The organism is Nitrospira sp. CMX1 (assembly GCF_054902215.1).
On record NZ_JBUBKD010000040.1, the window covers coordinates 57,672 to 115,079 of the forward strand.

Sequence of the window (57,408 nt, forward strand, 5' to 3'; positions counted from 1 at the left end):
TCATAGGCAAGCGCGATGGCTTCAATTACCTGCCTGCCCGAAGCATGGATGGTCTCACCGACTGCGACAATGGCCGGAATATTGTCGGAGGGATGAGCCGGTTCCTTGGAAAGATAGGTGTCGTTGAAATCAAGATATCGAACGAGTCCGCCGTTGGCGAAGGTTGCGAGATCGGGAAGGGTCTTATGGTTCGTGCCCCACGCGGTGGCACCATGCGGCACCTTGACAGTCTCGGCAACTCGACGGGCGACCAGGCAGGGCGGTGCGTTCCATGCGCCGAGCGCGCAGCCGAGACTATCGAGCACGCGCCGTTTGACTTCGTACACAACAACATCCGGCAAATCGCCGTAGCGCAACGTTCGGCAATATCGAGCGAGGCGATCTGAAAGCATCGGCTGCCTCTTTTCGATCTACGCCATCTCTTCTTCCCTCACGTTTGACGCCTCACGAATTCATGCTCCTGTTTCGGCCAATTTCTGTTGTCGCTTTTCCAAAAATGCCTGCACCGCTTCTTGCTTGTCAGGAGAGACGCACAACCGGCCGAATAACTCTGCTTCCCTGGCCAGGCCTTCCGACAGGGGGATGTCGATTCCTCCCCTGATCGCATGGAGTGCGGCCTCAACCGCGGTTTTCCCCTGCGTGGTCATTGAAGCTGCGATGGTTTCAACCTGTGTGATCAGCTCGTGCGCCGGTACGACTCGACTCAGCAGACCGATTCGCAACGCCTCCTCCGCCGAGACAGTCTTCCCCGTCAAAATCATTTCCGCCGCCTTGGAAGGCCCAACGATTCGCGGCAACCGCTGAGTTCCTCCGAAGCCGGGAATGAGACCGAGTTTGATTTCCGGCAACCCCAACAGTGCACCTGCGGCCGCTACACGAATATGGCAGGCCAGAGCGAGTTCGAGACCACCACCGACACAGGTTCCGTTGATCGCGGCAAGAACCGGTTTATCCGACCGCTCAATGCGGTTGAAAAGCGCCTGTCCGCGAGACGCGAACTCCGACCCGCCGCGCTCCGTATGAAGATGAGCCAGTTCATTGATGTCGGCGCCCGCGCAGAAAAATCGTCCCGTACCGGTCACCATCACCACTCGGACATACTCGTCTTCCTCCAACTTATTCAAGACCAGGTTGAGCTCCTTGATCACGGAAAGATTCAGTACGTTGGCCGGTGGATTATGGAGCGTGATCCGCGCGACATGGTGAGAGATCGTCAATAATTGATGCGGCATACATCCTCCCAAACCAAGCTAAGCTTGAGTCGAGTGTGAGCGATTCCAAGCTTTCTCGACGTGACGAACATCGCCGGCTTGTTGATGCTCCGTGATCGCGGCAGCAAGCTCCGCAATCCCCTCGCCTGTCGTCGCGACCGCGCGCAACACATTCGGACACCATTCCAGCAAATCCTGTAAGGTGTGATCCGAGCCAGGAAGGTCTCCTTTGTTGACGACGACGATATGCGCAACTTCCAAGAGTCCGGCCTTCATAGCTTGAACTTCGTCCCCAAGGCCCGGTGCCACCACCGCCACAACGGTATGCGCGACATCGACGATGTCGATTTCATCCTGGCCGACCCCGATGGTCTCAATCAGGATCACCTCATATCCGGCTGCTTCCAGTACCAGCATCGCGTCGCCGGTCGCTGGAGCAAGCCCTCCATGATGCCCACGAGTGGCCATGCTTCTGATATAGACCCCGTCATCCACTGCATGTTCCTGCATCCTGATACGGTCACCCAGTAGGGCACCGCCCGTGACAGGGCTGCTGATATCGACCGCCAGAACCCCCACTTTCAAACCTTGCCGCCGATAGAAGCTTACCAAGCGATCGACAAGCGTACTTTTCCCGGCTCCTGGATAGCCCGTAATCCCGATCACCACCGGCTTATGCGAGATGCTGAGCAGGCGCAACGCTTCCCTCGCGCCCGGGTGGTTTTCCAACAAAGAGATCAGGCGTGATACGGCGCGGACGTTTCCGGCCCTCACCTGCTCAGCTAAGATCGCTAAACCGTGGATATCGCACATGAACGGGTGTGGACCGAAAGGACTCATGCCGCCCCCTCATACGCGGTTTGTTCTATCTGTACCTGCGATAAACGCGAGGACAGTCGGCGGTTCAGAGCCTCACCGATCTTGCTTGCCGCCGCAACGACCTTCCGCTCATCCACAGTCAGCAAGGCGCCGGATGCTCTCAAGGCATAGACCACGTCTTCCGTCGCAACGTTCCCCGACGCCCCCGGCGCATAAGGACACCCGCCTAGTCCTCCGGCGGACGTGTCAAACGTCTCGATGCCGTACTCCGTCCACGCGGTCAGGACATTGGCCACCGCCATGCCGCAGGTGTCATGAACGTGAAGCGAGAGGCAGCTTCGGTCAATGCGCGGCACTATTTCATCCAAGAGTTTCCGGATGTCACGGGGGGACGCCTTTCCGACAGTGTCCCCAAGCGAAATCTCATCGACTCCCAGATCGAGCACCATCCGTATCACGTCCAGAACCTGAGACGGCTGAACAGTTCCCTCGAAGGGGCAATGGGTCACCGTGGAAATGTATCCGCGCACCATCATGCCATCCCGTTTTGCGCTGAACACCACCGGCCTGAACCGTTCGATCGACTCGCTCACCGTACAGTTGATGTTCCGTCGGGTGAACATGTCGGAGGCCGCCGTAAAGACCGCGATCTTATTCACCGCCGCGGCTCTCGCTCGCTCCAATCCTCGTTCGTTTGGCACCAATGCCGAATAGACGACACCGAGTTTGCGGTTGATTTTCCGAAACACCTCGTCGGAATCCGCCAATTGCGGGATCGCTCGAGGTGATACGAAGGATCCGGCTTCGATCTCTGTGACACCGGTTTCTGACAGACCATCCACAAATGACACCTTGGCCTCTGTTGAGACGATATCCGATTCATTCTGCAGTCCGTCCCGCGGACCGACTTCAATGATGCGGATGGGCCGTAAAACTGTGCTATGCCTTTCGCTCAGCGACATCGTACGGCCCTTTTATTGAGGATTTCTTGCCCTGACTCCCTGATCCAGTTGTCCAGACCGGAGAGCGCCTTTCAAGAAAAGCCCGAAATCCTTCTTGTGCCTCCACCGAAAGACGGGCATAGGCATTGGCTTCAATACCGGCATTCCATCGCCCATCGTCGGGAACTGCGCGAATCAGGGCTTTAGTGTCCCGCACTGCTTGCGGCGCGAGATTTGAAACTGCATGAACTAACTCAACGACGCGGGAACCGAGCTGATCCTTCTCAACGACGTCATGAACAAGGTTGTATTGTTTCGCAGCAGCGGCGGAAAATACCTCGCCGGTCAGGCAGAACCTTCGCAGAAAAGAATCGCCGGTCTTCCGAAGCAGAAGAGGAGCAATCACTCCCGCCACCATTCCTAACCGCACCTCACTGAGAGCGAAGGTCGCGTCCTTGGCCGCGACAGCGATGTCGCAGGCTGCAACCAAGCCAACCCCGCCTCCGAAGGCCGGACCCTGAATTTGCCCGATCACCGGACAAGGACATTCATCAATGGTACGGAACATCCTCGCGAGCTGTTCAGCATCCTCACGCGCTTGAGCGGCAGACACCGCACTCTCCGATGCCAACCAATTGATGTCTGCACCTGCGCAAAACACAGCGCCGTTGCCGGCTAACGTAATTGCGCGAAGCGAGGAGTCCTGGCTCAACAAGGTGAAGACGTCGCACAGTTCTTTCACCATGCGGGCGTCGAATGCGTTCCGCCGATCAGGTCGATTCAAGATCACGCGTGCGCTGTTTTTGTTGGACTCAACGAGGATCAACGTAGAATCCTTCATAGGCACCTCACATGCGAAAGACAGGCGGATGCGACGAGCGAACCGGTGTCGTCATGGCCACATCAAGACACAGACCGAGAATGTTCCTTGTCTCCATCGGATCGATAATCCCGTCATCCCAGAGCCGAGCCGTGCTGAAATAGGGACTTCCCTCCCGCTCGTACTGTGCCCGCGTGGAGTCCGTGATCTTTCGCTGCTCATCTTCCGAGAGAGCAGCTTTGTCGCGCTCTCGCTGTTGCTGTTTTACGGTCAAGAGCACCTGCGCCGCCTGTTGAGCCCCCATGACCGAGGTTCGCGCATTGGGCCAGAGAAAGAGAAACCGCGGACCATAGGCTCGCCCGCACATGGCATAATTGCCGGCACCATGAGAGGCGCCGATAATAATGGTGATCTTCGGCACATCGGCGGTCGCCACCGCTTGCACCATCTTCGCGCCGTCCTTGATGATCCCCCGCGCCTCATAGTCCTTCCCGACCATGAAACCGGTGATGTTTTGGAAAAACACGAGCGGCAGACGCCGTTGGGCGCAGAGCTGGACGAAGTGCGCGCCTTTCAAGGCGGCTTCGGAGAAGAGCACGCCGTTGTTCGCGATGATGCCGACCTGATGCCCCATCCAACGGACGAAACCGCATGTGAGCGTCCGACCGTATCGAGCCTTGAACTCGTGAAAGCGGCTGCCGTCCACTAAGCGAGCAATGACTTCACGGGCTTCGAAGGTCTGACGCGGATTGCTCGGAATGAGTCCATACAATTCGCCGGCCGGGTAGCACGGCTCCTCAACTGTAGCCGGCTTGCGAAGGGTCGGTCGTCGAGGCAGTGTGTCGACGATCGATCGACAGATCTCAAGGGCTTCATCGTCGCTTTCCGCTAGATGATCGCTCACGCCGGAGAGCCTGGTATGGAGATCGGCGCCACCGAGCTCTTCGGCTATGACCTCCTCGCCGGTTGCCGCTTTGACCAGCGGCGGCCCAGCCAGATAAATGGTGCCGGTCCCTTTCACGATCACGTTCTCATCGCACATGGCCGGCATGTACGCACCGCCCGCGGTACACATCCCCATGACGACGGCAATTTGAGGAATACCGAGAGCGGACATGCGCGCCTGGTTATAAAAGATCCGCCCGAAGTGCTCCTTGTCGGCAAAGACATCGGCTTGCATCGGCAGGAATACTCCCCCGGAATCCACAAGGTAGATCGCGGGCAGCCGATTTTCCAGGGCGATCTCCTGGGCTCGCAGATGTTTCTTAATCGTCATGGGGAAATAGGTTCCGCCTTTGACTGTCGCGTCATTGGCGGCGAGCACGCAGGGCCGTCCCGACACGTAGCCGACGACGGTGATCAAACCGGCAGTCGAAATCTGGTCGTCATACATGCCGGCCGCAGCCAGGGGACTCAGTTCGAGCCAAGGCCTGTCCGGATCGAGCAGTTTCGCGATCCGCTCACGAGCGGTCAGTTTGCCTCGTTGTCGATGAAGCACAGTTGCTTCTGGTGGCCCTCCGGCTCGAACAAGAGCGAGATGTTTCTGCAGGTCGGCCACTAGCCCCTCATAGTGCACACGATTCGACGCGAATTCGCTGGACGTCGTTATCATCGAAGTCGTCAACGTACGCATGGTGTTCAGCCCTGTGGTTTGAGCCCTTTCACGAACGTCACGATCTCATCCATGGGCGCTCCTGGCCTAAACAGCGCCTTCACACCGTCCGCGGTGAGCGTCGCAACATCTTCATCGGGAATGATTCCGCCGCCGAACAAGGCGATGTCTTCTGAATCCTGTTCTTTAAGGAGTTCGAGGACGCGTCGGAACAGCGTCTTGTGCGCTCCTGAAAGGATGCTCAAACCGATCGCGTCCACATCCTCTTGGATCGCCGTACTGACGACCTGTTCCGGCGTCTGGTGGAGACCGGTGTAGATCACTTCCATCCCGGCGTCACGCAATGCGCGCGCGATGAGCTTCACACCCCGGTCATGACCGTCGAGGCCGACTTTACCGATCAGGATACGAAAAGGGGTACTCGCTACTGGCATGTCGACACCTCCCGAAGAAAATATTTACCTTCTTGATCCCTCCGTACATATCCTGCCTGAACCACCGGATCGTGCTCAAAGAGCAACAGCCATCGCTCTTCGAACGCCCGGTCCAACACCCATCGCTTCGTCTCCAGGGTCTGGATGGGAAACAGGTCGTAGCCCATGATGTAGGGAAGCGGCAGATGCGACACCGTCGGAATCAGGTCGCCAAGGAAGAAAGCCACCTGCCCTTCCGACTCGATCTTGACCGCCTGATGACAGCGCGTGTGGCCGGCGGTCACCACGACGGTGATGCCTGGCAGCAATTCAGTATCTCCCTTCAAGAATTCCCACTGATTGCTCTGATCGATCGGTGTAAAGTTATCCTGTCGGTAGCTGGCTTTCGTCCGTTCATTGGCGCGAGCCGCATCTTCAAACTCGCCATGCTGAATGAAATATTTGGCGTTGGGAAAGGTGGGTACGACGGACCCGTTCTCTTGCATCGTGTTCCCGCCGGCGTGGTCAAAATGCAGGTGTGTGTTGATGACCATGTGAATATCGTCTCGACCGAGGCCTAGACGTTTCAAAGACTCCAGCAACGTCGGCATCCGCTCAACGGCGAACATGCGTTGAAACTTGCCGTCTTCCTTGAAGCCCAATCCCGTATCCACCAGAATGTTTTTGCCGTTCGCGCGGATCAACAGAGCAGTGAGGCTGAGCGAGATCCGGTTGAACTCATCGGCGGGACAGCACTTCTCCCACAGGACCTTTGGCACCACTCCAAACATCGCTCCGCCATCGAGCCGAAACCGGCCGTCACTCACCGGATAAATTTCAAACGCTCCGAGCTTCATGATCCTCCCTCTCTACCTCTGGGCCTCGGGTGGAAGGGGATACAGGCACCGAGCGGGGCGCCATTGCGTCGAACCTGATTCAGTAGCAAACGGTGGCGCCTCTCCTTTCCATCCCCCCTCCCGCAGTGACGATCAGGATGCCTCCCACTGCGCGCATGCGACGAGCGCCGCCCGCTGTGATCACAATCTGATCAGCCTTGTGCGCGCGTCGCACGAGCACAAGAGGCATCCTGGTCATCGCTGCCGTCACAACACCACCTGCTCCCGATACGTTCCGAACACTTCTTTCAAGGCTGCGCAGATTTCGCCTAGCGTCGCCCTGGCTTTCACCGCATCGATGAGATAGGGCATGACGTTTTCGCCACACGAAGCCGCTTCTTGTAGTTCCTCGACGGCACCGGCCATCTTGAATGAATCGCGACATTTACGCAGGTCCGAAAGACGTCCCACCTGTTCGTATTCGACTTCCTGTCCTATCTTGAGAATAGAGATCGGACGTTCCTCCGATTCCACGTACTCGTTGACGCCGACGACGATCCGCTCGTTCCGTTCCAACTCACGTTGGTACCGTTGCGAGGCGTCGAGAATTTCACGCTGCGGGAATCCCCGCTCGATCGCCCTGACCATCCCGCCCATCTCATCCAACCGACGAAAGTAATCCACCGCCTCCTCTTCGAGGCGATTCGTGAGGGCTTCGACATAATAGGAGCCGCCGAGAGGATCGACGCTGTTGGTGACTCCACTCTCTTGGGCGATGATCTGTTGCGTACGCAGCGCCAGTTTCACCGCTCCCTCGGTCGGCAGCGCCAACGTTTCGTCCATCGAGTTGGTATGGAGGGACTGCGTGCCGCCCAAGACAGCCGCGAGTGCCTGAATCGTTGTCCGAACCACGTTGTTCATCGGCTGTTGTGCCGTCAGAGAACAGCCGGCGGTTTGCGCATGGCAGCGGAGCTGCACCGAACGCGGATCGGTCGGCCGATACCGTCTGGTCATTTCGCGGGCCCACAGTCGACGGGCTGCGCGGAACTTCGCAATCTCTTCGAAGAAGTCGCTGTAGGCATTGAAAAAGAACGAAAGCTGCGGGGCGAACCGGTCCACGGGGAGACCGGCTTTCACCACCGCCTCCACGTAGGTCAGGCCGTCATAGATGGTAAAGGCCAGTTCCTGCACGGCGGTGGATCCGGCTTCCCTGATGTGATACCCGCTGATACTGACCGGGTGCCATTTGGGCACATGTTCGGAACAATAGGCGATGGTGTCGGTGATCAGGCGGAGCGACGGTTCCGGCGGGAAGAGCCACTCTTTCTGCGCGATGTATTCTTTGAGAATATCGTTCTGCAACGTGCCGTCCAGCAGCTCAAGACGGATGCCTCGCTTCTCTGCGACCGCGAGATACATCGCGAAGATCACGGCGGCCGGGCCGTTGATCGTCATCGACGTAGTGACCTGATCGAGCGGAATACCATCGAAGAGTCGCTCCATATCATCAAGCGACGAGATGGCGACGCCGCAGTGACCGATCTCTCCATGCGCGCGAGGATCATCCGCGTCGATACCCATGAGGGTCGGCATATCGAACGCGACACTCAGTCCGTTCTGTCCATGTTGGAGGAGATATTTAAAGCGGCGGTTGGTGTCATCCGCCGATCCGAACCCGGCGAATTGCCGCATCGTCCAGAGCCGCCCACGATACATGGTCGGGTAAACGCCACGGGTATAGGGGAATTCACCTGGTGCGCCGAGCTCGTCTTCCGATGACCAGTCCTTCAGATCGTCGTGCGTGTACACGCGATTCATGTCGAGTCCCGAGAGAGATGCGAATCGGGGTTTGCGCTCTTGCATCGATCTCCTCCACATCATGGTGAAGAACCAGGAACCAAGATCAGGACTGACTGCTCATCGCTTCCTGCCGTTCGTTCCTCCCTTCGTAGACGTAGAATCCACGGCCGCTCTTTCGCCCCAGCCACCCCGCTTCGACATATCGGCGGAGTAAGGGGCACGCGCGAAACTTTGGATCCCCCAAGTCTTGATGCAAAACATCGCAGATGGCCAGCACCGTATCCAAACCGATGCGGTCGGCAAGCGCCAATGGTCCCACGGGATGATTGGCACCCGTCGCCATTGCCAAATCAATATCCTCAGCGGAGGCGACGCCTTCCTCCAATGCGAACACAGCTTCGTTGATCATGGGAATTAGGACTCGGTTCACGATGAATCCAGGCACATCTTTGGCCACGGCCGGTGTTTTTCCCAAACGCTTCGCCAAGTCGAGCGCGAGCTGCATCGTTCGTTCCGATGTTTCCAAACCCCGCACGACTTCCACCAGCTTCATCACGGGCGCAGGATTCATGAAATGAAAGCCGATGACGCGGTCCGGCCGGCCTGAGGAAGCTCCCAACTTCGTGATTGAAATGGATGAGGTGTTGCTCGCGAGCACTGCTTGCGGCGGACAGATTCGGTTCAATTGTGCAAAGAGTTTCTGCTTCAACGCAAGACTTTCAGAAACCGCTTCGATGACCACCTCCACGTCGCGCAAGCGGTCGAGCTCCCCCAATGGGTGGATGAGCGCCAAGACCTCTCCCGCTTGATCATCAGTAAGACTGCCTCGTGCAACTGCACGCTCCAATCCAACACGGATCTTGGAAACGGCCTGCGTTAACGGCGGCTCGGCGACGTCCACGAGGAGGACTTCGTAGCCGGCGGTCGCGCACACCTGGCTGATGCCGCTGCCCATCTGGCCTGCACCCAAAATCCCGATCTTCTTGATATCCTCGAGCTTCATAGCCGTCTTCATGGCCTTTCTACGATCATCGCCAATGCTTCCCCTCCTCCGATGCAAAGGCTTGCTAAGCCTCGCCTCACTCCACATGCCGCCATGGCATGGATCAGGGTTGTAAGGATGCGCGCGCCGGTTGCCCCGATCGGATGGCCGAGCGCAACAGCTCCACCGTTCACGTTGACCTTCTTCACATCGAGTCCCAATTCTCGGTTGATCGCGAGAGACACGGCCGAAAACGCTTCGTTGATTTCAAATAAATCAATGTCTCCGATCGTGAGACCTGTTTTCTTGAGCACCCGTTTGATCGCCTCGATCGGCGCGATCGTAAACCATTCCGGGGCCAGCGCGGCTCCGGCGTAGCCGACGATACGCGCCATCGGTGCACATCCACGGCGTGCCGCTTCTTCTTCCGCCATAACAACCAACGCCGCCGCGCCGTCATTACAGGAAGGAGAATTGCCCACCGTCAGAACACCGTCGTCCTGGAATACTGGTTTCAGCTCACGCATCCTGCTGAGATCGACTCGAGTCGGTTCCTCGTCCTCCGCAACCGCCACTGCCGGACCTTTGCGTTGCGACACCTCGACAGGCACTATTTCCTGTTTAAAGATTCCACTCGCTATCGCCTCACGCGCGCGTCGATAGCTCTCAAGGGCGAAGTCATCCAGTTCGTTTCTTGTCAACCGGAACTTGGCGGCGCACCGCTCACCCGCATTGCCCATATGGAAATTATTGTAGACGTCCCACAGCCCGTCTTTGACGAGACTGTCGACTAATTCTGCATGTCCCAAGCGATAGCCCTGTCGCGCTTTCTCAAGCAAATACGGCGAGCGGGTCATGTTTTCCATCCCGCCTGCCACGACGATGTTCGCTTCTCCCAGCGCAACGGCTTGTGATGCCATGATGACCGTCTGGATGCTGGAGCCGCAGACTTTGTTCACCGTCGTGGCACCGATCGAATGGGGGATTCCGGCTCCGATCGATGCCTGTCGTGCCGGCGCTTGTCCCAGGCCGGCGCTGAGGACGCAACCCATGTAGACATGGTCTACATGGTCCGGCGGCAGGTGAACCCGCTTCAACGCGTCGGCGATGGCAAGACTGCCCAATTTTGTCGCCGGCACCTGGCTGAACATGCCGTTGAAACTGCCCATCGGCGTCCGCACGGCGCTGACGATCACAGCTCGCTTCATCTCGTTCATCACTTTTCCCCTTGGCTCCTCATGCCTTACCCCTCACACGTTCTTACTCACAAAATCTGCTCCCAATGGCTTTGTTCGAGATACTGTTTCACTTTCGCCATAAATTGATCCGCCGTCGCCCCATCGATCACTCGGTGGTCGAACGACAGGCTGAGGTAGCCCATCGGTCGAATGGCAATCGCATCGTCTATGATGACGGCTCGTTTCTGAATTGCACCGATACCCAGAATCGCAATCTGCGGCTGATGGATGATGGGTGTGCTGAACAAGCTGCCGAACCCGCCATGATTCGTGATCGTGAACGTTCCGCTCTGCACCTCCTCGGGACTCAATTTTTTGGACCTGGCCCGCTCGGCCATGTCCACGACTTCTTTCGCCAGCTGTGTCAGTCCCTTGCGATCGGCATCTCGAACCACTGGTACCAACAGTCCGTCTTCGAGTGCCGTGGCGATCCCGACATGGATATCTTTCTTGACCAGAATCCCTTGCTCTCCCCATGACGAGTTCACAATCGGCATATCGCGAAGGGCTCTCGTTGCGGCTCGAATGACAAATGGAAGATAGGTGAGGTTATGGCCCTGCCCTGAACCCTGTCGAAGGGCCTCTCGGAATTTTTCGATGTATGAGAAGTCAGCCTCGAAGAAGGTGGCGACATGGGCTGACGTCTGTTTGCTCTTGACCATTCGATCGGCGATGGTCTTGCGCATCTGCGTAAGGGGGCGAACTTCCTCACCAATAGAAGGCTCGCCGCCTGTCGTGGCAACCTTGGTCTGGACTCCGCTCTGCGCGATAAAGTCGAGCACATCCTTTTTGGTCACCCGGCCACCGACCCCGGTTCCTTTCACGCGCAAAAGATCGATTCCGTGCTCCTTCGCCAGCTGCCGCACAGCCGGAGAGTGATGTTGATCTTCCGCAGAATCTTGTTCCATAGGACGGACAACCACCCCCCCCACCCGGTTGACCACATCCGAAGGTGGAACACTGTCGATGCGCGCCAGCAGGGTTCCGACTGGAACGGTCTCGCCCTCATGCACGATGATCTCATTCAATCGCCCTGTGCTTGGGGAAGGAATTTCCAACGTCACCTTTTCAGTCTCGACTTCCAGGAGCGACTCGTCTTTTTGAATCATCCCTCCGGCTGGGACAAGCCATTTGACGACTGTTCCCTCGGCGATGCTTTCTCCCAACTGCGGCATGATGATGTCAGTAGCCACGTGAACCTCGTGAGGAGTTAGGCGTGAAACGCCAACATTCTCCTTACCCCTAACGCCGAACTAATACGTTGCCAGTTTCCGTGCCGCGGCAATAATGTCGCTGGTCTTCGGGAGAAAAAACTCTTCCAACGGCGTGCTGAACGGGACCGGCGTGTCAGGCGGCGCAATACGAATAACCGGTCCGTCCAAGCAGTCGAAGCATTCTTCCGCCAACAATGCCGCGATCTCAGCCCCGACACCGCCGGTCTTGTTATCCTCATGCAGAAGAATGGCCTTGCTGGTCTTGCGCACGGAGGCGTAAATCGTTTCCTTGTCCAGCGGCATCAATGTGCGTAAGTCGACAACTTCAAGGTCGATCCCTTCGTGCGCCAGTGACTGAGCGGCTTCGAGTGCGAGGTGCACCATCGCGCCGTACGTGATGACTGAGATATCATGGCCGATCCGCTTTACATCGGCCTTACCAAGCGGAACGACGAAATCCTCTTGCGGGAGAGTAGATTTGATACGCCGATAGAGAAACTTATGCTCAAAGTAGATCACCGGGTTCGGGTCGCGAATCGCCGCTTTGAGGAGCCCTTTGGCGTCGTACGGCGTGGACGGGGCGACCAACTTGAGTCCCGGGGAATGGAAGAACCAGCCTTCCGGACATTCAGAATGGAACGGCCCGCCATGCACACCGCCGCCGAACGGTGCGCGGATAACCATAGGCACCGCGGCTCCCCATCGGTAATGATTCTTGGCCGCCACCTCGGTGATCTGATCGAATGCGCAAGAAATAAAATCCGCGAACTGCATCTCCACGACCGGACGCAAACCCATCATGGCTGCGCCGATCGCCGCTCCGACGAACCCAGACTCGGCGAGCGGCGTATCGAGCACCCGCCATTCGCCGTACTTTTGGAGAAATCCTTCCGTAATCTTAAAGGCGCCTCCGTACATGCCGATATCTTCGCCCATCAGGAACACCCGTTCATCACGGGCCATCTCTTCGTCCAAGGCTTGTGAAATCGCCTCGAGGTAACTGACTTCCTCGGTACTCTGAGCCATGGTCGTCATAATGGCGGCTCCTTCCAAACCGAAAACGAACAACTAATGACTATCGGCGCTCATCGCGAATACGCCTTCCAACACTTCCGGGCCTTCCGGCAACGGGCTCTGTTCGGCAAATTCCACACCAGCCTCGACTTCTTTCTTCACCCGATCGGCGACTTCATGGAAATACGCCTCTTCGCCATACCCGAGCTGTTTGAGCAACTGTTCAGCTTTGAGGATCGGATCTTTTTTCTTCCACTCCTCCAGTAGCTCACGCGGAACGTATTTCGCCGGGTCATGCTCGGAATGGCCGTGCATCCGCATCGTCTTGAACTCGAGAAAGCTTGGCCCTTCTCCTGCGCGGGCCTTCGCAATCGCGTGTTTTGCCGCCAGATAGACTTCGGCCACATCGTTGCCGTCCACAATTTCACCGGGCATGCCATAGGCCTTCGCTCGATCCACGACATTCGGAATCGCCATTTGTAAACGAAGCGGTGTCGAGTATGCGTATTGGTTGTTGTTACAGAAAAACACGACGGGGAGCCTTCGCACCGCCGCAAAGTTCATCGCTTCATGAAAATCGCCCCTGCTGGATCCTCCATCCCCGGTTCCCGTGAACACGACGCGAGATTCCCCTCTCATCTTAAACGCCAGCGCCGCACCGGCAGCCACCGGAAGATTGTCCGCCAGATGACTGACAAATCCGAAGACTCCTCGCCTGAGGTCTCCCATATGAACGTTACCGTCCTTTCCTTTGCTCGGACCGGCCCTCTTTCCAAGGTACTGGGCGAGCACCTCACCCGGAGTGAAGCCTCGAATGAGGAAGGCGCCCATGTCCCGGTGAAAAGGCGCGATGACATCGTCGCGCTCCAACGCGGAGGCATACCCGACGGCGATCGCCTCCATTCCGTAGCTGGTATAGACTCCACCGACGATACGGCCTTGTCGGTAGAGCGCCGTAATGCGGTCCTCCACTGCTCTGGTAAGGCGGAGGTAGTCGTACATCCGGAGCAAGTCCTCTCGCTTGATCTCTTTGGCGATGACTGCAACATCCATGACAACCTCCACGTCACCGGCTCACAACGCAGGCATGTCCTTCCAAGACAGCAAGGGCTTGTGTGATTTGCACAGAGGACAGTACGCCGGCTCCCACTGCGGCATGTCGAGATCCGTCGTGTAGTAGAAGGGATACTGTGCCGTCAACTCATTCATCATTGGAAACTGGCCGCTATCCCGGCGTGCAAAGACCATCATCCCCGCTACAACACCACCATTGTCCGTGATGACTTTACCGAGTTTGCCGACACAATTGCCGCGCGTGGTGACATCGTTGAGCGCCACAAAGCGGTCACCGGCTTTGATGACGTCGGCAGTAATGTCCGTCCCGATCCGCCCTGTTTCGCAGCTGAAGGGTGTCAACGCCATAGTCAATCGCATCGTATCTCGAAGCTCAGCCACGATTGCTCCCGCAAGTTGCCCCGCAGCCGAACTGGTCGCCACGAGACCCGCTATTGGACGGTCTTGAAACGTCTGCCCGATCCAGACAGCCATATCTCCGGCCAACTGCCGGATTACGTCTGGACAATTCGCGATGGATTCGAAGCGCAAATACGTCGCCGTGTGGTGACCTGACACAACCTCCACATGGGTATCGAAGAAGACGGATCGGGAAGTACGGAGAATATTCAGGATATCGTTCTCGGTCAGATTGGTGTTTAAACCAGCACGGATAACGCTTTTCAGCTTCACATCGATCGCCGGCCCCTCATAAAGCGCACGATGTCGATCCACCACTTCCGCAAGAGTCTGGTCAACCGTGCCGACAAACATCTTCACTCCCTTGGCGTCGAACCTATCACCTTGGTTCTAAGAACGCCGATCGGTTGGATTTCCAGTTCCACCACATCGCCCGGTTTCAAGTAACGGTCCGATTCCAGCCCACATCCACCGCCCACCGTTCCCGAACCCAAGATATCTCCCGGATAGATTGTTTCGCCTCGCGACACGTGGGCGATCATCTGGGCAAACGACCAGTGGATCGTCCCAAATCGTCCTCGCGACCACTCTTCTCCATTCACCCTCGCAATCATTGTCAGTGTGCCCAGATCAGCAATTTCATCGGGAGTGACGAGACAGGGACCCAGCGCTGTCGCGAAGTCCTTGCCCTTCGCCGGCCCCAGCCGGCAGGCCATTTCTTGAAATTGAATATCGCGTGCGCTGAAGTCGTTCATGATCGTGTAACCGGCGATGTAGTCTTCCGCCCGTCGTTCACTGATGTCTCGCCCCTGGCGTCCGATCACGCAGGCAAGTTCCAGCTCATAGTCCAACTTCGTCGTATCCAACGGCCATGAGAGAACTTCGTCCGGCCCGATGATCGTGCGATGGTTCCCTTTGTAGTACACGGGAGCCTTGTACCACTCCGGTGGTATCGGCTGTCCCCGCTTCTTCGACGTTGCGGCAATGTGATCTTCAAAAGCGATAAAATCTCGCAGCGAAGACGGATTCGACAGCGGAGCCAAGAGCTGAACATCGGCCGACGAATACACGATTGCCTCACCGGATGGCCCTTTGACTGATAAGGACCGTGTGGTCACATAATCTTTCGCGCGGCGTGCTGCCGCGAGCGTGGAAGCTCCTCCTTCGAGGAACTCCAACATCGTCGGTGGAACCTGTGCATTGGCCAAGCGTTGTGGTTGTGTTTCCTGTTGATCTGCCAACCAACGCACATAGGCCATATTCACGTCCACGATCTGCTGACCGTGGATCGCTCCGACCCTCGTGAACGTCCCGACAGGAGTGCCGACTTGAAAACTCACAAGTTTCATGGACGACTCCAACTCAGTGCGTAGTCCTTGATCTCCACTGTGTCCATCTCCGGTTGGACTGTGAAGGGAGTCTTGGACTCGACCATCACCGCCACTTCGCTCGTGTACGTCTTCGTTTTGCCCACTTGGACCGCCTGGGGTTGTGGCCCATGGTGAATACCCTGCGGATGGAACGTGAGCATCCCCGGTCGAATACCTGAGCGGCTGAAAAACTCTCCGTCGTGATAGAAGAGCACTTCATCGTAGTCGGTATTTCGGTGGTAAAAGGGCACGCGCAAGGCCTGAGGGTCACTTTCCAGCGGTCTCGGGGCAAAGGTGGAAATGAGGCATCCACCGGCTTGAAACGTCTGATGGACACTCGGTGGCAGGTGATACCGGGGACTGACGACCGGCCGAAAATCCCGCACATTCAACTTCGCCACCCACAGGTCGCCTTTCCATCCGACCACATCCATGGGATAAAACGGATAGACGACTCGCGTCCACTCGCCTCGATGCTTAATGTGAACGTCCCATGTTCGCCCTGCCGTTTCCGCCGGTTCCACCGGCTCTAGGTCAGGGGCGCGCAGCACGCCTTTATCGAAGAGGGCATGTTGCCCTAGTGCTCCTCGATCCGGCACCACCACGGCAACCGGCGTCTCGACAATGAGGAAAAAGGAAGGCCCCAAATCGACATGGGTTCGGTAGGTGGTGCCTTTGGGAACTACGAGGTAGTCGCCTGGCTCGTAGGACAGAACACCGTAATCGGTCTCGAATCTGCCTCTCCCCCGATGGACAAAATAGACGTCGTCTCCATCCGCATTGCGCACAAAATAGGGCATCGTCTCTCGTTGCCAGCTAAGGTAGAGGCTGACATCCCGGCTTTGCATCAGGAGGACCGATTGCGTCGTGATGGACAGTATGGTTTCGGAGATCTGAGTGCAGGCGAATGCCCGTGGTCTTAGCTTCCCGGCAATATCGATCCACGCGGTCGGGGGATGCGTTCGATAGAGATGGGACACCGACCCAACAAAGCCATTCCGTCCATGTTCCTCCTCATATAGCCCTTCCGGAATCCCCACATGGGCTTGGTTGGGAACGGTGCCTCTTGTCTTGAGATACATGGCCGGCCCCCCAACAGGGTTGGATGGACAGCTTACGATGCCTTTTTCAGTGACTTCTTTTGCTTGTGCCTCGGTATCGAGGGCGACTCGTAATCGACGATCGTTCGGTCAACCCCGGCGATTTGGTCTCGTTCAATATCCTTGTACAGTGACTCCACCGTGCTTGTGACAAACGTCCTCGCCGCTTCGCCTCCATGTTGACGTTGGATCAACTCGATGAACAGCCCACTGCCCGGAAAGAGGGGATAGGTGAAACGTTGCTTGAGCGGTCCGAATCCATCTCTGCCCTCTTTCACTGGCCCGCTAAACTTGACGCCATGCGCTTCCCACTCTCGACAGGCCTCCTCGATATTGTCGACTTCGAAGGCCACGTGCTGCACACCCTGTCCGTACTTTTCTATAAATTCGTTGATTTGGGATTTGCCAGTCTTGTCACGACCCTGCATGAGGGCGACCTTGGCGGTTCCACGCTGCACGACGACGGTATCCATGGACGAAATATCGCTCCCCACGTTCTTAGCAGACCAGATCACTTCGAAGCCAAGAATCTTGGCAAACAAAAATTCCGCGGCCTCGAGATCGCCGACACAGAGAGTGACATGATCAAAACCCGTTACCTGATCCATGGCGCTCCTACATTCCGACTCACCGCAACAATTCCCCATATAATTCATTTTTATTATTGAATAACTATACTCTACTATCATTGCATGAACATTTCAATACGCTACACCAATAAGCATAAAATAATTGTTGTCTAAAAATAACATGGAAATGTTACAGCCCACCATCTCCATCTATTGCTATAATGATACAAAAATATTATCATTGGCCATGCCATCAGGAGGTGCCCATGACGTTCTCTCAAGAAATGAGACAGATCGTTCTAAGGCATGGGGCTATTAACAATCCTTACCTGAGCCGGTTCCGCTCCGGAGATCTCCGCGATGCCGAGCTGGCGGAATTCGCGGGTGAGTTTTATAACTTCGCTCGTTTTTTCCCCAAGATTCTGGTGTCCCAACTCGTGAATACGGAGGACGAACAGATCGCCGACGAGCTGACCAAAGTGCTGTACTCCGAGTTGGGAGACGGTGAGACTCGGCGGCGACACGAACTGCTGTATCGGGATTTTCTCCGATCCCTCGGCATCGATATTCACAACGCCATCACCCACCCGATGCTTCCATCAACCCGCGCCTACATTGAAGGAATGGAACGGCTCTACGGTGACGACAATCATGCGAAGGCCTTGGGAGCCTCGTTCGGTCTTGAGAACATGGCCATCACGATGTGGGACCATCTCATCCCCGGGCTGATGCATCTCAAAACCACACGACACCCGCACATGGACTTGACGTATTTCACCTTTCACCGGGAACTGGAGCAAGGCCATGAGGAAGCCATGAAACAAGCCGTGCAAGCCATGAACAGTAGCCCTGACCTTGAGAAACTCGCGGCACAGCAAGCACAAGATTTTCAGCAAGGCATGACGGCGGTACTAGACTACCTGGAGGGATTTTGGATGGGGCTCGAACATCGACAACCCGCCAATGTCGGGCATGCGGCACAGAACGAAGCACGAACGATGGTCGCCTAACCATCGGATGGCAGGCGTCTGATTATCGATTCGAGCCAGGATGCAGAGAGAAGCATATGAAACGGCCTTGGATCAGCCAGTATGCTGCCGGAGTTCCCGCGAATGTCAATTACCCTGAATGGACCGTGCCGGATCTTCTCCAGCACTCAGCAGCGCGAGCACCGGACTCGCCCGCGCTGCTCTTCTACGGCACCCGCATTTCGTATCGCGACCTCGATGATGTGACGACGCGTCTGGCAGTCGCTCTGCGGCGGCTCGGTGTGCGACAAGGCGATCGAGTCGCACTGATGCTCCCCAACATCCCACAGGCAGTCATCGCATACTTCGGCGCCCTGAAGGCCGGCGCCATTGTCGTTCCTACTAATCCTCTCTACGTTGAGCGGGAGCTCCAGATACAAGTGCTGGATTCCGGAAGCGAGACTATCGTGGCGCTTGACCTGTTCTACCCGCGCATCCAGGCGGTCCAGACCGCAACGTCTCTCCCCAAGCGCATCGTCATTACCAGTATTCGAGATTTCCTCCCTCCGTTAAAAAAATTCCTCTATCCTCTCAAAGCTCGACTGGCTAAGCGATGGATTTCCGCTCCGACCGGACCATCAATCTACAACCTCCTCGAGCTGATCAACTCAACTCCCGAAACGAAAGGGGATCAGGCTTTCGATTTACCGAGAGTCCAGCCGGATGACGTCGCCCAACTCCAATACACAGGCGGGACCACCGGAATACCGAAAGGCGTGATGCTCACCCACCGGAACGTGGTCGTGAACACGCTTCAAGGACGCGCCTGGGACCCGCATTTTCAAGACGGCCGAGAACTCTTCCTGGGAGCGATCCCTTTTTTCCACTGCTACGGCCAGAGCACCTGTCAAAACTTGGCCATCGCGACAGGTTGTCCGATCATCCTCCTTCCCCGTTTTCATCCCGACGAGGTGGTGAAAACGATCCACACACATCGCGTCACCGTCTTTTCGGGAGTGCCGATGATGTTCGCGAAGATCACGGAATTCCCGCATGTCGAACGCTACAATCTCCGTTCCCTGCGAGTCTGCCTGAGCGGCGCAAGCTCGCTGCCGGCGGAGGTGCAGGAGCGGTTTGAGCGGACGACCGGTGTGAGAATCGCGGAAGGCTATGGACTGAGTGAGGCAGGACCAACCACACATTGCAATCCTCTAGAGGGAACACACCCACCAGAAACAATGGGCCTCCCTTTCCCAGATACTGAAGCGCGTGTGGTCGACGCCGACACAGGACTTCATGACGTTCCCGACGGTGAAGCAGGTGAATTGATCGTGAAAGGTCCTCAGGTCATGCGCGGATACTGGAACAAGGAAGAGGAAACACGGGCGGTCTTGCGAGACGGCTGGCTGTTCACCGGCGACCTCGTGCGTAGAAACGGCGAAGGCTACTTCTTCTTCGTGGATCGGAAGAAAGACATCATTAAATCCCGAGGGGAGACCGTCTACCCACGAGAGGTTGAAGAGGTACTGCTCCAACACCAGGCCGTCTCCGAGGCAGCCGTGGTCGGAATCGAAGATCATCTCTATGGAGAAATTGTGAAGGCATACATCGTGAAGAAACCTCGATCGTTCGTCACTGAAGAAGAATTGATCCGGCACTGCGCCGGCCGGCTGGCGCGGTACAAGATTCCATCAGCTGTCGAATTTCGGCAGGAGTTGCCACGGACGATCATCGGTAAAGTCCTGCGCCGGACAATGCGCGACGAGGCAGTTCGCTCGCATAGCGCCGAAACAGTTGGGAATCACGCAGTGTGAGGGGCGGTCTATGAAAGATCTCATGATCGTAGCCGGCCTCCATTTCCTCTTCAACAGAGGGCGAAGCGATGGCCCGTCACGGGAGGATGATCTTGAACAAAATTGAGACGTTTGACAAACCGGTCGTTGCGGCGATCAACGGCACCTGCTTAGGTTGCGCTCTGCGGTTCTCGGACCGTTAGTCCGTAAGGAGACAACAAGGAAACGTCATGCCGGCTCAGCGTTCGACAAAATTAGCTTTGGCCCTGGCAGGGGGAGGGTTCACTGGATACCTCTTCGAAATCGGCGCCTTGACCGCCTTAGATGACCTCCTCGGCAAGTCGTTCACCTGCAACGATTTCGACATGTATGTCGGTGTGAGCGCCGGATCAGCCGTCGCTGCTCTGCTCGCGCAGGGGGTGAAACCGGAAGAAATCCTCGACACAAATTTGCTCGGGAAACGTCCCTACTACTTCGAGCACCGGGATATCTTCAGACCCGCGATCGGCGAAGGCGTAAAGACAGTTTGGCGAGCGACCAAGCAACTGATCCCGTTGTTGAAACTGTATATCAAAAATTATCACGAGATAACGGTGATCGACCTGCTGGACAAGGCTCAGGATGCACTCCCCAGCGGCATCTACCGACTGGAGCCCTTCGCCAAGTACCTGGAGAAAACGTTCACCGCCAAGGGGCTGGGACTTCGGTTTGCCGATCTTCACAAAGACCTCTATATTCCGGCCATCGATCTGGAATCCGGAGAAAGCGTCATCTTCGGCGAAGAAGGCCGGCGGGATATTTCTATCGCCCAGGCCGTCACTGCTTCTTCTGCCGCCCCGATCTATTTCTGTCCCGTGCGTATTGAAGGCCGAGACTACATCGACGCAGGTATCGGGCGACCCGCATTCTTCGACCTCGCTGTCGCCAAACAGGTGGATCTCATGGTCATGATCAATCCGATGGCTCTGATTCCCATGCTCTGTGCGTCGTGGGGTGAATCGGCTTGCGCCCCACGCATTTGCCGCCTCCGGGACAAAGGGTTCTTGACGATCGGTGAGCAGGCGGGGCGCATCAACTTCGATGCACGTTTTTCGCAAGCGCTGACCATGTTTCAGCAGAATTATCCCGACAAGGAATTGCTCATGATCACACCAGGTCCCCACGATGCGCTCCTGTTTGAGCGGAGTTTTCTGAGCTATCAAGACCGCGTACACCTTCTGCAAGCCGGATATCTGTCGGTTGTGACGCTGACGCGCGACCGGTACCATGACCTGCGGGCGCAGTTTGCGCGCCACGGAATCGCGATTGCCCAGGCCGATTTTGAGGAGCGCGTCACATCACGTCTGGCGCAACTTGATCAGATCATTGCCACTTCCGCTCAATCAAAGCCACCGATCAAGAAGGGTATTCCTCTGGGAATTGGACAGGCTGGCGCGGCTTGGTATCAAGCGAAATGGTGGAGCTCACGATGACGGTGGCAAGGAAGAAACCCGTCTTCCTGGGATCGCTCGCGGTAGCCGAAGCCTCGCGGGATCGGATTCCCCATTCGGGTTTTCTGGCTGGCCTGTTCGAGAAAAATCCTGGCTGGCAGGCCGGGCATAGCAGGATGATGACCATCAGGTGTCCATAATAGACAGAACAATTGGCAGGGTTTCATCCGACGCACTGAATAAAAGAAATAAGAAGGAGGTACGGATCAACTATGGCGAGGCCAGTATGACGGACATGGCGGAATACTTCGAATTGGTCAAGGGGAAGTATGGATTGAGCAGCGATTATGCCTTGGCAGAGAAGCTCGGAATCGCTCAGCCGGAAGCCAATCTGATGCGCCGCGGACTCAAAATTCCAAAGCCGGAGTTGTGTATCAAGATTGCGAAACTTCTGAACAAAAACCCGGTCGAACTTCTCCTGATCGCTCAAAAAGACAAAGCCCCGAAACAAGCCAAAGAGTACTGGACCTTGGCGCTCACAGCTGTCGATGTGATGCTCCATGTCCCAAAGAGCCCCAAATACATTCCACGTAAAGTGGCGGCTATCGGAGAAGAACTGCGCGAACTGGAGACGCAGACCCTGACTTACCAAGGAGCCGAGGCCAATGCCGAAGCGGTTCGGCTCGTCCAAACGGCTGAACATTCGATCGATGCCCTGATGGAACGCTGGAACATCTGGAGAAAAGGAGAAGCGTTATACCCCAGCTATCTATTGGCCAACCAGGAAGCCGCCAAGCGCGGCGTAACCATTCGCCGTCTATTGGTGTTGACGCGAGAACAAATGGGACAGGAATCGGTCGTGGCCGATGCCATTCAGGTCATGGATGACCAACAGCGAGTCGGGATCAAGATCTTCTATTCGTTTCGCGAAGAGCTGGAGCGTGCTCCCGCGTTTCACCGTTTTGAAGAAGACTACAAGCGCCGAGGCGCGGCGAGAGACCTTAACGCCGCCATGTTTGACCAAGAAATTCTCATATTCTCCCAATCCTATGGTCAGGTACAGCTTGGCGTCGTCGGAACGCCCACGCCCATCACCATGATCAATCAATTGCAGATCACATGGAAGCCGGAGCTTCTCCGCGATCTAGACCCTGCACCACTTTTTGATATGACTCGGTACGTGTTCGACTATTCAAGTCCTCAGGCTTTCAAGACAGAGCTGAGGCGCTTTACGAGATCCGTCACATGAAATTCCCATCCGAACCATTCAAGATCAAGGTCGTGGAACCGATACGCCGCACGACGCGCGAGGAGCGAGATCGAGTGTTACGTGAGGCCGGATACAATCTTTTTCAGGTCCCCGCCGAGAGCGTGTATGTTGATCTGCTCACTGATAGCGGCACGTCCGCCATGAGCGACCGGCAGTGGGCGGGACTGATGTTGGGCGATGAGTCTTACGCCGGCAGCAGGAACTACTACCACCTAGAAGAAACCGTCCGGTCGATCTTTGGCTACAGCCATGTCATCCCGACGCACCAAGGACGAATGGCTGAAAATCTCCTTTTCTCGACGATCGTCAAACCCGGTATGTGCATCCCCAACAACATCCATTTCGACACGACGAGGGCTCACGTCGAGCATCAGCGCGCCGAGGCGCTCGATCTCGTGATCAAAGAAGCCTATGACCCACATTGCGAGTTGCCCTTCAAGGGGAATATGGACCTCAATCGGCTGGAGGAAACGATTCATCGTGTGGGTCGCGACAACATTCCGCTCGTGATGATCACCATCACCAACAACAGCGGCGGAGGGCAACCGGTGTCGATGGACAATATCCGACAAACCCGAGCGTTGCTCAATCGCTATGGTATTCCGCTGTTCTTCGACGCCTGCCGATTCGCGGAAAACTGCTTTTTCATCAAGGAGCGGGAGCCCGGCTATGCCAACACACCGATGCTGACGATCGCGCGGGAACTGTTCAGCCACGGCGACGGCTGCACCATGTCTGCCAAGAAGGACGGGCTCGTGAACATCGGTGGGTTCTTGAGTCTCAACGATGACCGCTGGGCGCAAGACATCACGAACATGCTGATTCTTGTGGAAGGATTTCCCACCTATGGAGGGCTGGCGGGACGCGACCTGGAAGCCATGGCGAGAGGACTTGAAGAGGTTCTCGACGAGGACTACCTGCGGTTCCGTATCGAACAGGTTCGCTATCTGGGTGAACTCTTGAAGGGAGGTGGAGTACCGATCCTCGAACCGATCGGCGGCCACGCGGTCTATCTCAATGCGAAAGAGTTCCTCTCCCATATCCCACAGTCCGAATTTCCCGGCCAAGCACTGGCTGTCGCACTGTATCGGAATTACGGCATCCGTGGAGTCGAAATCGGCACGCTTATGTTCGGGAAAAAGGATCCTGTGACAGGCCGGACCACTCATCCTAAGCTTGAAATGGTCAGGCTCGCGATTCCTCGACGTGTCTACACCAATATGCAGATCACGTATGTCGCAGAATCAATCATCGAACTCTACCAGAGACGCGAACTCATTCACGGCCTCGTCTTGACTTATGAGGCGCCGATACTGCGACACTTCACGGCGCAATTTGCCGAACTCCAGGATTCGTCACCACTGCAAGCCGTTTGAAGGTGCACCATGGCCAATCTGTTCAAAGGGCTCGAGCGGATTGAGGAAGCCCGAGAGCGAGTGACCGGCCATAGTTTCATGGCAGGGCTGTTTGCCGGAAAGCCTGACTTCTCACTGCTGCTCGTGCCGGAAGAACCACCGGAAGAGAAAGCGGCTTGGGAAGAATTTCGTCCACGCCTGGAGACCTTCCTCACGACACGAGTCGATCCCGATGAAATCGAACGGACGGCGAAGATTCCTGAGTCTGTCCTGAAAGGGCTCTTTACGCTCGGGGCTTTCGGCATGAAAATCCCCAAGCAGTATGGAGGGCTCGGATTTTCGTACATGAACTACGGTCGTGCACTCATTCTCATGGCGAGCTGGAATAACGCCCTGGCCCTGACTGTCGCTGTGCCACAATCGATCGGCATCGCCATCCCCATCCTCCTGTTCGGCAATGAAGAACAGCGGCGCAAGTACCTCCCTCTTGTGGCACGGGAAGCTGTTTCGGCGTTCGCACTTACGGAGCCGATTACCGGCTCTGACGCCGCAAACATTGCGACCACGGCTATCTTGGATTCTTCTGAGACGATGTTTGTCGTGAACGGTGAGAAACTGTGGTGCACCAATGGGCCCATCGCCCGTTACCTCACATTGATCGCGCGGGTTCCCGCGCGACGGAGCCACACCAATGGCCAGACGATGTGGATGCCGGTTCCGAACGGCAAGGGGGCAGACGACCACATCCACACCGCCTTCATCCTCGATATGCAGACATCCGGTGTTCGTATTCGACAGCACTGTCAATTTGAAGGATGCCGGGGCCTTGAGAACGCCCACATGACTTTCACGGACGTTCACATCCCGAAGGAGAATGTCATCGGTGAAGTAGGTCGGGGGCTCAAGTACGCGTTGACCATCCTCAACGTGGGCCGGGCCGTCAGCATCCCTGCCATTTGCTTGGGCATGGCCAAACAAGCGTGGCAACCGACGATTGATCGAGCCAATCAGCGACTCACCTTTCAGAAGCCTCTCGGCACCCGACAGACGCAACGCATGAGATTGGGCCGCATGGCTTCGAACCTTTTCGCCATGGAGGCGCTTGCGACCACTGTCTGGCGAATGGCGGATCAGCACAGTTACGATGTCCGAATTGAGGCCGCCATTGCCAAGCTTTTCTGCTCTGAAAACACCATCCGGTTCTTGAAAGACGCTCAGATCATCTTTGGAGGGATGGGGTACGAAACAGCCCATTCGAAGTGGATTCGTGGAGAGCCTGCGTTCGGCATCGAACAGCTGGTCCGCGACGCGGAAATGTACCGAATCGGAGAAGGGGCCACCGATATTTTACGACCCTTCGTCGCGCGCGAAGGCCTCAACATGCATCTCGAGCGGGCCGAGCATCTCTTCGACGAGAACGTGACGGGGGTTCGCCGACTCACCAAGTTGCGGCAACTCTTGAAGTTCTACATTCCTTGGTACAGAAGCCAATGGGCAAGCAGTCGCTTGCCGTCTCGCTCAGAGTTTCAACACTCGAAGGTTCGCTCCACACTACTCTTCGTGGAACGAACAAGTCGCCGACTGGCCAGAACGATTTTCTATGCCATGCTGTTCCATCGGCAGGCCCTTCGAGATGATCAAGGCCGGCAAAACCGGATCGAGATGATCGGCGAAGATCTTCTGATGATCGCCGTGGCAGCGCTCTATGCCGAAGCACAGGAGCGAACAGCGGGGCATCCGGAGGTGTGGGACCTCGCTGAAGAAAGCTTTCGAGAAACCAAACAACGTGTTGAACAGAACATCCGAGAACTGATTTGTAATCAGGATAGGGCCATGACGGTCGTTGGTGCGAAAGCGCTCGGCGGCGTATACCCTTCCCTCACCGGCGGAATCATTCGGCGCAATCTTCAAGACTACTCACAGAAAAGGAATCCTCCCAAAACCGAAGAAGAGAACATGCGTAAGGTTGTCCAAGGTATTCAGGAACGGCACTGAAGACTACTCAAGGCCTCCCTTAAACAGAAAGAACCCCATGCGCGCCTGGTTGATGGACTCTTACAAGGGAGTAGAACAGTTGCGGCTTGGCCAGGTGCCTGATCCCAAGCCTGGCCCGGCAGAAATACTGCTGAAAGTACGGTATGCCGCACTCAACCCTGCCGATGCGTTTCTGGCACAAGGTCTCTATCCGGCCAAGCCTGCCCTGCCTCACATCCTTGGGCGTGACGGCGTAGGAGAGATCGAGATACTGGGATCGTCCGTGAAAAACTTCCGCGTGGGTGAAATGGTCGCGATTCTGCGTTGCGAGGCGGGTGTAGAAACTCCAGGAACGTTGGCCGAGAAAGTCGTCGTGCCTACAGAAAGCCTCGTCCGAATCCCTGCCGGTTGGTCCCTCGAAGAAATGGCCGGCGCTCCACTGGTTTTCTTAACCGCCTGGCAAGCCTTAACGCAGTGGAGCGCCCCCCCTGCCCCTCCACCGGAACGATCAGTCCTTCTTGTTTCCGGTGCGTCGGGCGGAGTCGGCGTTGCCTCAGTGCTGCTTGGAAAAGCAATAAACCTGATCGTGATGGCCTTGTCACGCGATGCGGAGAAGAGGGCCAAGCTGAAAAGGCTCGGAGCCGATTTCGTGTTTGATCCGGAGGATAGGAATCTATCGCAGTCTGTCTCTGCCGCAATGAGTCCAAAGAAGGTGCATCTGGCTATCGACTGCGTTGGCGGCAAACTCTTACCTCACATCATCGCCATCCTGGGCTATGGCGGACGGATCAGCATCGTCGGCAGGAGCGGAGGCACGGTCCCTGAGTTCAATACGGCGACCTTGTTGTTCCGCCGCATTCGCATGGGTGGGGTCTCAGTCGGGGACTATACGGCCGAGGCAGCCCAAGTCGCGTGGAAAGAGATTGTCGAATGGCTGGAGACCATTGGACAACGCCCACAGGTAGACAGCATCATCCCGTTCGAAGACGTCAAAAAAGGATTCGCTCGGTTGGCACAGGGCCCGATGGGAAAAGTATTAGTATGTGTACCAGGCTAAGATCAGTCTGAATTCGCGCTGTTTTTGATGATTGCGGTGTTTTTTATGGTATACAATGCCTCTGTAACCAACCGCCATCTATGATAGGGAGTCGCATGGTACGGAGCCACTACGAGCCCCCCTACCGAGCACGCGCCTTGAAATTACTCCCCTGGATCTGTGCGCACTGCGGACGAGAATTTGACGGCAAGAAGCTGAACCAGCTCACGGTCCATCACAAGGACCACAACCATCAGAACAATCCCCCAGACGGCAGCAACTGGGAGTTGCTCTGCCTCTACTGTCATGACAACGAGCATCAGCGTGAGCACATAGGTAGCGAGTCGAACGACTCTTCGTCGAACCGTGAACCAGAACGCCCCTTCACACCTTTCGCTCAGCTCGCCAACCTGCGCAACCGTCACACTGCAGACTGATCGAGCCCGTCTTGAATCGGCTTTCTAAGCTCCCCACTCCCTGGGAGCTAGGGTCCTGTCTATTTTCGCCGCCCGCGAATGTAACAAGAGGGGCGGAAGCCGGAGACCGATCCGACCTCAGACTTCCACCCTCTCTTTTCATTCGGTCTCTTTCCGCTAAAACCTCGATGCCGTCAGCGTCACGTCTGTGTCTACCCAGGCACGACGGAAGCGCGCTTCCTCGGCAACCGCATCACTCTCTTTACCCTGAGCACGGAGAGCCTGCGCAAGCCCAAAGAGGGACCAGCCATTCTCTGGGAAGCGACGGAGATCCTCGCGATAGACCTTTTCCGCCTCTGCATACTGCCCGGCCTTCAGCAGCACGGCGCCGAGCGAGTGTCGGATTGGGTAATACCACTTGGGCGGCTCGAAGTAGAGTCCTGCATCTTCAATCTTGGCTGCTTCCTTGAAGTGAGTGATGCCCATGTCGAGATCGCCACGGCGAGTCGCAATCTCACCGGATAGGGCGTGCACAGCGATCGAGAGCGCCGTCTTGCCTTCCGCCCCTTCGGGCGTCGCGGCATCACCCGCCGTTACCCGGTCGAGTGCTTCTTGTGCCTCTGCCCACTCTGCTTTGGCGGCATGCGCCACGCCGCGCGCGTAGTGCGCCATGGCGGAGGAGAAGCGGATGTCTTCAGGTGGAAGCGGTGCGGCCAGGATCTCATCCCATTTGCCGAACGTCGTGAGCGTCAGCACATGGTACGGCAGCATTTCTTGAAGAAGTCCGACCTGGCGTGCAGCGTCGAGGTTCACCTTGGAGGTCAGTGTATTGGCAGCCTCGATTGCCTGCGCACTGCGGCCCGCCATCGTGGAGGCAAAGGCAAGGAAGTGGATGTTGTGCGGGTAGTATGCGAGCGGATAGACGCCCATTGGGTGCTGTCCCTCGATGAACACCTCGTCGGAGTGGATCGCGTGATGGTTGGCCTGTATGGCGTCGTTCCACCGTCCGACGCGGATGTAGATATGCGCGGGCATGTGAACCATGTGCCCTTCTCCCGGCATGAGTTGAGCAAGCCGTTCGGCGCATGACACCGCAGCCTTTGGATTCACCGCTTCGACCGCATGGATGTAGTAATGACATGCGCCGGGATGATTGGGGTTGCGCGTGAGAACGCTCCTGAGCTGGTGGACGATCTCCTGTGTGCCAGGGTATGGAGTCCTGTCAGACCGCCAGTAATTCCAGGGGCGAAGGTCCATCAGCGATTCGGCATACAGCGTTGCGGCATCGAGGTCCTTGGGATAGGTCTTGACGACTTTTCCCATCGCGCGCGAATACGAGATGTCGAGCCGGGCTCTATCGGTCGGTGGGTCTTCCTCGTAACGCTGTGCGAGCGCCTCGATATAGACACGCTCAGGTGCCGTGGCGTGGGACTTGAGCGACAACGCCTTCTGCACCGCCGCATACGCTGCGACGCCGCTCGCCGAATCCATAGGCGCGTTGACGTGCGGTCCATGGGCCAGTGCGATTCCCCAGTAGCACATGGCGCACGTGGGATCGAGTTCCGCAGCGCGCGTGAACGAGCGAATCGCTTCCGCATGATTGAATCCGTAGACAAGTCGCAGCCCCTGGTCGAAGTACTGCTGTGCGGCAGGAACTCGAGTAGAGATGCGTTTGTGGTGAGAGCCGAGGTCCGTATAGAGGGGGACCGTGACAGAAAGATTCGGCGGCGGCGCAACCGTCGATTCTGTAGCCGAACTGTACGCGGCACAGGCGAGCAGAACAGCCGCAGTAAATCCGATGATGCGAGGGAATTTCATGATGGGCCTCCTTATAAATCTCGAACCCTGAATAGATTTATGATCGTTTGGACAGAAGATATGGTGGATCTGTCCGACACCCTCGTCCCCTAGATTCTTTTGAGCGCATGGGTGCTCTGTGTGATCGCGCCGCCGGCTTGCAACGCCGCTTTATCAAAGGCTACAAATGCCTGCATCGCTTCCGGCGCGTGCGTAGTCAGCAATTTTATCCTATTCACATTGCTCATCTCGTACAGACCTGTTTGCTGCTGGCTGTTATGATTCAGCTGTGTCATATCGTGCCTCCTCCGATACTTGCGTTAATTTCTGACTCCAATGACTTCTAGATATTCGGCAAAGACGGTCGTACAGTCCGTCCCACCTCGATTGTTCGCCGCCCAGAGTGCTTCCAGCTCGTGCCGCAATTGGGCTTGCCCCTCGGCGTCAAGCAACGCGAATGCCCGATTGGTCGGCCCATAATACAGACGAAACACTTCCACGACTTCGGATGGTGAAAAAGGATAGCTAAAGAGATACTGCCGTTTCGTCAGGCCGAGTTCCGAGAGTCCGTGCCCAAGCCGTTCGCGAACTGTCTGCTCGTCACCCCACAGAACTGGCGACGGCATACCGGACGGTGCAATGAACTTCGCAACCGTCTTGAACATTTGCCCAATGAATCCCTGCGGGGTCCAATTGGCCATCGCAATGGTGCCGCCCGGTACGCAGACACGAAGCAATTCTTGGGCAACTACCTGAGGTCGCGGGGCAAACATCGCACCGATCAGGCTGGCCACCACGTCGAAACTCGCGTCGTCAAACGGAAGCGCCTCGGCATCAGCCTCCTCGAAACAAGCTCTCAGCCCCTCCGCCTGCGCACGACTCCGTGCTCGCCCCACTAAGTTACCTGCGATATCCACGCCCGTCACCTCAATGCCATCCTTCGCCGCCATCAGTGCCAATTGACCTGACCCACAGGCGACGTCCAGCAACCGGCATCCCGGCGCTATATTCAGACGTTCATAGAACTCGCGTGCACCGCCTTCCATGAATCGCGAGAAGCGATCATAGTCTCCCGCCGTCCAGATCAATTTGAGCCGAGCTTTTACACCGTCTATTTCTGCAATCGTTGCGCTCGTCATGATGTCCTCCCTCTTGTTATGTATTCACGACGCTCTCTATAGCACTGCGCTGTTTCTGCTCGTCACTATACGAGAGAGGCCTTCGGACGTCTTTGCAGAACGTCTAGTTCTCTTATCAGGAGAATGCTAAGCTGCAGGTCGTTTATCCAAGCGTCCAGCTGGTTTAGCCGCAAGACCTCGTAACGAACGGTCCTCAGATGATGGATGTGCTCTCAGAAGTGCTGAAGGCCGTGAAACTCGACGGCGCAGTTTTCTTTAACGGGGAATTTTCGGCTCCGTGGTGTACGCGTGAACCTGACTCACGTACGATGGCCTCCTATTTGCCATCCAAGCCTAAACACGTGTTCATCTTCCACCTCGTCACCGAAGGACAATGCTATTATCGGGACGAAGAAGGCGCCCGTGCTGTGCCCTTGGTAGCCGGCGATATCGTCATCCTTCCGCATGGGAATACACACCTCATGGGCAACGGTCTCCCTGTCACTCCAATCGACAACGCGCTCCACCTGCAACAGATCTTCGCCGAAGGCCGTATCTTCTCCCAATTGGGCGGTGGAGGAGAGACGACGAAACTCGTCTGCGGGTACCTGACCTGTGACCTGCAACTCAACCATGTCTTCTTGGCCGGACTTCCGCCGATTATCAAGGTCCATATTCGTGACAGCCCATCTGGACAGTGGCTTGAAGATACCTTCAGATATTCAGTCGATCACGTGGAGGCCTCCGGACCAGGCGGAGCCGCGGTCATTGCAAAATTGTCTGAAGTGTTGTTCGTGGAAACATTACGGCGCTACATCGCCCAACTGCCGCAGACACAGACAGGCTGGCTTGCCGGCGTGCGAGATCCAGACGTAGGAAAGGCGTTGGCACTCTTGCACAAGCGACCAGGACACCCCTGGACAATCGCTTTGCTGGCGAATGAGATTGGTGTGTCTCGCTCCGTGTTGGCCGATCGATTTCGACATTATCTATCCGACACTCCGATAGGATACCTCACGCGCTGGCGGTTGCAGCTCGCCGCTCAAGTCTTGACGTCCAGCGCCAAGAGCGTGGCCGAAGTAGCGGGAGAGGTGGGATATGAATCGGAGCCATCCTTCAACCGCGCTTTCAAGCGCGAGTTCGGGATTCCACCAGCTCGATTCCGCAGCCAAACAAGGCACGCTCACCAGAAAACTTAGTCAAGTGCGCGGACAGATGGGCCACCCCATACCGCTCAGGCGACCGGACTGTATCTACAACCCGTTGCTTCTTTCCTTGTACTGACAGTGCGCCGACCTACGTCTCCATCATTTCCAGCCTGGCATCGAATTCATGCCCACAGGCCGTGCAATGAATGCATTCCGAGTCGACGGCGAATTCGTCGGTGCGAATTCCCATGCCTCCACAATCGGGACAGCGGGCCAGATGCACTCGTTCATCATTCATCGTTTCGTACTGAGTTCCACGAAGGCAATAGACCGGCTTTCCATCGAGGAGCCATGATCGTCCTTGTTTATCGACGACCGGCAGGACGAGATAATGATGGTTCACGTAGGCTTCCAACTCCTGCCGGTTTGTGAACCCGTCCTTGATGAATTTGCCCCCTACTGCTTCGTAGAGAGCCTGCCCTTTTACGATCACCTTGGTTGGTCCCATAGCTCCCTCCCCTTCGTTGACGCTCAGACTGTCCAGTGAGTACAGATGGGCATACACACCCCTCCGAGTCCCACGGTCTCAACGACAACGCCCCTCAGGTGCGTGCTCACAAGGATTGTGCTATACCACACCGTCAGGCAGCTCGCCTGCTGATGGTTGGCGGCTCAGGAGCGCTATCATCCGCTCCACCGGCATGTGGCTTGACTCCCTGTCGCTCCTTGGTGTCATCCAAAGAAAGTAGGCGTATGCACACAATCATCATGATCACCATGATTGTAAGCCCGATGACGATTCCCCAATATGGCCATGACATATAATCACCCCTCTCGCGCCGGACGACGCGAGTCCTTTGTGAGGTTGCCAGCACTGCTCTCCGCCGTGGAGTCTCGTCGGATGTCCACACGTAATCTGCCCTTCTTGTGGCAGATAGAGGGCATCGGACTGTTCCTGCATGAACCTGGCATGAAACGAGGAGAAGGCCCGTCTGGTGAGGAGTACACACCCGGCAGGTCCAGACCGTTGGAATTCTGCTCCACGGAGGACCATGATCACCACCTCCAGAATGAGGCGGCATCGACGTGACACCGTTACCCTACTCCGGGATGGTCAACAGGTCAAGGGGACTCCATCCGGTTTTGGCATTAATAACCCCGCATCAATGTTCTCCACTTTCCATAAGTGCGCCACGGAATCTCTCCGCTCAGGATGGTGCTTCGATGTCGTTCTATTTCTGCAGTGGCAGTCTCAATATGAGACTTGATAGAGTGCGTTCATGGAGTCCGAGGAATACGTCACGACTACAGAACTCCGGCTCAGTTATCGCTACATCAACGACCATCCATGGGTGGTGACGGCCGTCAACGGTTTTCTCTCCGCCTACTTCATGGAACAGCCGAGCTTTCGCGTACAACGTCACTTCGATGAATTGGAATCTGGCATGCATGTCTGGATCTGCGATGTGCCGAACACAATGAAAATGGCGACCCTCTTACGACGGCTCCAAGCAGATATTCCTCCCTGCCGATACACCCAGACCGCACCAGAGCCGGACGGACGGCTGCAGTATGTCATCGATGTTCTCGATCAATGCTGACGAGTCACCCTGCCCGTTGTTCCATTTTTCAAAGCCAGTGGTCAGAATGTTCCCGTGGGGTATAATGCCTCATGATGCATCGCGTGCTCGTCCTTGGTGCCGGCAAGATCGGTTCTCTCATTGCCTGTCTCCTCAACCAGTGCGGTCGGTACGAAGTTCATCTCGGAGACATGACCCTAGATGCACCGACCCACCTCGTCGACAATCTCAAGCTGGAGCGAGTGATACCCTGTCTCCTGGATGTACGACACCCGGACGCAGTCAGCAGCTACCTTTCCACCCATCGGTTTGATGCCATTCTGTCGAGCCTCCCCTATTTTTGTAACCCCACGGTTGCCGGCCTGGCCTTAACCCATCACCTGCACTACTTCGACCTGACGGAAGATGTCGAAGTCACCAACCAGATCAAAGTGTTGAGCGCAGGAGCCACCCATGCCTTTATGCCGCAATGCGGTCTGGCACCGGGATTCATCAGTATCGTGGCCCACGAACTGATGACCCATTTTGACACGTTGGATACGGTCAAGATGCGTGTCGGTGCGCTGCCGGTACATCCCAGCAATGCGCTCAAGTATTCGCTGACCTGGTCGACGGATGGACTGATCAATGAATACGGCAATGTCTGCTATGGAATCGAAGAAGGCGAGAAAGTCCCGCTCCAGCCGCTCGAAGGCTACGAAACCATCGAGCTCGACGGTCTCCTTTATGAAGCGTTCAATACCTCAGGCGGACTCGGTACGTTGGCCGATAGTTATGCCGGCAAAGTCCGCACGATGAATTACAAGACGCTCCGGTACCCGGGCCATTGTGAAAAAATTCACCTCTTAATGAAAGACCTCAAGCTCAACGAAGACCGGGACACCTTGAAGCGTGTGCTCGAACGGGCCGTGCCGCAGACGCTGCAAGATGTCGTCTTGATCTACGCGTCGGTCACCGGCACGAATAGAGATGGCTTCTTTGAAGAAAACTACGTGAAGAAAGTGTACCCGCAGTGCATCAAGGGCAAACTCTGGTCGGCCATCCAAGTCACAACGGCATCCAGTGTCTGCTGCGTCATGGACCTTGTCTTGAACCATCCTGAGCAGTACCATGGATTCATCACTCAGGAATCCGTCTTATTAAAACACTTCTTGGACAATGAATTGGGAGGTTGCTTTCGATGAGCACGAGTCATTCCGCATTGAGGGACCTTGGCATCCAAGCCGTCAACTCAGGTGGAAGTACCGGTAATGGCTGGTGGTCTGGTCGCAATGACGGGACCCTGCTCCCTTCGATTAACCCCACGACCGGAGAACAGATCGCCGGTGTCTACCCCTGTTCGCTAGAAGATTACCAACGCATCGTGAAAGAATCGGTTGAGGCATTTCGAGCCTGGCGCATGGTGCCAGCTCCTAAGCGAGGGGAGATTGTCCGTCTGATCGGCCAAGCTCTCAGGGAGAAGAAGGACCAGTTGGGCACCTTGGTGTCCTTGGAAGTCGGAAAGATCAAAGCCGAGGGTGACGGGGAAGTGCAAGAGATGATCGATATGGCTGATTTCGTCGTCGGCCAGTCTCGCATGCTGTACGGTGCCACGATGCAGTCGGAACGACCGGCCCACCGCATGAGCGAGCAGTGGCATCCGCTCGGTTCGGTGGGTGTGATCACGGCATTCAATTTTCCCGTGGCAGTCTGGGCCTGGAATGCGTTTCTAGCCGCAATCGCAGGAGATACCGTGATTTGGAAACCCTCGCCGAAGGCTCCCCTCTGCGCCGTGGCTGTCCAACAGATCTGCAATCGTGTGATGCAACAACAGGGGTATTCCGGTGTTTTTTCGCTCTTCATCGCCGATCAACCGGCGCTGGTGGAACAGATGGTTCAGGATGAGCACCTCCCGCTCATCTCCTTTACCGGCTCGGTACCGGTTGGTCGACGCGTCGCATCGCTGGTCGGACAGCGGTTAGGCCGAACCCTCCTTGAACTGAGCGGCAACAATGCCGTTATCGTCGATGAGACCGCCGATCTCAATATGGCAGTCCGCGCGATTGTGTTCGGAGCCGTCGGAACCGCCGGGCAGCGCTGCACAACAACAAGACGTCTGATCGTGCACGAATCATGCTATGAGGAATTAGCCGGCAGGCTCGTCAAAGCCTATGCGCAAGTGCCGATCGGCAATCCTCTGGAAAAAGAGGTGCTCATGGGACCGCTCATCGACCAGGTGGCGGTAGAAAGCTATCGGGCTGCTCTCGATGAGATCAAGAAAGAGGGCGGAGAGATCATCCACGGAGGGCGTGTGCTGACCCGCCCCGGCTACTTCGTTGAACCGACGATCGTGCGGGCGCAAAACCATTGGCCGGTCGTACAACGTGAAACTTTTGCGCCCATTCTCTATGTAATGACGTTCACGTCGATGGAAGACGCCATCGCAATGCAAAATGACGTCCGGCAAGGACTGTCCTCCTCGCTGTTCTCCAACGATGTGCGTCGGAGTGAGCGTTTTCTCTCGGCTGCGGGCAGCGATTGTGGGATCGCCAATATCAATATCGGCACATCCGGAGCCGAGATCGGTGGTGCGTTCGGCGGAGAAAAAGAGACCGGCGGGGGCCGAGAGGCAGGATCGGACTCCTGGAAGGCCTATATGCGCCGCCAAACCAACACGGTTAATTGGGGAACGGATTTACCGCTGGCCCAAGGCATTAAGTTCGGATCGTGAACGAGGTGTCACATGGATCAGGCTCAGGAACTTGATACTCTCATGGAACGAATGGTGGCTGACTATGTCGTGCGCAACCAGGCTGCCAATGTCCTCAAGGCCATGCTGGACGAAACCGGCGTAGGGTTTGCGCCGGTCATCGACCATGTCACTATCAGGACGTTGAATATCGACCAAGGCGCCGAACCCTTTGTGTCGTTAGGCTATGCGTACGATGAAACGCTGCAATATGACGACTGGTATGCGAAGGTCTATCGGAAACCTGGATACCCTGGCCTCTTCGTCGATCAGGCCTACCCGGACGAGCGAGGTCAGACCAGTATCATTCCCGGCTGGGTAAACAAGTTCGGCGACAAAGTCTTCCACCATGTCGCCGTGCATGTGGAAGATATCGAACAAGCTGTCGCCCGATTGAAACAGCGCGGTGTGGTGTTCGCCGGCAATATCGTCGGAGAGCGTGGTGGCCATCTCCGGCAGATTTTTTCTTCCCCCGAGATGGTCGATGGTCAGCCTTTCACGGTCTTAGAATTGGCGGAGCGGCACCGAGGCTACCTCGGCTTCCTGCCGCCGCAGGCCGACAGCCTGATGAAATCATCGACAGGCAAATAAGATATTTGCCTGTCGATCACTCCTGATGCAGTGACACCTAGGTGAGACGCCTGCTGCTTCCTCTATCCCATGTCCCGCAGGAGATGGTCAGGATTGCGATCGCGCGCAATGGTCTTCATCAGTTGGTCGCCGAATAACACAACGACTCTATCTCGTTGGTCCTTCACCATCATCGACGCCGACGGTGATTTAAAAGTGGACGGATTTCCATCCAACCAGGCGCTACAGCTGAACGGCAGCGCATCGAGAATAGTTTCCACGCGATACTCGTGGCGGAGCCGGTACTGCAATACATCGAACTGCAGTCGACCGACCGCGGCAATCAAGATCTCCTGATCATGGAGACTGCGCATAATTTGGACGGTCCCCTCCTGCGCCATCTGGGAGACCCCCTTGTCGAAAGCCTTTCGCTTCCCGACATCCGTCGGTCGCAGACGCGCAAAGATCTCAGGTTGGAACTGCGGCAGCGGTTTAAAGTTGAAACCTCCGGTTAGAGATACGGTATCTCCGATAGCGAAGACCCCGGGGTTAATAATCCCGATGATATCGCCCGGGTAGGCCTCTTCGACCGTACTCCGCTCTTGCGCCACCAAACTGTGCGGCCGTGCCAAGCGAATGTCGCGACCCAATCGATGATGTTTTACGACCATATCGCGCTCGAAGCGTCCTGAGCACACGCGAAGAAATGCCGTACTATCACGATGCTTGGGATTCATATTGGCTTGCAGCTTGAACACATAGGCGCTGAACGGCATATCAATCGGGTCAACCGTCAAGTCGGACCCATCCTCTCGATCAGCCAAGCGTGCACCAGGGCTGGGGGCCAACTCCACAAAGGCATCGAGAAAACTTTCAATCCCAAAGTTCGTGAGCGCGGAGGCAAAAAAGACCGGAGTCACGTCACCGCCGAGAAACTGTTCCCGCGTGAACGGGTTCCCGGCAATCTCCAAGAGCTCCAGATCATGCTGAACCTGCGCCAACATCTCCTCCGAGACTCGGCTGTGTGAGCCCAGCTCTGCGAAGGGCAACGTATCCGTCTCCACCCTGGCTGCTCCACCATGCATGGTCTTGCTGAACAACTGCACCTGACGATCGGCTCTGGTGACAATGCCCACGAAGTCACTGCCCGATCCGATCGGCCAGTTGACGGCGCTCGCGTGAATATTCAACGCCTGCTCGACCTCCGTCATGAGGTCCAAGGGGGGACGTCCAGGCAGATCCATCTTGTTGATCAACGTCAGGACCGGAATCCGCCGCATGCGGCATACAGCAAAAAGTTTGCGGGTTTGCGTCTCCACGCCCTTGGCTGCATCGATCACCATGATAGCACTATCCGCAGCAGTCAGCGTGCGATAGGTATCTTCCGAAAAATCCTGGTGCCCCGGCGTGTCGAGCAAATTGATAACCGCACCCTTGTATGGAAACTGCATCGCGGACGCCGTGATTGAGATGCCTCGTTCCTGCTCCATCCCCATCCAATCGGAAGCTGTCGTCTTTCCGCCCTTGCGTCCGCGCACCATACCGGCCGTGCGGATCAGGCCGGAATAGAGCAGGAGTTTTTCGGTGAGTGTTGTTTTCCCGGCATCCGGGTGGCTGATGATGGCAAAGGTGCGCCGTTGCCTGGCCGCAGCCGCAAGTTCACTCAACAGAGTCGTGTCAGGTATCATGATTGAATCGCTAACATACCATATCGCGTTCGGAAGAGGAGACGAATCATGCGGGGAAATCGCCGGAAAGCTCAAATCCGGCTCGCTCTACTGCCCGACGAACTGCACCCAGGACTGCCGGAGCATCTGAACAAGGCAGCACGCTCACCTCCGAGGCTGCATGAAGTTTGGCCATCAACTGGCTGAGCTCGTCCCGCAACAGCACATCACAAGCCTGGTAGACACCTTCCGGACCTTCCTCGAGCAGGTTATGTTGTTCAAGGATCACGTGCAGCGTCGCCAAGACACCGGACGTGGGAGTCGGCATGAGCAAGGCTGCAATCGCTCCGTGATCAAACCGGAGCTTTGCCGCAATAGGAAGCGGCTCTCCTCCACGCAATCGCTGAGCCGCAGGGAGAAGAATTTTTTCCTCGATCCCAATGTGGCGCAATAGGCCGGCTCGAAAGCGATCGTAGGATTCGCGCTCCACGTGGCCGGCCGAATCCACCGCTGCCTTCAGCAATCGTTCAAGTCGCCGGTGGTCTTCGGCGAGAGCCCTGGTGATCGAGCCGGTCGCTTCAAGCCCATCAGGCACCATTGCGAGATACTCCACTACCGTCGTTCCTGTATAACCACAGCGGCATGGAAACATCGAGCTCCATGAGTGATCGTTGGACCGCCTGGTGACATCACGCGATGCAGCATACCGGTTTAGGTGATAAGAATTCCAGCGCTCCTCCTGACCACCGTAGGCTCAGTTGATACAGAAGAGTCAGGAGGTAGTTGGAGTCAGTGCGGGCGAACGGCCCGCCCCATTGACGGACCCGTTCAGTGCCAGACCGCTTGGGCGTAGACGGCTAACACCGAGATAAAGAAGATGACGAAGGCCATCGAGAATGAAGCCAGGAAGGAAAACGGACCGGACGGCTGAAACCGTGCCCGCCGAATACGAGGAAACCGCATGACGCAAAATGTCACAAACGAAGCTGCTGCTCCCATGAGCGCCAGAAGAATGTAGACGGTATCCATATCGATACCCAATTCCACGGCTACATCAGAAAATAAAGCAACCCCACGCCTCCAATGAAGAAGAACAGCACCCACCGAAGCAGCCCCGCTCGCGCATCGGCCAGATCTTTTTCAATTCGACGTTGCAATGCAGGCTGGCTTCGTAGATACGCCTCGACGGCTGCTTTGGCTTCTTTCAAATCGATCCGTTGCTCTTTGCGAACCAGTGTGATCGCATCAATGACTTGCCCTCGCCACAAAGCCGCCACCGCCGTTTCAGAGAGAGGTTGGTCGAACAGCGACCGTTGTGCGGTCTCAGCAATTGGTGACTGAAGAGAGGAGGGTGACATAGGCTGATACACAGCCTACCATCATCATGAGATGGGCAGAAGCAAATCGACAGAATCAGCAGCATTCCTTACGCAGAAGCGAACCGTGAACACATCGATCGCACGACTACTGGTCGCGTGTACGGTGATGCGATGGTCCTCATCCGCATTGTCCAGGACGGTTCGTGGCGAAACCACTTGGATCACGTCGTTCGTGAAACGCATCTCGTTCCGGATTATGGCTCTTCACGCCTCACGAACGACGGACAACAAATGTTGTAGCAGCGGCGTATCGGTGGTTACAGGAGAAACGCTCGCGAATCATGCGGGCCGATCATGGGATCGGCCGAAGAGACCGCTTACAACTGCTTCGGCCATAAGGAACTGAGTTCCGGATATTGAACCCTGTAGTCGGCATGACTCGCACGAATCACTTTGAGTGCTTCCTCGCGGCCATACACACTGGTAATTTCCACCTTATGTTGAGTCGTCCCGGGCGCGCTCTTGTAGGTCAGAAAGTAATGCTGCAGGCGATCCATCAGTGCCGTCGGACATTGCGCAATGTCTGTGAAATTGCCGTACACCGCGTCGTCCCGCATCACGGCAATGATCTTATCGTCGGCTTCTCCGCCGTCGGCCAGACTCAATCCACCGATCGGGAGCGCCGTTAATAAGATATCGCTATGGGGAATGCTTTTTTCGGATAAGACACAGATATCCAGTGGATCACCGTCCCCGACCATCCCCTTCCGACGAGCTCGTTTTGCGAAGATCCCGGCCACCTGTTCTCCGGAATAGGTCTGCGGAATCAGGCCGTAGTAAACCGGACAACAATTAGAAAAGCGTTGCGGTCGATCGACTTTGAGAAAACCGCTCCGCTTGTCGACTTCATACTTAACCGTATCGGTAGGAACGATTTCGATATAGGCCATGACGACATCCGGAGCTTCCTGACCGATCGACACGCCGTGCCACGGATGCGCCTTGAACATGAGCCCGAGCAATCGTTGAAACGGGTCGTTCCCGCTCCGAGCTTCATCCGTCTGATCGCCGGTCTCTCCCCGTTTCCGCCCCTTGCTGTCCTTCATGCAACCTCCCCTCGCTCCCAGTTATGCACGACATACCCTGTTGCCGAGAATGCCCCATCACCCGGCGTCCGTTCGAGCATCATGACTTTGAACGTACCCTCACGATCACTGCCGCCACATCATTCAGCTTGACCGTCGCATCGACCAATTCCGTCAGCTGCACGACATGAGAACCGACCTTAACGACCTTCCCCTCCACGTCCTGCCCCGAACAGAATTTGATCTTCACGCGCTTGCCGACCTGCTGTTCAAGCAGAGGCTTCATCGCATCAGGACCATTCACATCCACACTCGACTCATCGGCAGCGACAGCCGGCATCGTTCCAGCCAAGCACAGCCCGACCAGTAACACGATGCCACAACCCACTCGGCTCATCCGTTTCTGCATCCTGTCCCCCTTCATGAATCTCCCTCACATCGCACGTACCATTACGATGTTCGAGCTTACCGCGAGTACGTAAGAAAGTCATCTATTGCCTCGTTCGGTCCTCCTGCAATCTGGGCCGGGACGGAACACCCAACACGATGCGCTGGAGGGAACGACGGTCGTGAGATTCAATACATCTATTTTCACAAATCCACACTCAGCACCTGACGCTGAGATGACGATGAACGAACCAGACTCCACCCTCCTTGCACAACTTTGAAGAAACATGGATGTCTCTCCGACTTTTCGCTACACTGGCCTCTCCATCATGAGCACATCTCAGAAGAGACGTGACAGTGAAGACGGACGCTCGCCTGACCCGATTGCCAAGCCCGTAGATCCCGTGACAACCCTCCCCGCGAAGATACCCCAGGCGCAACACAAGACTCGTGCTTCCCTGGTGGTGCGGGCCGGTGGTGTCTATTTTCTCATTGCGCTCGGGGTTGGATTCGTACTCGAGGTCGTTCGGATTGAGGTGATCGCTCTGCATATCAGTGAACTGATCGCCCGGTTACTGGAAGTTCCCAACACGCTTCTGGCTATGATTATCGGTGCAAAATGGACAATCGACCGATTCCATTTGCCGCCCATCCCACGTATACGACTTGGCATCGGGTTCGTGGCGTTCGTCCTGATGATTCTCATGGAATCAACGATCGTTCTCCCACTTCATGGCCTCACCATCGACCAGTACATGGCCCTGCAACATGCCGTCGTGGGGGTATTGCCGTTCGGAGTGCTCGCCGTATTAACCGGCATGCCGTTGCTTGTCAGCTATCGATGGGAGCGCTGATGTGAGTGTCTACGATGCCTGAATAGGTCCCATCCACTTGGCCTGACGAAGTCCACAGTCGTCCTCCCGTTCTGTAACTGCTCAATCAATCAGTTCCTCGCGACCCACGAGATCGTCGTACACTCCAAGTCTTCCAAGTCGTGAGGCTTGACACCCACGCCCCTACTCATGGGATACCGACGGTAATCCTGAGTTGCGCATCTGGCCAATCAGAACTGACCAGGGCCAACCACCGTTCTCTCGATCTTCCGGTAATGTAATAGAGAGGAGTCATGTATGAAGGCTTTTCGATGTATCGCCTGGATAAGCCTGGCACTTGTCATCACCACCGTCACGACCGCAGCAGCAGAACCATCTGACCCAGAGTCGGCCATCCGACGGCTCGTCCGAGCCAATGCCGAGAAGGACTTACCGACGCTCTCTCGTATGATGGCCCACGACGCAGACATCATCAGTTATGGGATCGCCGGCCGAAAGTATATTGGCTGGCCTGAACTTGAACAAGGCATGAAGGAAGAGTTTTCTAACGCGCAGAAACTTGAGATTCCGATTAAAGAGCTGAAAGTTTGGACGAAAGGGGCTCTTGCTTGGTACGCCATGGAGCTCGACTATATTCGCTATGTGACTGAGAGTACTGGACTCAAGCGAACGGTGTTTCCGATGAGAGAAACCGGCGTACTGGAACGACGCGATGGCCAATGGCAACTATTATCGTGGCATGAATCCTTTCGATCCGCTCAGTTGAGTGGACCACTAGCCTCACCATCAGCTGGGTCCTCGCTATATACTATCGAGAATGGTCACGCCGCACCTGGTATTGATCTCAGTGGAGAATGGGAGATTATCGAGGTGGAGGATGACAAACGGTACAAAGCAACGTTCGATAAGAATGGGAATGGGCCGTACACCCAACATGGCGGTCGGTTCACGACCAGCGCGATCTCGAATCGCCTCTGGCAAGGGACCTGGCACCAACCAGACAATGATCGGGAGGGTGGATTTGAAGTCATCCTTTCAGAAGACGGTACTCAAGCCAAAGGGATCTGGTGGTACAGCAGAGTCGGAAAGCAAAAAAATATCCCACCGCGTGAACACGGAGGCACCTATCACTGGAAAAAAGTCATACCGTAGTTGATTCAAGTCCGCCAGGACTTGGATAAGATTGACCAGGACCATCCTCCACTCAAACTGCTGCGAGAGCTAGGTCCTGTTGGACTTTCTGACATTTCTGCAGGACAATGCCACCTCGGACTTCAGCTCAGCCTGCGTGTGTACGCTACCACTCCATCTCATGATCTATATCATCTATAGTCTATAAGTGATTGATTGCACAATACCCATGAATCACCTCGATCAACTCGTAACAACCTCGGTCTTAGATATTGGCCCAGTCGGATCAAATCAGAGTTCCGCCCCTATACTCTCCTCTCTCAACTTCTTGGTATGGACTGGGCCACCCCACATCGTTAGAATGCGACATCTCCAGATACCAGTCACCTCACTACATCGTAGATCTTCCGGAGGGTGTTCCATGAAAAATGCTTGGATGTTTGCTCATGTAATCGCGCTCGTTGGCATCATGGTCACACTTGATGATTTTCTTCCCGCTCCAATGCCGGATGCCCATGCCGAGTCTTTCAGTGTCAAACCCGGCGCCTGGGAAATGACCGTGACCACTGTTGCCTCCGGGATGAAATTGTCGTCTGAGCTGTCAGCGAAAATGACACCGGCACAACGCGCTCAGATGGAACAGATGATCAAGTCCCGAGAAGGCAAACCCCACACGATGACCACCCAATCCTGCATTACCAAAGAAGATCTGAGTCAGGATCGAATCATCAAGGAGATGGAAGACGAAGATGAGGATACGGCGGTCCAGTGCAAGGTCAAGGTCCTCTCCAAATCCTCGTCCAAACTTGTGCTCGACCAACTGTGCCCTGGCCCACCCAGCTCGACCACCCATTTCACTGTTGAAGCGAAAACAACGGAAAGCATTGTGGCAGTCGGGGAACGAAGCGAAGGGGGATCAGGCAAGGCCCATATCGATATCAAAGGGAAGTGGCTTCGCGTTGGTTGCGATGCTTTTGAAGAATAGATGCTTCATCTCACACTGTGACTCTTTCGTTGAAGCTTTACGATTTGACTCGTCTTCTCTTCAACATCCCATGACTATCCAAGAGCAGTGCCTTGTCCCCAAGCAATATGGCACCATCCCTCGCCCGCATTATTCATGAACGCTTCTACTGCAACCGCTGATACGCCGCTGCCACCAGCTTGAGCCGCGAGCTTCGCGCTGCCAAGCGGGCAGGCTCGCTCTTCGGGACCTCGACATACTGTTTCAAGTATGCCTTGGTCTCTCAGGGCTCCGCATGCCCGTCTCGCATGGCGTCTGGGCGGTTTCGTCACGAACCGTCATGAATAATGCGAGCGAGGACCCCTTAAGACTCTCCTTACCAATTTTCTAATCGTGACTCTAGTGATGTTTGGCCCGAGGCAGCAGTCACGGCCAGTTTCTGTTCGCTCACCACCCAGCCCTTGAGGAACAGCGTCAGTCAGGGTACACTGATTTTCCCACGTTCCCCCTTAGACCAAGATACGGCACAATCACCTGAAGGAGAACTTATATGAAGACCGTGAATGCCCTGATCGCCTTCTCGCTCACAGCGTTCATCAGCGTCTCGCTTTCTACTTCCTCTTCGGCTCTTGAGCAGGGACTTTCACCGGCAGCCAAACAAAATGGTGCCGTGGCACAGAAGCCTGTCAGGACCATTGGCATGGAGGACTATCGAAAGATCGTTGAGAATCCTGGTGCAGCCTTGATCATTGATGTCCGTGAACCAGAGGAGTATGCAGCCGGGCACGTCCCTGGAGCGATCAACATCCCACGCGGCGTCATCGACTCCCAAATCTGGACCCACATCGGATCTCGAGAAAAAGCTGACCTTGAGCGACCGATTGTGCTCCAGTGCCAAGCTGGGAGGCGTGCAACCCTTGCCGCTCAAACCCTCGGCGAGCTTGGATTCACGCAAACCTCCGTGGTCATCATGAACCTCGACGAATGGAAAAAAACCGGCCATCCCTTTGTGAAGTAGGCTGTTGCCGATTCAGATTCCAACCGTGGGGCATCCCATGACTGCTGATACTTCTCTCCGTGTGATTGCCCACGCTAAGGCTCAGCCCAACCACGTGGCACAGGTGCGAGACATTCTGACTGCGCTCGTCGATGCGACTCGTAAAGAACCGGGATGCCTCAGCTACGAGCTGTTGCAGAACCATGCCGATCCGACTGACTTTGTGTTTGTCGAACGGTGGGCCAGCGCAGCAGCAGAACAGGCACATTTCGTGACTCCCCATCTGTTGGCCACACTGCAACAGCTAACCGGTCTTCTTGCCTCGGAACTTCAGATCCAGCGGTATGGCGCCGTAGGGTAATTGCCCGTACAGGTCGATCTCTGTCAGGACGAAACCCCGGATGGAACATCCAGAGAGTTCGTTCACATGGTCAACCTTAGAGAAGCCACACAATCAGGGAGAACCCCGACGATGACACTTGTGACACCGGATACGGAACTCACCCTCTTGTACGACAATCAACGAGCTGTCATCGCTCCTTGGGGGGCGTCGTTACGCCGATACTTTTTCATTGATGGAGCTGGGCAGGAGGTTGATATTGCCTGGGGCTATGCAGGTGGCAGTGGAAAACGAGGCGGACAGGGCGATGTGCTGATCCCCTTTCCTGGACGGATCGGCAACGGCCGATATTCATTCGATGGACAGACATTCCAACTGGAATGCAATGATAAGGAAGGTCCGAACGCCATTCATGGATTCGTTCGGAATCTCCCATGGAACATCCGAAACATTGAATCGAATCAAGCCACGTTGATGGTGACACTCCATGCTGCAGCGTACAGCCACAGAGGTTACCCCTTTTCCTTGAACATCACGATGACCTACGAGCTAAATGCCAACGGACTGTCCTGTACCTTCAGCGCCGAAAATATCGGTGAGCGTGCTGCACCGGTGGGAATCGGATTTCACCCCTATTTCACCGTGGGAACCGCCATGATTGATGAGGCTGAAGTACAGATTCCAGGGACTGGTTACTTGGAGTTCAATGAACGACTCGTGCCGACTGGGACGATCTGCGACGTGATTGACACACCGTGGGACTACCGTCGCTTTCGCTCGATCGCCCAACAACGGTTCAACCATTGCTATGTGAATTTGGAGCGTGCTACCCAAGGGCTCGCTACCGCCTCGCTTCGCCATTCCGCAAGCAACCGAACGATCACCGTCACGATGGACTCAGCCTTTGCCGCAGTGGTCGTCTATACAGGGGATGCCATCGCGGATGCCCCACGTGTTGCGCTTGCCATCGAACCGATGACCTGTGCGAGCGATGCATTCAACCATCCGGAATGGGGGCTCAAGCGATTGGTTCCCGGTGAAACCTTCTCCGGATGCTGGAGGGTGGACGATTCAAGCCGCGGCAAGGATCAGTAGCTCTCGAGCCAGTGCCGCACCTTCTGACGAGAAACAGGCGAGCCAAAAGGACGCAGGGTTCAGGCCGCTTTCCGGAGGGTAGGAGATTTTCTGTTGACGAGATCACGCCAGAGAAGACTTAACTTGAACTCCACTTCATCAAAGGAATCTCCTTGTGCTGACTGATCAGGATATCCCTGCAAGTACCCACACCACTTCTCTTGATCCAGCGAGATCACATACCGTGGTGTATCCAGGCGCGGTTGATCGACTACGGGTCGCTCGACACGTGGAACCTCGCGAGGACTTGTTGCGAGGTCTTGACTCAGCTGTTGAACCTTATTCCGCAGCTCCTCGAAGGAGACTGCTTGAACTTCCCGCTGCGGGTTGCCTTCGGGATGCGCAAGCCATTTGCCCTGATCTTGCCGAAATACCCAATTTGGTCGTTCCATTCCGGTGAGCATAGCGAAGCCGTCACGATCTGACCAGCATTTTCCAAGTTTTTGCACATGAGCACGAATGACCTGAATCTTCCCCACGCTGCAGCCCTCTCATATCGCCGGGTCTCGGCCAATCAATTGTCCTTTCAAGTCGCCATGGCTGGAACCGGAGACCGGCTGGTACTCTGTCTGCATGGATTCCCGGAATATTCGATTTCATGGAGATATCAGATTCAGCCACTGACAGAAGCCGGCTATCGGGTCTGGGCCCCTGACCTACGTGGCTATGGAGGGACGACACGTCCCAGTGGTCTTGGGACCTACTCGATCGAGTCGTTGCTGCATGACGTCAACGGACTGCTGACGGCCGCTGGATCGGCACAGACCATCCTGGTTGGGCATGACTGGGGTGGCATCATCGCCTGGTACTATGCCATGCGGTATCCGGAACGACTCAAAGCCCTTGTGATTCTGAATGCCCCCCACCCAGCTTGCTTTGAACGAGAACTCAGGCGCTGGCGACAATTGCGCCGCTCCTGGTACATGGGGGTATTTCAGATTCCTTGGCTTCCTGAGGCCATCTTGTCCATGGCTCAGGGCTACATCATCGGAAAGATCTTCGAACGTATGGCGATTCATCGGGAGCACATACCCAACGACATCGTACAGCGCTACCGCAAGCAAGCCTGTGCGCCAGGGGCCCTCAGCGCCATGCTGAATTACTATCGAGCCGCCTTTCGTGGCGGAGGGGTGCTGCACCAACGCGGTCTGGGCTATCCCAAGATCGAAACTCCCACCTTGGTCTTGTGGGGGCTACAAGATCAGGCCCTGGGTGCTCACAACCTGGATGGATTGAACCGGTTTGTCGGGGACCTGACCACTGTCACGTTAGCGGATGCCGGACACTTCGTTCATGAAGACAAGCCCGACCGCGTGAACCATGAATTGGTGACCTGGCTGCACAAGAGGCTGCGCGAATCACCCCAATCCTCCGTACCCACTCCCCAGTCCTTTGCCGACTGAACGTGTTACTCCCATAACCCGGCTGTTTCCTCAAACTCACCACCCTCGGCATTCCACAGTCATCAGTAACCGAGCGTATGACCGTTGTATCGATCCGCACCAACAGTCCAGTTTTTTCCTCTTCTCCGCTCTGTGGGAAGTGATCAAGTTGTTGACCCATTGGCCAGGCGAGGTACGATGCCATCACTGAGCTGATGACCGACGTATCTCAGAGAAACCGAGGTATGCATGAGACAAGCGTCCGCTGCGACGGCAAATCCTCCTGAACAACCAGAGAGCAGATCAACGACGGTCTTGATCGCCATCGCCGGGCTGATGCTGGTCGGTTTCATCTATAGCGTTGTGGTGCGAGACCAGCCCGTCTCTTGCCCGAATGAGTTGGTCGGCGCCTGGGTCACTTCGGCAAAGGGATATGAGAACAGCATGCTGGTGTTTACTACAAACGGCGTGTCGTTCAGCGTCGGTTTCGAACATCTGGATGCGCAAGCCATGCGCCGCATCGAGGTGAGTGCAGAAGGGCCTCGCACGTTGTATACGATCACCTACGGCGATTCTCGAAGCGATGAACAAACCTTATCGTTCTATTACCATAGTAAAGATCACACCCTCACCTTCAAGAACCAGGCACATCTCATCTGGACGAGAAAAGCGATGGAATCATGATCGATCTTTTTCAACGAAGACAGTTGTTCGTTCATCCCATCCAATACTGGTTTGTCTGGACCACGCTGATCTACGTGGCCTGTCTGTTGATCATGCTGTATGCCGTCATCTTCCTGCCGATGGTGCAGCCGCTCTACGATCCATCCCTATCCTGGGAACAACATGCGCAGGTGGCATCCCAGTTTCTTGAGCTGAATTCACGGATCTGGCCCTGGCTGATCATCACCTTCCTAGCACTGCTCCTCCACTCCCTGTATTTCATGCACCGCATTGCCGGACCACTGTATCGATTCTCCACCCTCTTTCGGTCGATCGGGACCGGCGATCTGCACCAACGGGCACGGTTACGGAAACACGACTACCTCCATCGGGAAGCACAGGTATTCAACGCGATGTTGGATAGCCTTGAGAATCGGATCAAGACCATCAATCTCCATTCGGCGCTCGTCACCGAGGCCTATGAAGCAGTGGCGGTCCGCGCGCAGACACAGGCGCCTGGCCAGATCACGTCTGCGCTGCACACACTTGACGAAGAGATCCGCCGATTCAAAGGCTGTCTGACAACCTTCGAGTTGGAGATGGAACGCATGCCGGAGCAACAACGTTTTGAATTTGATGAGTCTCCTCAGCTGGACTCACCACCGATCATGAAAGCTGCCTAATTATGGGGCACCCACTTCGCACGACCGGCACATCAGAACAGGACCGTGGCTCACCGGCTGAACCAAACCCCATAAAGGAATCTCCCCGCCAGCCCCCCCCGCTCACCGTCGTACCACCTGGTCGCACAGATGCGGCATCTCAGGCTGACCGTCCTCACACCCGGCGTGTGGTCAACATGGTGCACCCGATGCAGATCCGTATGCTGAGTCAGGTCATCATCTATTCGTTGATCATCTTCGTGTTGCTGGCCATTCCCGTGTTCACACCTCTCCTACAAGCGCTCGATAATCCCGCGCTATCTTGGCAAGAGCGAGCCGTCGTCGCCAACGACCTCCTCAACCTCCACGCCAAATTCTGGCCCTGGGCACTCGGTGCAAGTCTTGTGGTCTTCATCCATTGCATGCACTCGATACGGCTGATGCATCGGGTGGCCGGCCCACTCGCTCGGCTTAAACATGTATTCCCTCAGATCGGCAACGGCAACCTCTGCGTTCGAACCACGTTGCGTCAAGGGGACTATTTGACCCCGGAGGTTGATCTGGTCAATCACATGACGGTTCAGCTGCAATCGAAGATCATCGCACTCAAACATGTGCAAGTCTTACTGGCCCTCGATGCCACCCGGATCAGGGAACTGGCTACGGCGAAAGAGGATCCTGCCTTAGCCACGCTCGCAAAACAAATGGAACAGAATTTATCAGTACTCAAGTCCTCCCTGGATGCGTTCAAGACTCATAGCAACTAGACGAGCCCTATGAAACACGAGAGCGAATCCATTTGGGAGATGCCCCCGTTTCGCCCGAGCCGAGCGTGCCGATCGTATCTCTTGCACACTGATGGCTTTAGCCTCATCGAACTCATGCTGGCTATCTCAATCGTGGGCGTCTTGGCCGCTCTGGCCGTCCCGAATTACATGGAATTTATCGAGAAGGCACGGGTGGCACGAGCCATTTCCGAACTGTACGCGATCACCAAGGACATTAAAGGATTCGCGTTGGGCACCGGAACATACCCCGATAGCCTCACAGACATCGGGCGGAGCACCATGCTAGATCCCTGGGGGACTCCCTATCAGTATTACCGTATCAATTGCGAAACAATCGACGATATTTCCAGTCTGGCCAAACTGAAATTACGTCACAATAACGGTCCACAATTCATCCCCGCCAATTACTCGTTCTCAGCAGACGGCGAATGGTTTGTCTCATCGACTGCCAATACTGAACAGCGTCACGGCTACCTACACCTTGCTGCTGGCGGTAACGCGGGTGGCGGTGGAAATGCTGGCGGAAATGGTGGAGGTGCTGGCTCGGGTGCGGGGGGTGGTAATGGCGGTGGAAACGGCGGGGGCAGTGGGAATGCGGGAAGTAATGGTGGCGGAGGTAATGGGGGTGGTAATGGCGGCGGGGCCAATTGCGGCCAGGGTGGAGCGAGGAAAGATCGTCACCTTCACCCCATAAGCTCGGACTTTGATATTTACAGTATGGGAAAGGACAGAGATTCAGTGAAGCCACTGACGGCGCAGAAAAGTCACGATGATGTCATTCGAGCGAGTGATGGTGGATATTACGGCTTGGCCAGGAACTTCTAGCTTATTGAAGCCATGCAGACGACGTTATCCCATTCACTCGTTCATAGTCGTATTGGACGCCGCCTTCTCGGGCTCTTCGTACTTTGTGCTCTCGTCCCGACTTCTCTTCTCGGGTGGATGTCCTACCGCCAGGTCGCGGAACAGCTGATTGTCCAATCAGCTGCCCGGCTCAAGCAAGAAAGTAAATCCCAGGGCATGGTACTGTATGACCATCTTCTGACCATCTCGGCAGATCTAAGTCGGATTGTAGCCGAACTGCCACAAGACGGCACCGTCACAGAAGAGGGTGCGATCACCCCCTCGGTGAAGGAGTTGGCTCATCGCTTCCGTGACGTGCGGCTCAATCCGGCGACAGGTCCTCATCGACGGGAGTTCACGCAGGCACAGACCACCCATCTCCAGGAGGGCAAATCACTTCTCGAAATTGTCCCCGTTGCAAACCAGCTTCCGCAACTCACGCTGACTCGTCTCGTCAATCCCGCGCGCTGGGAGGCCGGCCTTCTCTCCGCACACGTTGACGACACCGTCTTGTGGAGCACACAGGTCAAGGAGACGTTACCGGGCGATACGGATCTCGTCGTGGAGGACGGCGGCCGTCAGGTCCTCTACTCGACCTTCGCTCAGCCTGTCGTGCTCCCAGACCTTCGTCGGCACGATCTCGCTGCTCCCATGGGCAATGGGATGATGTGGAAATTGGACACCCAAGAATATGTCGCCGGAGCCTGGTCGATGCCGCTCCGTCACATGTTTCTGGTCGAACCATGGATCATTATCCTGAGCCAAACACGAACCTCGGCTTTGGCGCCGGTCGAACATTTCCGCAACACATTCCTACTGGTGATCGCGTGCACACTGAGTGGCATCGTCCTGCTCAGCCTTGTTCACATCCGACGCAGCCTCCAACCTGTGACATTGTTGATGGAAGGTACCGCCCGTCTTGCTACCGGAGATTTCTCTACCCAGGTGATCGTTCAGAGCGGCGATGAATTCGAGCAGTTGGCCGATTCGTTCAACAGCATGACGGATAAGCTGAATCAACAGTTTCAGATGCTGGAGACCATTTCGACGATCAGTCAGGCCATTCTCTCGAGCCATGAACCGGCTACCATGGTGAAAATCGTGCAGTCCCGCATCACGGAGAGTATCGCGTGTGATGCCGTGGGAATGACTTTCGTCGATCCCCAAAACACCGGGCCCACCGAATTGTCCGTCCGCTACATTCAGCACCAATCAGAGGAGATCAAGACTTATCAGTGTCAATTCTCCGAGGAACATCTGGCTGCCATGAGCGCCCATCCACACCATATGGCGGTACCGGCGACTGCTCTTCCCTCTTATCTTTCCCTGATGATGCGACCAGGCCTCTCGCTGTTCATCATCTTTCCGATCATCGTGAACGAACGTGTCAGTGGAGTATTGGTGCTCGCCTATCGACAACGGAAATCTGCTCCTTCTCAAGATGTGACGTACGCTCGCCGATTGGCCGACCAGGTGGCCATTGCCTTGGCAAACAGTCTGGCGATGACAGCACAGCTGCAGGCCCAGCTGGAATTGGTTGGAGCAGTGGGTGCGAAACAGCAGGCGGAAGCACAGGCGACCCTTCTTCAAGCAACGAATCAGTCGTTGGTCACGAAGGAGGAACGGTTACACCAACAACAGAGCGCAACCCTGGCCTTGATCCAAGACCGCACGGTGTTCGAAGGATCACTCCCCGTTACGGCGAAGCAGTTGACCACGATTGCGGCACACGCGCTCGTCGTCGATCGAGTCAGCGTCTGGATTTATGACGAGCAAACCCAGTCGCTCTACTGCCTCGATCACTATGATCGACTCAGCGCACAACATACCTTCGGTCAAAAACTGCTTCGCAGTCAATACCCGCACTACCTGTCGGCTCTTGACCATGGACAGCTCATTGCGGCAGCACAGGCGTTAGACAACCCGACCTTTCAGGAACTGGCCAGCGCAATCCTCTCGCCAGGCGCACGGCTTGATGCCCCGTTTCATACGCAGAGGAAACTGTCCGGCGTCGTCTCGATCGAACACCTCGACTCCTCCCGAGAGTGGGCCTCTGATGAGCAACAATTCGCCCAAGCCTTGGCAAATTTCATGACATTGGTTCTCGAGGCTGCACGACGCCGTGAGTCGGAAGAAGCGTTGGCCATTGCAAAGCTGGCGGCAGAGGATGCAACAAAAGCGAAGGCCGAATTCCTGGCGAACATGAGCCACGAAATCCGAACCCCCATGAACGGCGTCATCGGGATGACGGAGATCCTTGCGCGCACAACGCTCTCAGAGACCCAACGCCACTACGTCGAGACGATCCACAACTCCGGCGACACCCTCTTGACCTTGATCAATGACATTCTTGATTTTTCGAAGATCGAGGCCGGTAAACTGGAGATCCACTCAGTACCGATCGATTTACGTGACATCGTGGAGCGCACGGCTGAACAGTTGGCAGAACGAGCCCAACGGAAAGGGCTTCACTTTCTGGTGGACTATGCCCCCTCCGTTCCCACCGCGGTGAACGGAGACCCCATCCGTATCCGCCAAATCGTCACGAACCTGCTTGGAAACGCGATCAAATTTACCCAGGAAGGTGAGGTCAGCATACGCGTGACCCTCGAGTCTCCGGCATCGGGAATGAACAAGCCGGCCCGAATCAAGCTCACCGTCATGGACACAGGTTCCGGTATCAGCCCGGAAGGGCAAGCAAAACTCTTTCGATCCTTTTCTCAGGTGGATGGGGCCTCGACTCGCGTTCACGGCGGAACAGGTCTTGGTCTGAGTATCTGCAAACAGCTCAGCAAACTGATGGGTGGCACCATCGGCGTCGAAAGTGAGATCGGGAAAGGCAGCACCTTCTGGGTCATTCTCCCGTTCCTGCTTCAACCTGATGCCCTCGTCCCGCTCGATAGAGATGCTTTTTCTGCGGATCTTTGCCTGTGCGCAGCAGTCGAATCCTCCTCTACCCGCCATGTCCTGACACAATACTTCTCCTCATGGGGTATTTCCCCACACATAGCCGACAGCGAAGGTGAATTCCTCGAGCACATCATGACGGGGCTCGCCATAGAAAAAGGGCCGGTCATCGCGGTGATCGACGAACGTTTCGACAATATGACCGACACCCAAATCGTCCAAACATTACTCTCCGACTCGACCTTGCAATCGGTCAAGATCATCCGACTCGTCTCGCTCATCAGAAGGGCGGAGGCTGAGGAGGACACCCCGTCGATCCACATGCAGTATGTGACCAAACCACTCCGGTTCCACGCTCTGCACCAAGCGTTGGTCACTGCGCTCGCCGATGAACCGCTCACGACGCAGCAAGCTCAATCGGCACCGATGACACCGACCTTATCAGGTCACATCCTCCTCGGAGAAGATAACATGGTGAACCAAGAAATCGCCCTCCTGATGCTCCAAAGCATGGGATGTACCGTGACCGTTGCTCAGAACGGCCGAGAAGTGGTCGATCGTGCAAAACAGTCTCGCCACGATGTAATCCTGATGGATTGCCAAATGCCGGAAATGGATGGGTTCGAGGCCACTACACAAATCCGTGAATGGGAACAACAAGAATCACGATCTCCGATACCCATTATTGCTCTTACGGCCCATGCAACGCCAGGTGATCGTGAACAGTGCCTGTCCAGCGGAATGAGCGATTACATCTCAAAGCCGTTCTCAATGGAGCAACTGCATGCCGTCTTGACCTCTTGGCTTCCCCTGAAACCAAGGGCCGATGACCAGGAATCTCTCGTTTCAAGACAACCCGACCTTATGACTTCCATATCCGGCACTTCGGTCCTCGCCTCAGATTCAGATGCTGCCTTCATCGTTGATCAGAGCGCCTGGAAGTCGATTACGGACCTCCAACGAGCGGGGAAACCGGATATGCTGGCAAGAATCTTGTCAGTGTATCTGGCTGACTCTCACGATGTGGTGGCAACACTTCGCCAGGGGATGGCCGATGAAAATGCTCAGACCGTGAGCCAGGCAGCCCATTGCCTCCGATCAAGAAGCGCGATGCTCGGAGCCGTCTCACTATCTGAACTATGTCATCAACTCGAAGACCTCAGTCGCCAGGGACAGCTCAAGGAAGCCGAACCATTGGTGGCCCCACTGACTGAGGCATTTGCCCACGCCAGCCGGATCTTTCAGGCCGAGCTCGAGAGGAGATCAACATGACCAGCTCGACCCACTACCGTTCTCACCGGCACGGATCATCGACAATGTACGTTCCGCACTAGGAAAAGTCTCCATTCCAGAGGCTGGATCGCTCCGGCAGAACTCCTCTCGATCACTGAGGAAAATGTCGCTCATCATTCCGATCAGCGAATGGGTCATGTTCTCAAGGGGCCGGTGCACGGATGGCAATAGCGGAAGGATTGCTCTGTGCCGGAAAGGGATTGCCAAGAAGTTGCGTGACGGGAACCAGGGTACCTGACTCGGACACAATCGTATAGGCTGAGACACTACCTCCTGAAATACTGGCGACACGATTTGCTACATATAGGAACTGCCCGTCCGGAGAAGTTGCAAGCGCTACAGGAGTGAGCCCGCCTGCTGGCGAGGGTACAGGATTTGGGGATACCCCTACGGCAGGCACAAGAGTCAATAAGCCATTGCTGCCTATCAAAAACGTCGCTACCGTCCCGCCTCCGTTGGCGATATAAAGGTGAGCCCCATCCGCCCCCACTGCTAGACCGTTCGGAGTTGTTCCGCCTGTAGAAATGGGATTGGAAGTGGTCGGGGGAATGAGGGTTAATAATCCGGATGGTTCAACACGAAACATTGCGACGTTGCTGGATGTCCCGTTGGTCACGTAAAGAAACTGCCCATTCGAGGACAGCGCGAGCGCAGTGAGTCCAGTCCCACCCGATGAAATAGGATTTGTACTGGGCCCGGCCTGTGGGAGAAGCGTCAGCAGACCGGACGAATCGACTTGAAACGCCGTAATCGTATTAGACGTACTGTTGGCCACATAGAGAAACCGCCCATTCGGAGTAATGGCTAGCGCAATCGGTGAGGACACTCCAGCACCGACCGGCTTGGAACGCCCCTCTGTTTGTGCAACAAGGGTCAGCCCCCCCGCCGTGCCGATCTTAAAAACCGACACATCACTTGATCCACTATTCGCAACATAGAGAAACTGAGAATCCTTTGAGACGGCAAGGGCTCGTGGGGTCGTACCCACGGAAACGGAGTTGGGGTTCCCTGAAGTCGAATCCCCGAACAATAACGTGCCGTTGGTGCCTACCCGGAAGGCCGTCACTGTATTCTTGTCGCTGCTGGCAATGTAAACGAACAACCCGTTCGCCGACACGGCAATAGCCGACGGAGTCGGAATATCCGAGAACGGCGAACCGGAAATTGCTGCGAGCCCACCGGTCGTTGGGTTCACGGTGTATCCGGATACACTATTCGCTCCACTATTAGTGACGTAGACAATCGAACCTGCCGTTCGCTCTTCTCCACCGCCGCCCCCGATTGCTCCTAGTAGTCCACCAACCCCACCACTCCCTCCGCCATCGCCACAACCAGATGCAAGGAAAAGACACGGGAGGACCCAGGCCGGATGTAATCGCTTCATACGTGGTGGATCAAGAATTGTTCTGTGCAACATATGTCTGTTTATACCACTCTCACAAAGCCCTCACAACACTATGGTATGACCTGGCACATGGTTACTCTCATAGAGAACGCTGCCGTTGGGCGAGACAGCCACACGACTAGGCATAGTCCCTCCAAACCTACCATCTCTCCCACCGCTGGCAGGACAACCAGCCAAGAGCGGCACTACCGTCAAGAGAAGCCGTAACAGCAATCCTACTGTGCATCATAGGAAATTCTTTTGTTACTAGAATCAGTACAGACTCCAACCACAATGAGTTTTTCCGTTGGACTCTGATCGCTGCTCACTGGCACACTATCTCGAAGACAATAGGAAGGATTCTCGTCTTGCACCACTCGCTCGCCATCCTCGGATTCGGCTACACCGCCAAGTTCTTCCTGCCGCTTGCCGAGCAACACTATGCGCAGGTCTTTGCCAGCAGTCGTGATCCGGATCGACACCTGCTAGGCGTGAGGAAAGAACAACGGATCAAGTTTGACTTTACGCAGCCTGAGACATGGCCGCTGCTTCCTCCAGCAACCGATCTCCTCTGGTGCTTTCCCGTCGTACCGATTGAGTTGATTCAACGGTTCGCTGAGACTGCGTTGTTACGAACCCGTCGGCTGGTCGTGCTTGGCAGCACCTCCGCCTACGACGACGGTCCGTCAACCGCATACCCTCCGCCCTGGGTTGATGAAACAGCCAAAATTGACCTACGGAAACCTCGTGTGCAAGGTGAGGAACTCCTCAGAACATCCTATAGGGCAATCACCTTGAGGGTGTCGGGTATCTATGGTCCACGCCGCAATCCCATTGATTGGATCCGAACAGGACGGGTCGGACGCTCACAAAAATTTGTCAACCTGATTCATGTCGAGGATCTGGCCTCGACCTGCCTTGCGGCCCTCAGACAAGGTAAACAGGGTGAGATCTATAACGTCAGCGATGGAACCCCCAGGACCTGGGAGGAAATCTGTCGGACCGTCGAACGCCGATGGGCGGTTCGATCTTCT

56 protein-coding genes (2 of these 56 running past the window's edge) are annotated in these 57,408 nt (G+C 55.9%); 26 read left to right on the top strand and 30 right to left on the bottom strand.

Annotated elements, in window-relative coordinates; all coding sequences use genetic code 11:
• The 18 genes from ACYX34_RS09970 to ACYX34_RS10055 all read right to left on the bottom strand — a co-directional run.
• Positions 1-392, bottom strand: the beginning of a protein-coding gene (locus ACYX34_RS09970; protein WP_462076408.1) for an MmgE/PrpD family protein. It extends 1,042 nt beyond the left edge of the window; only the first 392 of its 1,434 coding nucleotides appear in the window; it begins with the start codon at positions 390-392; its stop codon lies beyond the left edge, outside the window.
• Positions 393-452: 60 nt separating this feature from the next.
• Positions 453-1,232 (bottom strand): enoyl-CoA hydratase-related protein, encoded by a 780-nt coding sequence (locus ACYX34_RS09975; protein ID WP_462076409.1) that lies wholly within the window; start codon positions 1,230-1,232, stop codon positions 453-455.
• 18 nt (positions 1,233-1,250) lie between these two features.
• Positions 1,251-2,051: a methylmalonyl Co-A mutase-associated GTPase MeaB gene (gene meaB / locus ACYX34_RS09980; RefSeq protein WP_462076410.1), complete on the bottom strand. Its 801-nt coding sequence runs from the start codon at positions 2,049-2,051 to the stop codon at positions 1,251-1,253.
• Positions 2,048-2,992 (bottom strand): hydroxymethylglutaryl-CoA lyase, encoded by a 945-nt coding sequence (locus ACYX34_RS09985; protein ID WP_462076411.1) that lies wholly within the window; start codon positions 2,990-2,992, stop codon positions 2,048-2,050. The genes meaB and ACYX34_RS09985 overlap by 4 nt, the downstream gene beginning before the upstream one ends.
• A complete protein-coding gene (locus tag ACYX34_RS09990) occupies positions 2,970-3,812 on the bottom strand; it encodes an enoyl-CoA hydratase-related protein (protein ID WP_462076412.1) in 843 nt (280 codons plus the stop codon). Before ACYX34_RS09990 ends, ACYX34_RS09985 begins: the two co-directional genes overlap by 23 nt.
• Positions 3,813-3,819: 7 nt before the next feature.
• On the bottom strand, positions 3,820-5,424 hold the full coding sequence (locus ACYX34_RS09995) for a carboxyl transferase domain-containing protein (protein WP_462076413.1): 1,605 nt from the start codon (positions 5,422-5,424) through the stop codon (positions 3,820-3,822).
• Positions 5,425-5,429: 5 nt separating this feature from the next.
• Positions 5,430-5,837, bottom strand: coding sequence for a cobalamin B12-binding domain-containing protein (locus tag ACYX34_RS10000; protein ID WP_462076414.1), 408 nt, complete (start codon positions 5,835-5,837; stop codon positions 5,430-5,432).
• Positions 5,828-6,673: an MBL fold metallo-hydrolase gene (locus tag ACYX34_RS10005; protein WP_462076415.1), complete on the bottom strand. Its 846-nt coding sequence runs from the start codon at positions 6,671-6,673 to the stop codon at positions 5,828-5,830. The genes ACYX34_RS10000 and ACYX34_RS10005 overlap by 10 nt, the downstream gene beginning before the upstream one ends.
• A 246-nt stretch (positions 6,674-6,919) precedes the next feature.
• Positions 6,920-8,515, bottom strand: coding sequence for an acyl-CoA mutase large subunit family protein (locus ACYX34_RS10010; protein WP_462076416.1), 1,596 nt, complete (start codon positions 8,513-8,515; stop codon positions 6,920-6,922).
• Positions 8,516-8,555: 40 nt separating this feature from the next.
• Positions 8,556-9,467, bottom strand: coding sequence for a 3-hydroxyacyl-CoA dehydrogenase family protein (locus ACYX34_RS10015; RefSeq protein WP_462076417.1), 912 nt, complete (start codon positions 9,465-9,467; stop codon positions 8,556-8,558).
• On the bottom strand, positions 9,464-10,651 hold the full coding sequence (locus ACYX34_RS10020) for a thiolase family protein (protein WP_462076418.1): 1,188 nt from the start codon (positions 10,649-10,651) through the stop codon (positions 9,464-9,466). The genes ACYX34_RS10015 and ACYX34_RS10020 overlap by 4 nt, the downstream gene beginning before the upstream one ends.
• Before the next feature lie 47 nt (positions 10,652-10,698).
• Entirely contained in the window at positions 10,699-11,865 is a 1,167-nt protein-coding gene (locus tag ACYX34_RS10025) for a dihydrolipoamide acetyltransferase family protein (RefSeq protein ID WP_462076419.1), read from the bottom strand.
• Positions 11,866-11,925: 60 nt separating this feature from the next.
• The gene (locus tag ACYX34_RS10030; RefSeq protein ID WP_462076420.1) at positions 11,926-12,921 is read right to left on the bottom strand and encodes an alpha-ketoacid dehydrogenase subunit beta; all 996 of its coding nucleotides are present in this window, start codon (positions 12,919-12,921) and stop codon (positions 11,926-11,928) included.
• 33 nt (positions 12,922-12,954) lie between these two features.
• A complete protein-coding gene (locus ACYX34_RS10035) occupies positions 12,955-13,953 on the bottom strand; it encodes a thiamine pyrophosphate-dependent dehydrogenase E1 component subunit alpha (protein WP_462076421.1) in 999 nt (332 codons plus the stop codon).
• 21 nt (positions 13,954-13,974) lie between these two features.
• Positions 13,975-14,727 (bottom strand): hypothetical protein, encoded by a 753-nt coding sequence (locus ACYX34_RS10040; RefSeq protein ID WP_462076422.1) that lies wholly within the window; start codon positions 14,725-14,727, stop codon positions 13,975-13,977.
• Between the two features lie 2 nt (positions 14,728-14,729).
• Positions 14,730-15,722, bottom strand: a complete 993-nt coding sequence (locus tag ACYX34_RS10045) for a fumarylacetoacetate hydrolase family protein (RefSeq protein WP_462076423.1) — start codon at positions 15,720-15,722, stop codon at positions 14,730-14,732.
• The gene (locus ACYX34_RS10050; RefSeq protein ID WP_462076424.1) at positions 15,719-16,825 is read right to left on the bottom strand and encodes a homogentisate 1,2-dioxygenase; all 1,107 of its coding nucleotides are present in this window, start codon (positions 16,823-16,825) and stop codon (positions 15,719-15,721) included. The genes ACYX34_RS10045 and ACYX34_RS10050 overlap by 4 nt, the downstream gene beginning before the upstream one ends.
• 32 nt (positions 16,826-16,857) lie before the next feature.
• A complete protein-coding gene (locus ACYX34_RS10055) occupies positions 16,858-17,451 on the bottom strand; it encodes a VOC family protein (protein ID WP_462076425.1) in 594 nt (197 codons plus the stop codon).
• A gap of 227 nt (positions 17,452-17,678) precedes the next feature.
• Between ACYX34_RS10055 and ACYX34_RS10060 the strand changes: the two genes are divergently transcribed.
• From ACYX34_RS10060 to ACYX34_RS10095, 8 genes are all read left to right on the top strand, one after another.
• Positions 17,679-18,422: a TenA family transcriptional regulator gene (locus tag ACYX34_RS10060; RefSeq protein WP_462076426.1), complete on the top strand. Its 744-nt coding sequence runs from the start codon at positions 17,679-17,681 to the stop codon at positions 18,420-18,422.
• A 56-nt stretch (positions 18,423-18,478) separates the two neighbouring features.
• Positions 18,479-20,194 carry a long-chain-fatty-acid--CoA ligase gene (locus ACYX34_RS10065; protein WP_462076427.1) on the top strand — a complete coding sequence of 572 codons (1,716 nt, stop codon included), beginning with the start codon at positions 18,479-18,481 and terminating at the stop codon, positions 20,192-20,194.
• Between the two features lie 209 nt (positions 20,195-20,403).
• On the top strand, positions 20,404-21,645 hold the full coding sequence (locus ACYX34_RS10070) for a patatin-like phospholipase family protein (protein WP_462076428.1): 1,242 nt from the start codon (positions 20,404-20,406) through the stop codon (positions 21,643-21,645).
• A 244-nt stretch (positions 21,646-21,889) separates the two neighbouring features.
• On the top strand, positions 21,890-22,852 hold the full coding sequence (locus ACYX34_RS10075; RefSeq protein ID WP_462076429.1) for a helix-turn-helix domain-containing protein: 963 nt from the start codon (positions 21,890-21,892) through the stop codon (positions 22,850-22,852).
• On the top strand, positions 22,849-24,249 hold the full coding sequence (locus ACYX34_RS10080; protein WP_462076430.1) for a tryptophanase: 1,401 nt from the start codon (positions 22,849-22,851) through the stop codon (positions 24,247-24,249). Before ACYX34_RS10075 ends, ACYX34_RS10080 begins: the two co-directional genes overlap by 4 nt.
• Before the next feature lie 9 nt (positions 24,250-24,258).
• Positions 24,259-26,223: an acyl-CoA dehydrogenase family protein gene (locus ACYX34_RS10085; RefSeq protein WP_462076431.1), complete on the top strand. Its 1,965-nt coding sequence runs from the start codon at positions 24,259-24,261 to the stop codon at positions 26,221-26,223.
• Between the two features lie 37 nt (positions 26,224-26,260).
• Positions 26,261-27,259 (top strand): quinone oxidoreductase family protein, encoded by a 999-nt coding sequence (locus ACYX34_RS10090; protein WP_462076432.1) that lies wholly within the window; start codon positions 26,261-26,263, stop codon positions 27,257-27,259.
• An 80-nt stretch (positions 27,260-27,339) separates the two neighbouring features.
• Entirely contained in the window at positions 27,340-27,675 is a 336-nt protein-coding gene (locus ACYX34_RS10095) for a YajD family HNH nuclease (RefSeq protein ID WP_462076433.1), read from the top strand.
• 156 nt (positions 27,676-27,831) lie between these two features.
• Here the strand turns inward: ACYX34_RS10095 and ACYX34_RS10100 are convergent, their stop codons facing one another.
• The 3 genes from ACYX34_RS10100 to ACYX34_RS10110 form a co-directional block, all read right to left on the bottom strand.
• The gene (locus tag ACYX34_RS10100) at positions 27,832-29,472 is read right to left on the bottom strand and encodes a tetratricopeptide repeat protein (RefSeq protein ID WP_462076434.1); all 1,641 of its coding nucleotides are present in this window, start codon (positions 29,470-29,472) and stop codon (positions 27,832-27,834) included.
• A gap of 89 nt (positions 29,473-29,561) precedes the next feature.
• Entirely contained in the window at positions 29,562-29,747 is a 186-nt protein-coding gene (locus tag ACYX34_RS10105; RefSeq protein WP_462076435.1) for a hypothetical protein, read from the bottom strand.
• A 24-nt stretch (positions 29,748-29,771) separates the two neighbouring features.
• Positions 29,772-30,590 carry a class I SAM-dependent methyltransferase gene (locus ACYX34_RS10110; RefSeq protein ID WP_462076436.1) on the bottom strand — a complete coding sequence of 273 codons (819 nt, stop codon included), beginning with the start codon at positions 30,588-30,590 and terminating at the stop codon, positions 29,772-29,774.
• A gap of 197 nt (positions 30,591-30,787) precedes the next feature.
• Between ACYX34_RS10110 and ACYX34_RS10115 the strand changes: the two genes are divergently transcribed.
• The gene (locus ACYX34_RS10115) at positions 30,788-31,768 is read left to right on the top strand and encodes an AraC family transcriptional regulator (RefSeq protein WP_462076437.1); all 981 of its coding nucleotides are present in this window, start codon (positions 30,788-30,790) and stop codon (positions 31,766-31,768) included.
• A 97-nt stretch (positions 31,769-31,865) separates the two neighbouring features.
• Here the strand turns inward: ACYX34_RS10115 and ACYX34_RS10120 are convergent, their stop codons facing one another.
• The gene (locus ACYX34_RS10120; protein WP_462076438.1) at positions 31,866-32,225 is read right to left on the bottom strand and encodes a hypothetical protein; all 360 of its coding nucleotides are present in this window, start codon (positions 32,223-32,225) and stop codon (positions 31,866-31,868) included.
• A gap of 772 nt (positions 32,226-32,997) precedes the next feature.
• Here ACYX34_RS10120 and ACYX34_RS10125 point away from each other — a divergent pair.
• From ACYX34_RS10125 to ACYX34_RS10140, 4 genes are all read left to right on the top strand, one after another.
• Positions 32,998-33,318: a hypothetical protein gene (locus ACYX34_RS10125; protein ID WP_462076439.1), complete on the top strand. Its 321-nt coding sequence runs from the start codon at positions 32,998-33,000 to the stop codon at positions 33,316-33,318.
• Between the two features lie 74 nt (positions 33,319-33,392).
• Positions 33,393-34,481: a saccharopine dehydrogenase family protein gene (locus ACYX34_RS10130; RefSeq protein ID WP_462076573.1), complete on the top strand. Its 1,089-nt coding sequence runs from the start codon at positions 33,393-33,395 to the stop codon at positions 34,479-34,481.
• Positions 34,478-36,007, top strand: coding sequence for an L-piperidine-6-carboxylate dehydrogenase (gene amaB / locus ACYX34_RS10135; protein ID WP_462076440.1), 1,530 nt, complete (start codon positions 34,478-34,480; stop codon positions 36,005-36,007). Before ACYX34_RS10130 ends, amaB begins: the two co-directional genes overlap by 4 nt.
• Positions 36,008-36,019: 12 nt before the next feature.
• On the top strand, positions 36,020-36,616 hold the full coding sequence (locus ACYX34_RS10140) for a VOC family protein (protein WP_462076441.1): 597 nt from the start codon (positions 36,020-36,022) through the stop codon (positions 36,614-36,616).
• 62 nt (positions 36,617-36,678) lie between these two features.
• Here ACYX34_RS10140 and ACYX34_RS10145 read toward each other — a convergent pair whose 3' ends face one another.
• The 6 genes from ACYX34_RS10145 to ACYX34_RS10170 form a co-directional block, all read right to left on the bottom strand.
• Positions 36,679-38,283: a peptide chain release factor 3 gene (locus tag ACYX34_RS10145; protein WP_462076442.1), complete on the bottom strand. Its 1,605-nt coding sequence runs from the start codon at positions 38,281-38,283 to the stop codon at positions 36,679-36,681.
• Positions 38,284-38,329: 46 nt separating this feature from the next.
• Entirely contained in the window at positions 38,330-38,914 is a 585-nt protein-coding gene (locus ACYX34_RS10150; protein WP_462076443.1) for a hemerythrin domain-containing protein, read from the bottom strand.
• 176 nt (positions 38,915-39,090) lie between these two features.
• Entirely contained in the window at positions 39,091-39,309 is a 219-nt protein-coding gene (locus ACYX34_RS10155) for a hypothetical protein (RefSeq protein ID WP_462076444.1), read from the bottom strand.
• A 2-nt stretch (positions 39,310-39,311) separates the two neighbouring features.
• On the bottom strand, positions 39,312-39,620 hold the full coding sequence (locus ACYX34_RS10160) for a hypothetical protein (protein ID WP_462076445.1): 309 nt from the start codon (positions 39,618-39,620) through the stop codon (positions 39,312-39,314).
• 338 nt (positions 39,621-39,958) lie between these two features.
• Complete coding sequence (locus tag ACYX34_RS10165; protein ID WP_462076574.1) at positions 39,959-40,591, bottom strand: inorganic pyrophosphatase; 633 nt, start codon at positions 40,589-40,591, stop codon at positions 39,959-39,961.
• Between the two features lie 175 nt (positions 40,592-40,766).
• On the bottom strand, positions 40,767-41,075 hold the full coding sequence (locus ACYX34_RS10170; RefSeq protein ID WP_462076446.1) for a hypothetical protein: 309 nt from the start codon (positions 41,073-41,075) through the stop codon (positions 40,767-40,769).
• Positions 41,076-41,382: 307 nt separating this feature from the next.
• On the opposite strand from ACYX34_RS10170, the gene ACYX34_RS10175 reads away from it, so the two are divergent.
• The 6 genes from ACYX34_RS10175 to ACYX34_RS10200 all read left to right on the top strand — a co-directional run bounded on the left by ACYX34_RS10175 (position 41,383) and on the right by ACYX34_RS10200 (position 46,413).
• Positions 41,383-41,907 (top strand): hypothetical protein, encoded by a 525-nt coding sequence (locus tag ACYX34_RS10175; protein WP_462076447.1) that lies wholly within the window; start codon positions 41,383-41,385, stop codon positions 41,905-41,907.
• 276 nt (positions 41,908-42,183) lie between these two features.
• Positions 42,184-43,038, top strand: coding sequence for a nuclear transport factor 2 family protein (locus ACYX34_RS10180; RefSeq protein WP_462076448.1), 855 nt, complete (start codon positions 42,184-42,186; stop codon positions 43,036-43,038).
• A 400-nt stretch (positions 43,039-43,438) separates the two neighbouring features.
• Positions 43,439-44,002: a DUF3617 domain-containing protein gene (locus ACYX34_RS10185; RefSeq protein WP_462076449.1), complete on the top strand. Its 564-nt coding sequence runs from the start codon at positions 43,439-43,441 to the stop codon at positions 44,000-44,002.
• Between the two features lie 529 nt (positions 44,003-44,531).
• Entirely contained in the window at positions 44,532-44,999 is a 468-nt protein-coding gene (locus ACYX34_RS10190; protein ID WP_462076450.1) for a rhodanese-like domain-containing protein, read from the top strand.
• Between the two features lie 37 nt (positions 45,000-45,036).
• A complete protein-coding gene (locus ACYX34_RS10195; protein WP_462076451.1) occupies positions 45,037-45,339 on the top strand; it encodes a putative quinol monooxygenase in 303 nt (100 codons plus the stop codon).
• A 111-nt stretch (positions 45,340-45,450) separates the two neighbouring features.
• Positions 45,451-46,413, top strand: a complete 963-nt coding sequence (locus ACYX34_RS10200) for an aldose epimerase family protein (protein WP_462076452.1) — start codon at positions 45,451-45,453, stop codon at positions 46,411-46,413.
• Between the two features lie 59 nt (positions 46,414-46,472).
• Here the strand turns inward: ACYX34_RS10200 and ACYX34_RS10205 are convergent, their stop codons facing one another.
• Positions 46,473-46,844 (bottom strand): hypothetical protein, encoded by a 372-nt coding sequence (locus tag ACYX34_RS10205; RefSeq protein ID WP_462076453.1) that lies wholly within the window; start codon positions 46,842-46,844, stop codon positions 46,473-46,475.
• Between the two features lie 57 nt (positions 46,845-46,901).
• Here ACYX34_RS10205 and ACYX34_RS10210 point away from each other — a divergent pair, with 57 nt between their 5' ends.
• The 6 genes from ACYX34_RS10210 to ACYX34_RS10235 all read left to right on the top strand — a co-directional run bounded on the left by ACYX34_RS10210 (position 46,902) and on the right by ACYX34_RS10235 (position 54,969).
• A complete protein-coding gene (locus ACYX34_RS10210) occupies positions 46,902-47,855 on the top strand; it encodes an alpha/beta fold hydrolase (RefSeq protein ID WP_462076454.1) in 954 nt (317 codons plus the stop codon).
• Between the two features lie 228 nt (positions 47,856-48,083).
• Entirely contained in the window at positions 48,084-48,518 is a 435-nt protein-coding gene (locus ACYX34_RS10215) for a hypothetical protein (RefSeq protein ID WP_462076455.1), read from the top strand.
• On the top strand, positions 48,515-49,180 hold the full coding sequence (locus ACYX34_RS10220; protein WP_462076456.1) for a hypothetical protein: 666 nt from the start codon (positions 48,515-48,517) through the stop codon (positions 49,178-49,180). The genes ACYX34_RS10215 and ACYX34_RS10220 overlap by 4 nt, the downstream gene beginning before the upstream one ends.
• Before the next feature lie 2 nt (positions 49,181-49,182).
• Positions 49,183-49,926 carry a hypothetical protein gene (locus ACYX34_RS10225; protein ID WP_462076457.1) on the top strand — a complete coding sequence of 248 codons (744 nt, stop codon included), beginning with the start codon at positions 49,183-49,185 and terminating at the stop codon, positions 49,924-49,926.
• 9 nt (positions 49,927-49,935) lie between these two features.
• Positions 49,936-50,772 (top strand): type IV pilin protein, encoded by an 837-nt coding sequence (locus ACYX34_RS10230; protein WP_462076458.1) that lies wholly within the window; start codon positions 49,936-49,938, stop codon positions 50,770-50,772.
• A 12-nt stretch (positions 50,773-50,784) separates the two neighbouring features.
• On the top strand, positions 50,785-54,969 hold the full coding sequence (locus tag ACYX34_RS10235; protein ID WP_462076459.1) for an ATP-binding protein: 4,185 nt from the start codon (positions 50,785-50,787) through the stop codon (positions 54,967-54,969).
• Positions 54,970-55,132: 163 nt separating this feature from the next.
• Here ACYX34_RS10235 and ACYX34_RS10240 read toward each other — a convergent pair whose 3' ends face one another.
• A complete protein-coding gene (locus ACYX34_RS10240; protein WP_462076460.1) occupies positions 55,133-56,374 on the bottom strand; it encodes a lactonase family protein in 1,242 nt (413 codons plus the stop codon).
• A gap of 368 nt (positions 56,375-56,742) precedes the next feature.
• Here ACYX34_RS10240 and ACYX34_RS10245 point away from each other — a divergent pair, with 368 nt between their 5' ends.
• Positions 56,743-57,408: the 5' portion of a Rossmann-fold NAD(P)-binding domain-containing protein gene (locus tag ACYX34_RS10245; RefSeq protein ID WP_462076461.1), read on the top strand. The gene runs 159 nt beyond the window's last position; only the first 666 of its 825 coding nucleotides appear in the window; the start codon lies at positions 56,743-56,745; its stop codon lies beyond the right edge, outside the window.

What these genes read in the sequence shown, in the direction of transcription:
- ACYX34_RS09975 (WP_462076409.1), bottom strand. Translation starts at nt 1,232, where the DNA reads ATGCCGCATCAATTATTGACGATCTCTCACCATGTCGCGCGGATCACG.
- meaB (WP_462076410.1), bottom strand. Translation starts at nt 2,051, where the DNA reads ATGAGTCCTTTCGGTCCACACCCGTTCATGTGCGATATCCACGGTTTA.
- ACYX34_RS09985 (WP_462076411.1), bottom strand. Translation starts at nt 2,992, where the DNA reads ATGTCGCTGAGCGAAAGGCATAGCACAGTTTTACGGCCCATCCGCATC.
- ACYX34_RS09990 (WP_462076412.1), bottom strand. Translation starts at nt 3,812, where the DNA reads ATGAAGGATTCTACGTTGATCCTCGTTGAGTCCAACAAAAACAGCGCA.
- ACYX34_RS09995 (WP_462076413.1), bottom strand. Translation starts at nt 5,424, where the DNA reads ATGCGTACGTTGACGACTTCGATGATAACGACGTCCAGCGAATTCGCG.
- ACYX34_RS10000 (WP_462076414.1), bottom strand. Translation starts at nt 5,837, where the DNA reads ATGCCAGTAGCGAGTACCCCTTTTCGTATCCTGATCGGTAAAGTCGGC.
- ACYX34_RS10005 (WP_462076415.1), bottom strand. Translation starts at nt 6,673, where the DNA reads ATGAAGCTCGGAGCGTTTGAAATTTATCCGGTGAGTGACGGCCGGTTT.
- ACYX34_RS10010 (WP_462076416.1), bottom strand. Translation starts at nt 8,515, where the DNA reads ATGCAAGAGCGCAAACCCCGATTCGCATCTCTCTCGGGACTCGACATG.
- ACYX34_RS10015 (WP_462076417.1), bottom strand. Translation starts at nt 9,467, where the DNA reads ATGAAGACGGCTATGAAGCTCGAGGATATCAAGAAGATCGGGATTTTG.
- ACYX34_RS10020 (WP_462076418.1), bottom strand. Translation starts at nt 10,651, where the DNA reads ATGAACGAGATGAAGCGAGCTGTGATCGTCAGCGCCGTGCGGACGCCG.
- ACYX34_RS10030 (WP_462076420.1), bottom strand. Translation starts at nt 12,921, where the DNA reads ATGACGACCATGGCTCAGAGTACCGAGGAAGTCAGTTACCTCGAGGCG.
- ACYX34_RS10035 (WP_462076421.1), bottom strand. Translation starts at nt 13,953, where the DNA reads ATGGATGTTGCAGTCATCGCCAAAGAGATCAAGCGAGAGGACTTGCTC.
- ACYX34_RS10040 (WP_462076422.1), bottom strand. Translation starts at nt 14,727, where the DNA reads ATGTTTGTCGGCACGGTTGACCAGACTCTTGCGGAAGTGGTGGATCGA.
- ACYX34_RS10045 (WP_462076423.1), bottom strand. Translation starts at nt 15,722, where the DNA reads ATGAAACTTGTGAGTTTTCAAGTCGGCACTCCTGTCGGGACGTTCACG.
- ACYX34_RS10050 (WP_462076424.1), bottom strand. Translation starts at nt 16,825, where the DNA reads ATGTATCTCAAGACAAGAGGCACCGTTCCCAACCAAGCCCATGTGGGG.
- ACYX34_RS10055 (WP_462076425.1), bottom strand. Translation starts at nt 17,451, where the DNA reads ATGGATCAGGTAACGGGTTTTGATCATGTCACTCTCTGTGTCGGCGAT.
- ACYX34_RS10060 (WP_462076426.1), top strand. Translation starts at nt 17,679, where the DNA reads ATGACGTTCTCTCAAGAAATGAGACAGATCGTTCTAAGGCATGGGGCT.
- ACYX34_RS10065 (WP_462076427.1), top strand. Translation starts at nt 18,479, where the DNA reads ATGAAACGGCCTTGGATCAGCCAGTATGCTGCCGGAGTTCCCGCGAAT.
- ACYX34_RS10070 (WP_462076428.1), top strand. Translation starts at nt 20,404, where the DNA reads ATGCCGGCTCAGCGTTCGACAAAATTAGCTTTGGCCCTGGCAGGGGGA.
- ACYX34_RS10075 (WP_462076429.1), top strand. Translation starts at nt 21,890, where the DNA reads ATGACGGACATGGCGGAATACTTCGAATTGGTCAAGGGGAAGTATGGA.
- ACYX34_RS10080 (WP_462076430.1), top strand. Translation starts at nt 22,849, where the DNA reads ATGAAATTCCCATCCGAACCATTCAAGATCAAGGTCGTGGAACCGATA.
- ACYX34_RS10085 (WP_462076431.1), top strand. Translation starts at nt 24,259, where the DNA reads ATGGCCAATCTGTTCAAAGGGCTCGAGCGGATTGAGGAAGCCCGAGAG.
- ACYX34_RS10090 (WP_462076432.1), top strand. Translation starts at nt 26,261, where the DNA reads ATGCGCGCCTGGTTGATGGACTCTTACAAGGGAGTAGAACAGTTGCGG.
- ACYX34_RS10095 (WP_462076433.1), top strand. Translation starts at nt 27,340, where the DNA reads ATGATAGGGAGTCGCATGGTACGGAGCCACTACGAGCCCCCCTACCGA.
- ACYX34_RS10100 (WP_462076434.1), bottom strand. Translation starts at nt 29,472, where the DNA reads ATGAAATTCCCTCGCATCATCGGATTTACTGCGGCTGTTCTGCTCGCC.
- ACYX34_RS10105 (WP_462076435.1), bottom strand. Translation starts at nt 29,747, where the DNA reads ATGACACAGCTGAATCATAACAGCCAGCAGCAAACAGGTCTGTACGAG.
- ACYX34_RS10110 (WP_462076436.1), bottom strand. Translation starts at nt 30,590, where the DNA reads ATGACGAGCGCAACGATTGCAGAAATAGACGGTGTAAAAGCTCGGCTC.
- ACYX34_RS10115 (WP_462076437.1), top strand. Translation starts at nt 30,788, where the DNA reads ATGATGGATGTGCTCTCAGAAGTGCTGAAGGCCGTGAAACTCGACGGC.
- ACYX34_RS10120 (WP_462076438.1), bottom strand. Translation starts at nt 32,225, where the DNA reads ATGGGACCAACCAAGGTGATCGTAAAAGGGCAGGCTCTCTACGAAGCA.
- ACYX34_RS10125 (WP_462076439.1), top strand. Translation starts at nt 32,998, where the DNA reads ATGGAGTCCGAGGAATACGTCACGACTACAGAACTCCGGCTCAGTTAT.
- ACYX34_RS10130 (WP_462076573.1), top strand. Translation starts at nt 33,393, where the DNA reads ATGCATCGCGTGCTCGTCCTTGGTGCCGGCAAGATCGGTTCTCTCATT.
- amaB (WP_462076440.1), top strand. Translation starts at nt 34,478, where the DNA reads ATGAGCACGAGTCATTCCGCATTGAGGGACCTTGGCATCCAAGCCGTC.
- ACYX34_RS10140 (WP_462076441.1), top strand. Translation starts at nt 36,020, where the DNA reads ATGGATCAGGCTCAGGAACTTGATACTCTCATGGAACGAATGGTGGCT.
- ACYX34_RS10145 (WP_462076442.1), bottom strand. Translation starts at nt 38,283, where the DNA reads ATGATACCTGACACGACTCTGTTGAGTGAACTTGCGGCTGCGGCCAGG.
- ACYX34_RS10150 (WP_462076443.1), bottom strand. Translation starts at nt 38,914, where the DNA reads ATGTTTCCATGCCGCTGTGGTTATACAGGAACGACGGTAGTGGAGTAT.
- ACYX34_RS10160 (WP_462076445.1), bottom strand. Translation starts at nt 39,620, where the DNA reads ATGTCACCCTCCTCTCTTCAGTCACCAATTGCTGAGACCGCACAACGG.
- ACYX34_RS10165 (WP_462076574.1), bottom strand. Translation starts at nt 40,591, where the DNA reads ATGTTCAAGGCGCATCCGTGGCACGGCGTGTCGATCGGTCAGGAAGCT.
- ACYX34_RS10170 (WP_462076446.1), bottom strand. Translation starts at nt 41,075, where the DNA reads ATGCAGAAACGGATGAGCCGAGTGGGTTGTGGCATCGTGTTACTGGTC.
- ACYX34_RS10175 (WP_462076447.1), top strand. Translation starts at nt 41,383, where the DNA reads ATGAGCACATCTCAGAAGAGACGTGACAGTGAAGACGGACGCTCGCCT.
- ACYX34_RS10180 (WP_462076448.1), top strand. Translation starts at nt 42,184, where the DNA reads ATGAAGGCTTTTCGATGTATCGCCTGGATAAGCCTGGCACTTGTCATC.
- ACYX34_RS10185 (WP_462076449.1), top strand. Translation starts at nt 43,439, where the DNA reads ATGAAAAATGCTTGGATGTTTGCTCATGTAATCGCGCTCGTTGGCATC.
- ACYX34_RS10190 (WP_462076450.1), top strand. Translation starts at nt 44,532, where the DNA reads ATGAAGACCGTGAATGCCCTGATCGCCTTCTCGCTCACAGCGTTCATC.
- ACYX34_RS10195 (WP_462076451.1), top strand. Translation starts at nt 45,037, where the DNA reads ATGACTGCTGATACTTCTCTCCGTGTGATTGCCCACGCTAAGGCTCAG.
- ACYX34_RS10200 (WP_462076452.1), top strand. Translation starts at nt 45,451, where the DNA reads ATGACACTTGTGACACCGGATACGGAACTCACCCTCTTGTACGACAAT.
- ACYX34_RS10205 (WP_462076453.1), bottom strand. Translation starts at nt 46,844, where the DNA reads ATGGAACGACCAAATTGGGTATTTCGGCAAGATCAGGGCAAATGGCTT.
- ACYX34_RS10210 (WP_462076454.1), top strand. Translation starts at nt 46,902, where the DNA reads ATGAGCACGAATGACCTGAATCTTCCCCACGCTGCAGCCCTCTCATAT.
- ACYX34_RS10215 (WP_462076455.1), top strand. Translation starts at nt 48,084, where the DNA reads ATGAGACAAGCGTCCGCTGCGACGGCAAATCCTCCTGAACAACCAGAG.
- ACYX34_RS10220 (WP_462076456.1), top strand. Translation starts at nt 48,515, where the DNA reads ATGATCGATCTTTTTCAACGAAGACAGTTGTTCGTTCATCCCATCCAA.
- ACYX34_RS10225 (WP_462076457.1), top strand. Translation starts at nt 49,183, where the DNA reads ATGGGGCACCCACTTCGCACGACCGGCACATCAGAACAGGACCGTGGC.
- ACYX34_RS10230 (WP_462076458.1), top strand. Translation starts at nt 49,936, where the DNA reads ATGAAACACGAGAGCGAATCCATTTGGGAGATGCCCCCGTTTCGCCCG.
- ACYX34_RS10235 (WP_462076459.1), top strand. Translation starts at nt 50,785, where the DNA reads ATGCAGACGACGTTATCCCATTCACTCGTTCATAGTCGTATTGGACGC.
- ACYX34_RS10240 (WP_462076460.1), bottom strand. Translation starts at nt 56,374, where the DNA reads ATGAAGCGATTACATCCGGCCTGGGTCCTCCCGTGTCTTTTCCTTGCA.